Origin of the sequence: Paenimyroides baculatum, assembly GCF_008629655.1 — a bacterium.
Taxonomy (GTDB): Bacteria; Bacteroidota; Bacteroidia; order Flavobacteriales; family Flavobacteriaceae; genus Flavobacterium; species Flavobacterium baculatum.
Window position 1 is genome coordinate 56,394 of sequence record NZ_VWSG01000006.1, and the last position, 57,671, is coordinate 114,064.

The 57,671-nt window shown below is 33.2% G+C and carries 55 protein-coding genes and 1 other RNA gene (1 of these 56 only partly in view); 20 read left to right on the forward strand and 36 right to left on the reverse strand.

Going from position 1 to position 57,671, the window contains the following annotated elements; all coding sequences use genetic code 11:
• The 3 genes in view from F0460_RS09120 to F0460_RS09130 are tightly spaced (at most 5 nt apart) and all read left to right on the forward strand, a layout consistent with a single transcriptional unit that may run on beyond the window.
• On the forward strand, positions 1 to 717 hold the 3' portion of the coding sequence (locus F0460_RS09120) for an ABC transporter permease (protein ID WP_150012448.1). The gene continues 585 nt to the left of window position 1, outside the view; the window shows 717 of its 1,302 coding nt (coding positions 586–1,302); the start codon falls outside the window, past its left edge; its stop codon occupies positions 715 to 717.
• Positions 718 to 719: 2 nt separating this feature from the next.
• The gene (locus F0460_RS09125) at positions 720 to 1,883 is read left to right on the forward strand and encodes a sigma-54-dependent transcriptional regulator (protein ID WP_150012450.1); all 1,164 of its coding nucleotides are present in this window, start codon (positions 720 to 722) and stop codon (positions 1,881 to 1,883) included.
• Positions 1,884 to 1,888: 5 nt separating this feature from the next.
• Positions 1,889 to 2,521, forward strand: a complete 633-nt coding sequence (locus F0460_RS09130; protein WP_150012452.1) for a DEAD/DEAH box helicase — start codon at positions 1,889 to 1,891, stop codon at positions 2,519 to 2,521.
• A 47-nt stretch (positions 2,522 to 2,568) separates the two neighbouring features.
• On the opposite strand, the gene rny is transcribed toward F0460_RS09130, so the two are convergent.
• The 4 genes from rny to F0460_RS09150 form a co-directional block, all read right to left on the reverse strand.
• Complete coding sequence (rny, locus tag F0460_RS09135) at positions 2,569 to 4,134, reverse strand: ribonuclease Y (RefSeq protein WP_150012454.1); 1,566 nt, start codon at positions 4,132 to 4,134, stop codon at positions 2,569 to 2,571.
• Between the two features lie 48 nt (positions 4,135 to 4,182).
• Positions 4,183 to 4,288, reverse strand: a non-coding RNA gene (gene ssrS, locus F0460_RS09140) — 6S RNA.
• 54 nt (positions 4,289 to 4,342) lie between these two features.
• A complete protein-coding gene (locus F0460_RS09145) occupies positions 4,343 to 4,645 on the reverse strand; it encodes a cell division protein ZapA (RefSeq protein ID WP_150012456.1) in 303 nt (100 codons plus the stop codon).
• Between the two features lie 6 nt (positions 4,646 to 4,651).
• Positions 4,652 to 4,948 (reverse strand): hypothetical protein, encoded by a 297-nt coding sequence (locus tag F0460_RS09150; RefSeq protein ID WP_150012458.1) that lies wholly within the window; start codon positions 4,946 to 4,948, stop codon positions 4,652 to 4,654.
• A 158-nt stretch (positions 4,949 to 5,106) separates the two neighbouring features.
• Between F0460_RS09150 and F0460_RS09155 the strand changes: the two genes are divergently transcribed.
• From F0460_RS09155 to F0460_RS09170, 4 genes are all read left to right on the forward strand, one after another.
• A complete protein-coding gene (locus F0460_RS09155; protein WP_150012460.1) occupies positions 5,107 to 6,777 on the forward strand; it encodes a M23 family metallopeptidase in 1,671 nt (556 codons plus the stop codon).
• A 10-nt stretch (positions 6,778 to 6,787) separates the two neighbouring features.
• On the forward strand, positions 6,788 to 9,247 hold the full coding sequence (locus F0460_RS09160) for a TonB-dependent receptor (RefSeq protein ID WP_223810794.1): 2,460 nt from the start codon (positions 6,788 to 6,790) through the stop codon (positions 9,245 to 9,247).
• Between the two features lie 41 nt (positions 9,248 to 9,288).
• The gene (locus F0460_RS09165; protein ID WP_150012462.1) at positions 9,289 to 10,011 is read left to right on the forward strand and encodes a hypothetical protein; all 723 of its coding nucleotides are present in this window, start codon (positions 9,289 to 9,291) and stop codon (positions 10,009 to 10,011) included.
• A 128-nt stretch (positions 10,012 to 10,139) separates the two neighbouring features.
• Positions 10,140 to 10,760, forward strand: coding sequence for an outer membrane beta-barrel protein (locus F0460_RS09170; RefSeq protein WP_150012464.1), 621 nt, complete (start codon positions 10,140 to 10,142; stop codon positions 10,758 to 10,760).
• A gap of 205 nt (positions 10,761 to 10,965) precedes the next feature.
• Here F0460_RS09170 and F0460_RS09175 read toward each other — a convergent pair whose 3' ends face one another.
• From F0460_RS09175 to F0460_RS09185, 3 genes are all read right to left on the reverse strand, one after another.
• A complete protein-coding gene (locus F0460_RS09175; RefSeq protein ID WP_150012466.1) occupies positions 10,966 to 12,192 on the reverse strand; it encodes an MFS transporter in 1,227 nt (408 codons plus the stop codon).
• Positions 12,193 to 12,222: 30 nt separating this feature from the next.
• Positions 12,223 to 14,703, reverse strand: a complete 2,481-nt coding sequence (locus F0460_RS09180) for a hybrid sensor histidine kinase/response regulator (RefSeq protein WP_150012468.1) — start codon at positions 14,701 to 14,703, stop codon at positions 12,223 to 12,225.
• Between the two features lie 78 nt (positions 14,704 to 14,781).
• Positions 14,782 to 15,921, reverse strand: a complete 1,140-nt coding sequence (locus F0460_RS09185) for an acyl-CoA dehydrogenase (RefSeq protein ID WP_150012470.1) — start codon at positions 15,919 to 15,921, stop codon at positions 14,782 to 14,784.
• A gap of 92 nt (positions 15,922 to 16,013) precedes the next feature.
• Here F0460_RS09185 and F0460_RS09190 point away from each other — a divergent pair, with 92 nt between their 5' ends.
• The 4 genes from F0460_RS09190 to F0460_RS09205 all read left to right on the forward strand — a co-directional run bounded on the left by F0460_RS09190 (position 16,014) and on the right by F0460_RS09205 (position 19,930).
• Entirely contained in the window at positions 16,014 to 17,102 is a 1,089-nt protein-coding gene (locus tag F0460_RS09190) for an anhydro-N-acetylmuramic acid kinase (RefSeq protein WP_150012472.1), read from the forward strand.
• 52 nt (positions 17,103 to 17,154) lie between these two features.
• Positions 17,155 to 18,381, forward strand: a complete 1,227-nt coding sequence (locus F0460_RS09195; RefSeq protein ID WP_150012474.1) for a Glu/Leu/Phe/Val dehydrogenase dimerization domain-containing protein — start codon at positions 17,155 to 17,157, stop codon at positions 18,379 to 18,381.
• Positions 18,382 to 18,488: 107 nt separating this feature from the next.
• Positions 18,489 to 19,367: an energy transducer TonB gene (locus F0460_RS09200; RefSeq protein WP_150012476.1), complete on the forward strand. Its 879-nt coding sequence runs from the start codon at positions 18,489 to 18,491 to the stop codon at positions 19,365 to 19,367.
• Positions 19,368 to 19,549: 182 nt separating this feature from the next.
• On the forward strand, positions 19,550 to 19,930 hold the full coding sequence (locus tag F0460_RS09205; RefSeq protein ID WP_150012478.1) for a hypothetical protein: 381 nt from the start codon (positions 19,550 to 19,552) through the stop codon (positions 19,928 to 19,930).
• 32 nt (positions 19,931 to 19,962) lie between these two features.
• Here F0460_RS09205 and F0460_RS09210 read toward each other — a convergent pair whose 3' ends face one another.
• Both F0460_RS09210 and F0460_RS09215 read right to left on the reverse strand, forming a co-directional pair.
• Positions 19,963 to 20,358, reverse strand: coding sequence for an ExbD/TolR family protein (locus F0460_RS09210; RefSeq protein WP_150012480.1), 396 nt, complete (start codon positions 20,356 to 20,358; stop codon positions 19,963 to 19,965).
• Positions 20,339 to 21,052: a MotA/TolQ/ExbB proton channel family protein gene (locus F0460_RS09215; RefSeq protein ID WP_150012779.1), complete on the reverse strand. Its 714-nt coding sequence runs from the start codon at positions 21,050 to 21,052 to the stop codon at positions 20,339 to 20,341. Before F0460_RS09215 ends, F0460_RS09210 begins: the two co-directional genes overlap by 20 nt.
• A gap of 125 nt (positions 21,053 to 21,177) precedes the next feature.
• Here F0460_RS09215 and F0460_RS09220 point away from each other — a divergent pair, with 125 nt between their 5' ends.
• Positions 21,178 to 22,398, forward strand: coding sequence for a bifunctional folylpolyglutamate synthase/dihydrofolate synthase (locus tag F0460_RS09220; protein WP_150012482.1), 1,221 nt, complete (start codon positions 21,178 to 21,180; stop codon positions 22,396 to 22,398).
• A 97-nt stretch (positions 22,399 to 22,495) separates the two neighbouring features.
• On the opposite strand, the gene F0460_RS09225 is transcribed toward F0460_RS09220, so the two are convergent.
• Positions 22,496 to 22,870, reverse strand: a complete 375-nt coding sequence (locus F0460_RS09225; protein WP_150012484.1) for a winged helix-turn-helix transcriptional regulator — start codon at positions 22,868 to 22,870, stop codon at positions 22,496 to 22,498.
• A gap of 159 nt (positions 22,871 to 23,029) precedes the next feature.
• Here F0460_RS09225 and F0460_RS09230 point away from each other — a divergent pair, with 159 nt between their 5' ends.
• Positions 23,030 to 23,710, forward strand: coding sequence for a YceI family protein (locus F0460_RS09230; protein WP_190304129.1), 681 nt, complete (start codon positions 23,030 to 23,032; stop codon positions 23,708 to 23,710).
• Positions 23,711 to 23,775: 65 nt separating this feature from the next.
• Here F0460_RS09230 and F0460_RS09235 read toward each other — a convergent pair whose 3' ends face one another.
• Together F0460_RS09235 and F0460_RS09240 are read right to left on the reverse strand one after the other, a co-directional pair.
• A complete protein-coding gene (locus F0460_RS09235; RefSeq protein ID WP_150012488.1) occupies positions 23,776 to 24,150 on the reverse strand; it encodes a DUF779 domain-containing protein in 375 nt (124 codons plus the stop codon).
• Between the two features lie 74 nt (positions 24,151 to 24,224).
• Positions 24,225 to 25,736 carry an aldehyde dehydrogenase family protein gene (locus F0460_RS09240; RefSeq protein ID WP_150012490.1) on the reverse strand — a complete coding sequence of 504 codons (1,512 nt, stop codon included), beginning with the start codon at positions 25,734 to 25,736 and terminating at the stop codon, positions 24,225 to 24,227.
• A 131-nt stretch (positions 25,737 to 25,867) separates the two neighbouring features.
• Here F0460_RS09240 and F0460_RS09245 point away from each other — a divergent pair, with 131 nt between their 5' ends.
• A complete protein-coding gene (locus tag F0460_RS09245) occupies positions 25,868 to 26,785 on the forward strand; it encodes an AraC family transcriptional regulator (RefSeq protein WP_150012492.1) in 918 nt (305 codons plus the stop codon).
• Between the two features lie 32 nt (positions 26,786 to 26,817).
• Here F0460_RS09245 and F0460_RS09250 read toward each other — a convergent pair whose 3' ends face one another.
• A complete protein-coding gene (locus tag F0460_RS09250) occupies positions 26,818 to 28,599 on the reverse strand; it encodes a hypothetical protein (RefSeq protein ID WP_150012494.1) in 1,782 nt (593 codons plus the stop codon).
• 165 nt (positions 28,600 to 28,764) lie between these two features.
• On the opposite strand from F0460_RS09250, the gene F0460_RS09255 reads away from it, so the two are divergent.
• The gene (locus tag F0460_RS09255) at positions 28,765 to 29,805 is read left to right on the forward strand and encodes a threonine aldolase family protein (RefSeq protein ID WP_150012781.1); all 1,041 of its coding nucleotides are present in this window, start codon (positions 28,765 to 28,767) and stop codon (positions 29,803 to 29,805) included.
• A 15-nt stretch (positions 29,806 to 29,820) separates the two neighbouring features.
• Positions 29,821 to 30,315, forward strand: a complete 495-nt coding sequence (locus F0460_RS09260; protein ID WP_150012496.1) for a hypothetical protein — start codon at positions 29,821 to 29,823, stop codon at positions 30,313 to 30,315.
• 94 nt (positions 30,316 to 30,409) lie between these two features.
• Here the strand turns inward: F0460_RS09260 and F0460_RS09265 are convergent, their stop codons facing one another.
• Positions 30,410 to 31,288 (reverse strand): NAD(P)H-binding protein, encoded by an 879-nt coding sequence (locus tag F0460_RS09265; RefSeq protein ID WP_150012498.1) that lies wholly within the window; start codon positions 31,286 to 31,288, stop codon positions 30,410 to 30,412.
• Positions 31,289 to 31,368: 80 nt separating this feature from the next.
• On the opposite strand from F0460_RS09265, the gene F0460_RS09270 reads away from it, so the two are divergent.
• The gene (locus F0460_RS09270; protein ID WP_150012500.1) at positions 31,369 to 31,731 is read left to right on the forward strand and encodes a winged helix-turn-helix transcriptional regulator; all 363 of its coding nucleotides are present in this window, start codon (positions 31,369 to 31,371) and stop codon (positions 31,729 to 31,731) included.
• Between the two features lie 56 nt (positions 31,732 to 31,787).
• Here F0460_RS09270 and F0460_RS09275 read toward each other — a convergent pair whose 3' ends face one another.
• The 6 genes from F0460_RS09275 to F0460_RS09300 all read right to left on the reverse strand — a co-directional run bounded on the left by F0460_RS09275 (position 31,788) and on the right by F0460_RS09300 (position 36,542).
• Positions 31,788 to 32,804 carry a bestrophin family protein gene (locus F0460_RS09275; protein WP_150012502.1) on the reverse strand — a complete coding sequence of 339 codons (1,017 nt, stop codon included), beginning with the start codon at positions 32,802 to 32,804 and terminating at the stop codon, positions 31,788 to 31,790.
• A 9-nt stretch (positions 32,805 to 32,813) separates the two neighbouring features.
• Positions 32,814 to 34,418 (reverse strand): Na+/H+ antiporter, encoded by a 1,605-nt coding sequence (locus tag F0460_RS09280; protein WP_150012504.1) that lies wholly within the window; start codon positions 34,416 to 34,418, stop codon positions 32,814 to 32,816.
• 161 nt (positions 34,419 to 34,579) lie between these two features.
• Positions 34,580 to 35,104, reverse strand: coding sequence for a DinB family protein (locus tag F0460_RS09285; protein ID WP_150012506.1), 525 nt, complete (start codon positions 35,102 to 35,104; stop codon positions 34,580 to 34,582).
• A gap of 3 nt (positions 35,105 to 35,107) precedes the next feature.
• The gene (locus F0460_RS09290; protein ID WP_150012508.1) at positions 35,108 to 35,479 is read right to left on the reverse strand and encodes a DoxX family membrane protein; all 372 of its coding nucleotides are present in this window, start codon (positions 35,477 to 35,479) and stop codon (positions 35,108 to 35,110) included.
• Positions 35,480 to 35,489: 10 nt separating this feature from the next.
• Complete coding sequence (locus F0460_RS09295; protein WP_150012510.1) at positions 35,490 to 35,879, reverse strand: VOC family protein; 390 nt, start codon at positions 35,877 to 35,879, stop codon at positions 35,490 to 35,492.
• A gap of 87 nt (positions 35,880 to 35,966) precedes the next feature.
• On the reverse strand, positions 35,967 to 36,542 hold the full coding sequence (locus F0460_RS09300) for a Crp/Fnr family transcriptional regulator (RefSeq protein ID WP_150012512.1): 576 nt from the start codon (positions 36,540 to 36,542) through the stop codon (positions 35,967 to 35,969).
• 122 nt (positions 36,543 to 36,664) lie between these two features.
• On the opposite strand from F0460_RS09300, the gene F0460_RS09305 reads away from it, so the two are divergent.
• The 3 genes from F0460_RS09305 to F0460_RS09315 all read left to right on the forward strand — a co-directional run bounded on the left by F0460_RS09305 (position 36,665) and on the right by F0460_RS09315 (position 40,072).
• A complete protein-coding gene (locus F0460_RS09305) occupies positions 36,665 to 37,849 on the forward strand; it encodes a YifB family Mg chelatase-like AAA ATPase (protein WP_150012514.1) in 1,185 nt (394 codons plus the stop codon).
• A 291-nt stretch (positions 37,850 to 38,140) separates the two neighbouring features.
• Positions 38,141 to 39,544 (forward strand): phage integrase SAM-like domain-containing protein, encoded by a 1,404-nt coding sequence (locus F0460_RS09310; protein WP_150012516.1) that lies wholly within the window; start codon positions 38,141 to 38,143, stop codon positions 39,542 to 39,544.
• Positions 39,545 to 39,601: 57 nt separating this feature from the next.
• Positions 39,602 to 40,072: a hypothetical protein gene (locus F0460_RS09315; RefSeq protein ID WP_150012518.1), complete on the forward strand. Its 471-nt coding sequence runs from the start codon at positions 39,602 to 39,604 to the stop codon at positions 40,070 to 40,072.
• On the opposite strand, the gene F0460_RS16185 is transcribed toward F0460_RS09315, so the two are convergent.
• From F0460_RS16185 to F0460_RS09390, 16 genes are all read right to left on the reverse strand, one after another.
• The gene (locus F0460_RS16185) at positions 40,069 to 40,206 is read right to left on the reverse strand and encodes a hypothetical protein (protein WP_190304130.1); all 138 of its coding nucleotides are present in this window, start codon (positions 40,204 to 40,206) and stop codon (positions 40,069 to 40,071) included. The genes F0460_RS09315 and F0460_RS16185 overlap by 4 nt on opposite strands.
• Positions 40,207 to 40,254: 48 nt before the next feature.
• Complete coding sequence (locus F0460_RS09320; protein ID WP_150012520.1) at positions 40,255 to 42,585, reverse strand: hypothetical protein; 2,331 nt, start codon at positions 42,583 to 42,585, stop codon at positions 40,255 to 40,257.
• A 30-nt stretch (positions 42,586 to 42,615) separates the two neighbouring features.
• Positions 42,616 to 43,125 carry a DUF6712 family protein gene (locus tag F0460_RS09325; RefSeq protein WP_150012522.1) on the reverse strand — a complete coding sequence of 170 codons (510 nt, stop codon included), beginning with the start codon at positions 43,123 to 43,125 and terminating at the stop codon, positions 42,616 to 42,618.
• Positions 43,103 to 44,266 (reverse strand): hypothetical protein, encoded by a 1,164-nt coding sequence (locus F0460_RS09330; protein ID WP_150012524.1) that lies wholly within the window; start codon positions 44,264 to 44,266, stop codon positions 43,103 to 43,105. The genes F0460_RS09325 and F0460_RS09330 overlap by 23 nt, the downstream gene beginning before the upstream one ends.
• Positions 44,266 to 44,685: a hypothetical protein gene (locus F0460_RS09335; RefSeq protein WP_150012526.1), complete on the reverse strand. Its 420-nt coding sequence runs from the start codon at positions 44,683 to 44,685 to the stop codon at positions 44,266 to 44,268. Before F0460_RS09335 ends, F0460_RS09330 begins: the two co-directional genes overlap by 1 nt.
• A gap of 82 nt (positions 44,686 to 44,767) precedes the next feature.
• Complete coding sequence (locus F0460_RS09340) at positions 44,768 to 45,295, reverse strand: hypothetical protein (protein ID WP_150012528.1); 528 nt, start codon at positions 45,293 to 45,295, stop codon at positions 44,768 to 44,770.
• Between the two features lie 63 nt (positions 45,296 to 45,358).
• A complete protein-coding gene (locus F0460_RS09345; protein ID WP_150012530.1) occupies positions 45,359 to 46,228 on the reverse strand; it encodes a hypothetical protein in 870 nt (289 codons plus the stop codon).
• A gap of 67 nt (positions 46,229 to 46,295) precedes the next feature.
• On the reverse strand, positions 46,296 to 47,879 hold the full coding sequence (locus F0460_RS09350; RefSeq protein WP_150012532.1) for an XkdF-like putative serine protease domain-containing protein: 1,584 nt from the start codon (positions 47,877 to 47,879) through the stop codon (positions 46,296 to 46,298).
• Positions 47,880 to 47,991: 112 nt separating this feature from the next.
• On the reverse strand, positions 47,992 to 50,547 hold the full coding sequence (locus tag F0460_RS09355) for a rhoptry family protein (RefSeq protein ID WP_150012534.1): 2,556 nt from the start codon (positions 50,545 to 50,547) through the stop codon (positions 47,992 to 47,994).
• Between the two features lie 204 nt (positions 50,548 to 50,751).
• On the reverse strand, positions 50,752 to 53,454 hold the full coding sequence (locus tag F0460_RS09360) for a hypothetical protein (RefSeq protein WP_150012536.1): 2,703 nt from the start codon (positions 53,452 to 53,454) through the stop codon (positions 50,752 to 50,754).
• Positions 53,455 to 53,465: 11 nt separating this feature from the next.
• The gene (locus F0460_RS09365; RefSeq protein ID WP_150012538.1) at positions 53,466 to 54,077 is read right to left on the reverse strand and encodes a hypothetical protein; all 612 of its coding nucleotides are present in this window, start codon (positions 54,075 to 54,077) and stop codon (positions 53,466 to 53,468) included.
• Positions 54,052 to 54,477: a hypothetical protein gene (locus tag F0460_RS09370; RefSeq protein WP_150012540.1), complete on the reverse strand. Its 426-nt coding sequence runs from the start codon at positions 54,475 to 54,477 to the stop codon at positions 54,052 to 54,054. The genes F0460_RS09365 and F0460_RS09370 overlap by 26 nt, the downstream gene beginning before the upstream one ends.
• A gap of 3 nt (positions 54,478 to 54,480) precedes the next feature.
• A complete protein-coding gene (locus tag F0460_RS09375; RefSeq protein ID WP_150012542.1) occupies positions 54,481 to 54,834 on the reverse strand; it encodes an HK97 gp10 family phage protein in 354 nt (117 codons plus the stop codon).
• Between the two features lie 15 nt (positions 54,835 to 54,849).
• Positions 54,850 to 55,287, reverse strand: a complete 438-nt coding sequence (locus F0460_RS09380; RefSeq protein WP_150012544.1) for a hypothetical protein — start codon at positions 55,285 to 55,287, stop codon at positions 54,850 to 54,852.
• Between the two features lie 257 nt (positions 55,288 to 55,544).
• Positions 55,545 to 56,087, reverse strand: coding sequence for a hypothetical protein (locus tag F0460_RS09385; protein WP_150012546.1), 543 nt, complete (start codon positions 56,085 to 56,087; stop codon positions 55,545 to 55,547).
• Between the two features lie 990 nt (positions 56,088 to 57,077).
• Positions 57,078 to 57,329 carry a hypothetical protein gene (locus F0460_RS09390; protein ID WP_150012548.1) on the reverse strand — a complete coding sequence of 84 codons (252 nt, stop codon included), beginning with the start codon at positions 57,327 to 57,329 and terminating at the stop codon, positions 57,078 to 57,080.
• Positions 57,330 to 57,671: the final 342 nt, after the last annotated feature.

A 57,671-nucleotide genomic window follows, 5' to 3' on the forward strand; every position in this document is an offset into this window, starting at 1 on the left:
TACGGAAACATGGTAATGCGCAGTGTAATCGAAGAAAAAACAAGTCGAATCATAGAAATTATCATTTCATCCATCAAACCAATCCAGCTGATGATGGGTAAAATCATCGGAACTACTTTAGCAGGTATTTTGCAGTTTGTAATATGGGCTATTGTTGGTGTAATTTTACTCGTTGTAGCAAATCTTCTTTTAGGTTTGAATACATCAAGTCCAACAACTGAAATGATTTCTAAAGCACCAGAATATAACCAACTGTTATCAAATGTAACTATCATATTTATGGAAATTAAAAAACTTCCGCTTTTAAGTATGGCAGTTTATTTTTTGATTTATTTCATTGGCGGATACTTTTTATACAGTTCATTGTACGCTGCAATTGGAGCAGCAGTAGATAATGAAACCGATACACAACAATTTATGTTTCCGGTAATTATGCCGTTAATGTTGGGCGTTTACATTGGTTTTTTCACAGTAATGAACGAACCGCATGGAACCGTAGCAACTATTTTTTCAATGATTCCGTTTACATCGCCAATTGTAATGTTAATGCGCATTCCGTTTGGCGTACCGTTTTACGAAATTGCACTTTCAATTGCACTTTTATTTGCTACCTTTATAGCTATTGTTTGGGTAGCAGCAAAAATTTACCGTGTAGGTATTTTAATGTACGGCAAAAAACCAACTTGGAAAGAACTTATAAAATGGCTTAAATATTAAGTATGGCTAAAATTTTAATTATAGAAGACGAAGCTTCAATCCGCAGGGTATTATCTAAAATATTGGCTGAAGAAAACGATCAGTATGTTGTTTTTGAAGCTGCCGATGGAGAAGAAGGTTTAGAAAAAATAAAAAACGATGATTTCGATTTAGTTATTTGCGATATTAAAATGCCTAAAAAAGACGGCGAAGAAGTATTGCAAGAAGCAAAAAAGATCAAACCGGAAACGCCTTTTATTATGATTTCTGGTCATGGCGATTTAGAAACAGCTGTTAATACCATGCGTTTGGGAGCTTTTGATTATATATCGAAACCACCAGATTTAAACCGATTGTTGACAACGGTTCGCAATGCTTTAGACAATAAATTGCTGGTTGTAGAAAACAAGCGTTTAAAAAAGAAGGTAAGTAAACATTACCAAATGATTGGCGAAAGCGACCCTATTCAGCAAATTAAGGATATGGTTGATAAGGTTGCCGAAACCGATGCACGCGTGTTGATTACAGGTCCAAATGGAACGGGTAAGGAGTTGGTTGCTCATAATCTTCATGAAAAAAGTAATCGAGCACAATTTCCTTTGATCGAAGTAAACTGTGCGGCAATTCCGTCAGAATTAATCGAAAGTGAATTGTTCGGTCACGTAAAAGGTGCGTTTACATCGGCTGTTAAAGATCGCGCAGGTAAGTTTGAAGCTGCCGATAAAGGAACGATCTTTTTAGATGAAATTGGTGATATGAGTTTGGCTGCACAGGCAAAAGTTTTACGTGCATTACAAGAAAGTATGATTACTAGGGTAGGAGCCGATAAGGATATTAAAGTTGATGTCCGTGTAATTGCGGCTACAAATAAAGATTTGCGTAAGGAAATCGAAGAAGGCAGGTTCCGAGAAGATTTGTACCATCGTTTGGCTGTTATTTTGATAAAAGTTCCGGCTTTGAACGATCGTAGAGATGATATTCCATTGTTGATTGAACATTTTACAAAGAAAATTGGCGAAGAAAACGGAAGTGCACAAAAATCATTTTCTGCCGATGCCATAAATCTTTTAAAAGCGTATGATTGGACAGGAAATATTCGTGAATTGCGAAATGTGGTAGAACGCCTGATAATTTTAGGTGGAAAAGAAATTTCAAAATCCGACGTAGAATTATTTGCATCAAAATAAACAAAATGAATTTAAAAAAGATAAATCCAAAATTACAGCAAGCGTTAATTGAAAATGGTTTAATCGAAGCTCCAAATGTTATAAAAGAAGGTTTTGGAACCATAAAATCGGGTAACGATGTAGTGTTGATTATTGAGGATAAAAAAGAACAGAAAGAAGCAATTGCAATTTCGGTAATTCAGCGGTTAGAAAAAGCCTTTATGTTATCTCCGCGCGCGTTAGTAATTGTCGAAGACAAACCTGAAGCTTTATTAATGGAAACCGTGTTTAAAGAATTGGCAAAATATACCGATTTGCGAATTTTTATGACGCACGATAAAACCGATTTGGATGAAGACAAAAACCAGATTTCTTTAGGAATCGATGTGTTGATTGGAACGCCAGAACGATTAAGCTATATGTTTGGTAATGCCGGCTTTGATGTAAATCAACTAAAAATGCTGGTAATTAACGATACCGATGAACTGTTGCGTTTACGTCATGATACTCGTTTACACCGTTTATCTGAAAGTATCGGGAAAACACAGCGTTTATACATATCAGAACAAGAAACCGAACGATTGGAGTTCTTTGTAGATAAAACCATGTTAGATAGTTATTGGTTTTCAGATGAAGAATCTTTAGAGGAAGAAGAATAAAAAAACAGAGCATTAAGCTCTGTTTTTTTGTTGTAATCACGATTATATTATTTAGCTATATTAACAGCTCTTGTTTCTCTGATAACGGTAATTTTAACCTGACCTGGATAAGTCATTTCGGTTTGAATTTTCTGTGATATCTGGAACGATAAGTTAGATGCTAATTCATCTGAAACTTTTTCGCAATCTACAATAACACGTAATTCTCTACCAGCTTGGATTGCATACGCATTTTTAACACCGCCAAAACCGTAAGCAATATCTTCTAAATCTTTTAAACGTTGAATGTATGAGTCTAAAACTTGTCTGCGTGCACCTGGTCTTGCTCCTGAAATAGCATCACAAACCTGAATGATTGGTGATATTAATGAATTCATTTCAATTTCATCGTGGTGAGCACCAATGGCGTTACAAACTTCTGGTTTCTCACCATGTTTTTCTGCCAACTGCATACCTAATAATGCATGTGGTAAATCACTTTCTGTATCTGGCACTTTACCAATATCGTGTAATAAACCTGCGCGTTTTGCTAATTTTACGTTTAATCCTAGTTCTGCGGCCATTATACCACAAAGTCTAGCTACCTCACGTGAATGGTGTAATAAATTTTGACCGTAAGAAGAACGGTATTTCATACGACCAACCATTTTGATTAATTCAGGGTGTAAACCGTGAATTCCTAAATCAATAACAGTACGTTTACCTGTTTCAACAATTTCTTCGTCGATTTGTTTGGCTGTTTTGGCAACAACTTCTTCAATTCTTGCTGGGTGAATACGTCCGTCTGTTACTAAACGGTGTAACGATAAACGGGCAATTTCACGTCTTACAGGATCAAAACATGAAAGGATAATAGCTTCAGGAGTGTCATCGACAATAATTTCTACACCCGTTGCAGCTTCTAACGCACGAATATTACGACCTTCACGACCAATTATACGTCCTTTTACATCGTCTGATTCAATATTAAAAACAGATACACAGTTTTCAATAGCTTCTTCTGTTCCTACACGTTGAATGGTGTTGATGATAATTTTACGAGCTTCTTGTTGAGCCGTCATTTTAGCTTCTTCAACAGTATCTTGAATGTAAGCCATTGCATGTGTTTTAGCTTCGGCTTTTAAGTTCTCAACTAATTGTAGTTTGGCTTCTTCTGCAGTTAAACCAGCAATTTGTTCTAGTTTTTCAACCTGAACACGGTGCAATTTATCTGTTTCTTCTTGCTTTTTCTCTAAAGATTCTAATTTTAATTCATAATCTTTAATAGTTTTTTCACTTTCCTCGGCAGCTTTTTTAGCGCGGTTTAATTCATTAGAAATCTGAGATTCTTTATCGCGGGTTCTTTTTTCAGATTCTGCCATTTTTTTATCTCGCGATAAAATAACCTGCTCATGTTCTGCTTTTAGTTCAATAAACTTTTCTTTTGCCTGAAGAATTTTATCTTTTTTAAGAGTTTCTCCTTCTGCGCGTGCGTCTTTTAAAATTACCTTGGCCTCGCTGTTTGCATTTTTAAGTATAGATGATGCGTTGTTTTTTTCAAGGTATTTTGCAATTGCAAAACCAATTCCGGCACCCACTATAATTGCGCAAATAATAAATATTGCTGTTTCCATTCGTGTGTAAATAGTTAATAAAAAAAGCCCACATTAGAAGAGTTGCATAAACTCTGGAAAACAAGTTTTGAGTTATCTTGCCGTTCAAGGATCCATTCTAGATGGCTTGCTTTAGTGGCAATGGTTCACCCATTTTAATTTGTTAGTGTTGAGTTTATCAAACAGAAGCTAATGTGAGCAGTATTTTTCAGCCTTAAAATTAAAGCTGTTATTTTATATGATATTTTAATAAAATTTGATCTAAACCGTTGTTAAATTCAATTAGTTTTTCTTTAGAATTATCTAAACCTTCTTCGTTTTGTATTCTGTTTTGTTCTACTTGCGATGCAAACTGTAAAGCACAAAATGCTAATACATCTTGCTTGTCGCGCATTTCAAAATTTTCTTCGAGCTGTAAGGTCATCGTTTCTATTTTTTTTACTGCGGCGCGTATTCCTTCTTCTTGATCCGGATTAACGGTTAACGGATACACTCTGTCTGCAATAGAAACTTTTATCTTTAATTTTTCCATAAACAATTAATCTATTTTTGTTAATTGTGATATGCAATGATCTATTTCCCGAACTAATGAATTTATCTTTAGTTTTGTTTCTTTTTTAAAATCTTCACTGCCCAATAACCCGTTTGCAATTTTTAAATTATCATACTGTTTTTGTAATTCAATATGTTTTTGCTGCAAATTGGTTTGCTGTGTTTGGTGTTGTAAAAGCTCGTTTCTTAATTGTTCGTTTTCTTTAACAACTTTTTCCAAATGCTGTATCAATTTATTCAACTTCGTTTCAATCGATAAAGTGATATCACTTAGTTTTTCCATTATTCAGCACTTAAATAATTATACAAATTTACTATTCTTTCATCGAAAATAAAAAAAAAAAATGAAATATCCGCGCTTTATTTGTTTTAATTTAATTCTGTATTTTTAAATTAGATAATTAAAATTTTGTTATCTTCTTCTTTATTAAAAAATTAAGTATGATTTACAGATTAATTTGTTTGTTGTTGATTGGTTTAAATTGCTTTGCACAGCAGAAAAATATTCCGGAGTTCGATGTTCCTATTAAAATTCCATTGTTGGTTGCGGGTAGTTTTGGAGAACTGCGTCCGAATCATTTTCATGCCGGAGTAGATTTTACTGCAAATTATAAAATTGGCGATCCTATTTACGCACCTGCCGATGGCGTTGTAAATCGATTGAAAGTGAGCAGTTTTGGTTACGGAAAAGCACTTTACGTTAAACATACAAACGGCTACACGACTGTTTACGGACATTTAAGTACTTACAACGATAAAATTACTGCGTATGTAAATGAGAAACATTACGAAAATAAAAAGTTCGAAATGGAATTATTTCCGCTTGCAAACGAACTTCCTGTTAAAAAAGGAGACATAATTGGATATATCGGTAATACCGGTGGATCTGGCGGACCGCATCTTCATTATGAAATTCGCGATACCAAAACCGAACACATTTTAAACCCTATTGCCGTTTCTTTGAAAGATAAAATTACCGATACCGAACAGGCAATTATTAACGGCATTTATGTGTATCCATTAACAGATGAAACAATAATTAATAACGAAAATTCGTTTTTCGAAGTAGCTTTAAACAAGGCAAATAATACGTATGTAAGTGAAACAATTCAGGCAAAAGGAACAATTGGTTTCGGAATTAACACGCACGACACACAAAACGGTAGTCGCGGTAAAAACGGAATCTATAAAATTGTAACTTATTTGAACGGATCGAAGTATTTTGAAGTGATTTTTGATGAATTTTCGTTCGATGAATCTAAATACCTGAATCAGTATATCGATTACAAATATTATCAGCTGACAGAAAACCGAATTCAAAAACTGTTTATTATTAACGATTTACCGTTGAGTTTAATCAAAACAAAAAAGAACAACGGACAAATAAATGTTAAGAACGATGCAGATTTCAATTTTAAAATTGAAGTTTTTGATGCGCATGATAATAAACAAACCATTCAAATTCCTATTAAATATTACGATTATCAAACCGTAGAAAAACCAAAACCAGCGGGCAAATACATTGATTATTTAAAAGATTATGCGTTTGAAGAAAAAAATTTTTCGGTTGAATGGGATGCGCGCACTTTTTTTGAAGATGTTTATTTAAAAATGGATTTTGCCGATAATACACTTGTTTTGCATAAAGACGAATATCCGGTTCAGAAAAATATCAGCATAAAAATAATTGTTCCAGATGATTATCCTAACAAAGACAAAACGTTTATAGGAAAAACCGATGGCAAAAAAATCAAATTTTTTGATACTTGGAAACGCGATAACGATTTCAGAATTCGTACAAAAGAACTCGGAACATATAAATTGGTACAAGATACAGAAGATCCGATTGTTAGTTTTACAAGCAGTCAAAGTGAATTTACGGCAGACGATGTTTTGGTTTTTGAAATTGAAGACAAACTTTCGGGAATTGATACCTACAGCGGATTTTTAAATAACGAGTGGATTTTATTTGATTACGATTACAAAACAAAGAAATTAATTCATAAATTAAGCGATAAAAAATTTACAGCCGGTAGCAATACTTTACGATTAGAAGTTACCGACCGTGTTGGAAATAATACTACATTTGAACAAACTATAGTTGTTAACTAAATAAAATATTTTGAACAAAAGCATATATGTTTTTTCGGCTTCTATAATCTCTGCATTTGGGTTCGCGCAAACGGCTCAAATTAAGGGTGTTGTGTTAAACGAACAAGATTCTCCCGTACAAAATGTGTTGGTACAGGCACAAGACAGGCAGGTTTATACAAATGCTAACGGATTTTATTTTTTAGAAGTGTCTCCGTCAGATCAAGTTACCATAAAATTTCAAGCCGATGCTTACCAAACGGTTATTTACACAGAATCATTGGAAAAAAATCAGTCATTTGAACTGAATATCCGCTTAAGTGATCATTCAGAAGAACTGGAAGTATTGGTTATCGATAAAAATTTACAACAGCGTTTTGAAGGAACAACCATTATTTCACCCGATGTTATAAGTAGAATTCCTGGGGCAAATGCTGGTGTAGAAAATATTTTGAAAACACTTCCAGGAGTTTATTCAAATAATGAACTTTCAACCCAATATGCCGTTCGTGGCGGAAATTACGATGAAAACCTTATTTATGTTAACGAAATAGAAGTGTATCGACCATTTTTAATTCGATCTGGTCAGCAGGAGGGTTTAAGTTTTACGAACACTTCAATGACCGATAAAGTCGATTTTTCGTCAGGTGGATTTCAAGCCAAATACGGCGATAAAATGTCGTCTGTTTTAGATATTACCTATCGCAAACCAAAACAATTCGGCGGACAATTAGATGCCAGTATTTTAGGTGGTGGTGTTACGGTTGATTTAGCTTCGAAAGATGAAAAATGGACAGCAATTACCGGTTTTAGATACAGAAATAATGCGTTGCTGGTAAATTCGCAAGATGTAGAAGTAGATTATAAACCACGTTATTTAGATGCACAATCGTTAATAACTTTTCAACCGTCGGCAAAATGGGAGTGGAGTTTGCTTTTAAATGCATCATCTAATGTGTATGAATATACGCCGCAAGTTAAACGCACAAAATTCGGAACCATTGGCGATTCAAAAGAAATGTCGGTTTATTACGAAGGTTCAGAAATAGATAAATACCAAACTTATTTTGGAGCATTTAAAGGTATTTTTAAGCCTAATTTAGAAAATAGTTATAAAGTAATTGCATCGGCATATCATACAAAAGAAGAAGAGTATTACGATATTTTGGGGCAGTATAATTTAGGAAATGTAAGTGGCGATTTAGGCGGAAATGCAGGCGAAGTTGAATATACGGTTGGTTTGGGTTCGCAGTTAAATCACGGTAGAAATAATTACGATGCCTTAATTGTTAGTACCGAAGTTAAAGGTCAGCATAAATTAGATGAAAACGAAATAGAGTGGGGCGTACGTTACGTTTCCGAAGATATTCGCGACCGTTTGGTTGAATGGGAAGTGGTAGATTCAGCAGGATTTTCCTTGGCGCATCCGTATTTTTCAACACCAAACAATCAGCCTTACGAACCTTATCAGGGCGAATTATTGCCTTATCAGAATGTTCGTGCAACCAATTTTGTAAAGATTAATCGTTTAAACGGATTTGCACAGTGGAGCAGACGTGGATCAATCGGTGAGCATGAAACGTTTGTAAATATCGGAGCCAGAGCACATTATTGGAATGTTGATGCAGAAGGATACGAAACATCGAACGCACAATTTACAATCAGTCCGCGAGCGCAATTTGCCATAAAACCCAATTGGGAAAATACCGATATGGTTTTCCGTTTGTCGGGTGGTTTGTATCATCAGCCGCCAAGTTATCGTGAATTACGTGCCATGGACGGATCGATCAATCCCGATGTAAAAGCACAGCAATCAATACATATCGTTTTATCGAATGATTACAGTTTCAAAATAAAAAACACGCCGTTTAAGTTGTTTACCGAATTGTATTATAAAGATTTATCAAACGTAAATACCTATACGTTGGAGAATGTTCGAATAAGATACAGAGCCGATAATAATGCCGAAGCGTATGTTTATGGTGCGGATTTGCGTGTGAACGGAGAAATTGTTCCGGGAATTGAATCGTGGTTTTCTGTAGGATATTTAAAAACCGAAGAAAATTATAATAACAAAGGATTTATTGCCCGACCAACCGATCAGCGTTTAAAATTAGGATTGATGTTTCAAGATTACATGCCTACAATTCCTAATTTAAAATTGTACTTGAATCAGGTTTACAATACGCCGTTACCGGGTGGTTCGCCATCGTATGTTGATCCGTATGATTATCAGTTACGACTGAAAAATTACATGAGAACCGATGCTGGTTTCTCTTACATTTTTAAGGATCAAACGTTTAAGTCAGAAAAAAAATGGCTAAAACCGTTTGAAGAAGTTGCCGTTGGTTTTGAAATTTACAACCTGTTTAACAATGAAAATGCCATTACAAATACGTGGGTTCGCGACGTTTATACAAAAACCATGTATGCCATTCCAAACAGAATGACGATGCGTACCTTTAATTTAAAACTAAATATGCGTTGGTAAACGTGAAATTTCGCTATATTTGAATGAAGATTTAAAAGCTTATGAAATTATACATAGCCCTTTTAGCAGTTAGTTTGGTTGCCGTTGTTTCTTGTAAAAAAGAAACCGAAACGCCAAAAGTAATTTATGAAAACGAAAAAAATACTGCCGAAGTTAATTATCAGAAAATAGATTCTACCGAAATTAAAATTGCCGATTTACCAATAAAATTCAGCGGTACCAATTATTTATTGCACCCAATTGGTAATGTTCGCGTGTATAATACGGGATCGTCACGTTCGGGAAGTTCAAAAATAAACAATCAGGTTAGTTATAAAATCTCTAATTATTCTACTCCGGAAATTACCGGTTTTATAACAAATGTAATGTTTCAGCACAAAGATTCGTTAGATTTAAAACCATTGACAGCCAACCGAATGGAAATTTTGTCGGTCAATTATTTAGACGAATTAGCATTAAAAACAAACAAGCAGTTTTTGGTGTACACGTTGGTAGATGTTGATACAAATAAAGACGGAAGATATGACGATAACGATATTAAAACGTTGTATATATCTAAAATCAATGGAACAAAGTTCACAAAACTTACGCCCGATTTGCATGAGTTATTAGATTGGCAGGTAATTGATGAGAAATTGTATTTTAGATCGATAGAAGACATCAATAAAAATGGAGAATTCGATTCTAAAGATGCTGTTCATTATTCCTTTATAAACTTATTAAGCGAAGATTGGAAACCGGCGGGTTACAATCCGTTAAAGTAAAAACCTTGATTGTCAAGGTTTTTTTTATGTTGATTTGTTAATCTTTGCGATAAATACAAATAACTTATATTTTAAACACTAAAAATTGTAAATTGTGCGTTTAAATGATTCAATCAAAAACAAAATTCATGAAAAGAAATTTTAAAGGTCTTTTAGCTTTAGCTGGTATTGCTTTAGCTGCTACAAATGTGCAAGCTCAAGCACAAACATCTGGAAGTGTTTTCGATAATTTAAGTATTGAAGCTCAATACGGATTAAACTCTGCATTAAGTCCGAACGAAGGAATTACAACAAGCGATTACAGCGGATTTAACTTTTTTCAGTTAGGTCTTAATTATCATATTGATGATGTTTGGGGAGTTCGCGGAACATTTGCAAGTTCAAATTTTAAACATAAAGATGTAGAAGATCATGGTGTAAAGTACAACAGATTAATGTTAGAAGCTACCTATAATATTTTTGCAGCTGTTAACGGCGGAATGATGCAACCATTTGATGTTACCGCACATGCCGGTTTTGGTTTGGCTTCGGGTAAAAGTGAATTAGGAGGGGATAATGATTTGGCAGGTGTTGCACAAATTGGTATCATGCCAAAATACAACTTTACTTCGCAGTTTACAGTTTTTATCGACGGAACTTTTGTAAACCAATTTAGTCAGGATTACGGTTTTAATGGTACAGCAATAAAACAAGGATCTGGAAGTTATTTCAATGTTGGTTTAGGTGTTCAATACAAGTTCAAAAAGTAATCAATATATCACAACAAAAAAGGGATTGTTTTAAACAATCCCTTTTTATTTCTTCTCGTTTTTAGGAAGATATTCGTTGGTTTTCTTTGAAGCAGTAAATTTTTTATAGCCAAATAAAGCCAGAACAATAGCAGCCATTGCTAAATATACATATTGCATAATACTTAATTTTGTAAAACAAATGTAATATATTTTAAAACAGCTTTTACAAATTTTTCTTTTTTGATAAGTTCATTAATGCAGGTGTAAAAAACGAACAGATTCCAATTAAAATAATTACCAATCCAAGAATAATAAAGGTGTAGTTAATTCCTATAAAATCGGCAATAAAACCTGTAAAAAGTAATCCGATGATTGATGGAAGCACCGAAAAACTATAATACAATGAAAAAACACGACCTAACATGTTGTGTTGAATTTCCTCTTGAATAATCGTTGTAAAACTGGCGTTATAAAGTGATGCCGAAATTCCGCCGATTGCTGTTAAGATTACAAAAAACACAAACTGATCTGCCGATAACCAGCCAGACCATGCAAAAGTTACACCGATCAATATGTGCATTAAATTAATAATGATTACTTTGCTTATTGTTGGTTTCCAAATTCCCAATAAACCACCGCCGACTAACATTCCAACTCCCCAAATAACTTCAATAATACTTATTTCGAATTTATCGCCTTTAAAATGATTGATCGTAAGCAACGGAAAAAGCACTGCAACCGGCATTATACAGAATAAACCGACAATAGAATATAAAAAAAGATACCACAAACCTTTGTTGCGCGTAATTTCGTAAAAAGCCGTTTTCATATCGTTCCATATATTACGGAAACTTGCAGCCGTTTTTTCATCGGGAATTGAGTTTGGAATATAGATAAACAACAGCGAAATTATAGCAAATGCAGCTCCGATAATATCTAAAAGCAACACATTACCAATTGATAACATACCAATTGCAAAAGCTCCTAAAGCCGGGCCTGCGATTCCTGAAACCGATTGAATAATCTGGTTGATACCTGCGATACGCAATAATTCGGACTGTGGTGCTAGTAAGGGAATTGAAGCCTGCATAGCGGGCATATGAAAGGCAGAACCTACCGATCGCAAACCTAACATGACATAAATGAGTGGTAAACTTTCGTATCCGAAATAAAAACTTATCGACATAAATAAAGTACATAAAGCAACAAAACCGTCGGCAAAGATCATTGTCTTTTTTCTATCCCAACGGTCAATATAAACTCCGGCAAAAGGTCCGATCAACGCTTGCGGTAAAAGTGCTGCAATAGCAGCAAAAGCCAAAACTTCGGCAGATTCGGTCTTTAAACTCAACCAAATAATTATGGCAAAATTTACGGCAGAACTACTTATCAAAGAAATAAACTGACCAATCCATAGAATGGTAAATTTTCTTTTCCAATTATTATCCATAAAAATAAAGTGCGTGTTTTTGTTAGTTTCTTAAGTGATTACTTTTTCTATTTCTTTAATTATTAAAGGGGTTTTATCGGTAATAGCTGTAATGGTATTCTGCATTTCTTGTGCGGATAAATCGGTTGTTTTTTGTTCTAAAAGAATTAATTTATCTACAATCTCGTTTATTTTTAACTGACGGAACATTGGCAACATTTTATGTGCGGTTTGTTTTACCGTTTCAATATCATTATTCGTAAACGCATTGTTTAAAACTTCGATATCTGTTTTAGAACTTGTAAAAAACGATTCTACAATAAGTTTAACCGCCTCTTTATCATTTTCCAGCAAATTAAACAAATCGGTTAAATCAAAATCGTTATAAATTAATTTCATTGTCGGAATATTTTGAGTTGGTACCGTTACGGTTTCCTTGGTTTTAATACGCAGAATTTTATAAATAGTATTGTATAAAGTGTTTATATTCAGTGGTTTTCTCATATAATGATTAAAACCAAGTTTTTTGTATTCGTGTTCGTCAAAATCGATTTTTCCAGTTAACGCAATCACAGGTGTATCTTTGTAATTTTCTAACGATCGAATATCTTCTATAACTTTCAAACCGCTGTAAAAAGGCATCTGCATATCGGTAATAATCAACTGATATTGTTCTTTCTGAAGAATTTCCTTTGCAAGTGCACCATTTTCTAAAGTGGTCAGTTTTTTAACTTTATTGCCAAAAATTTCTTCGATTAATTTAAGTTGCAACTGGTCATCATCAATAACCAAAATCTTTTTATTTTCTAACTTCTTGGCGTTATCATATTCATAATCAGCCTCTTTTTCGATTTCTGAATCTTCTTCAAAATCTTTCAACGGAATAGTAATGTAAAAAATGGTTCCCTTGTTATGTTCACTTTCAAAATGAATGGATCCACCTAACAGCCCAACTAAACGTTTGGTAATATTCAGTCCTAAACCAGATCCGCCGTAGCTTTCGTTGTTGTTATGCGCCTGTACAAACTCTACAAACAAATCTTCTTTATTTTCAATTTTAATACCAATTCCGGTGTCGGTAATTTTAATAATTGCCAAATTGTTATCTAAATTAGCATCAATACGCACTTCGCCTTTGTGTGTGAATTTTATGGCGTTAGAAATTACGTTGGTTAAAATCTGCTGAATTCTGAACGAATCAGAATTAAAATCTGCATTCAGTTTTTCATCAATATTAAAAACTAAATCTATCTGTTTTTTATCGGCGCTGTTTTTAAGGTTGTTTGATATGTTTTGAAGCAAATCGTTAAAGTTGAATTTCCCAGTTTTGATCTTAATTTTGTTGTATTCCAGGTTCGAAAACAACGAAAGATCATCAACCATTTTCTTAATATACTTTGTTGACTGAATAATGTTTTTAAGGAATTCTTTCTGTTTTGCCGTTTTAAGTGTGTTCTGTAAAAGTGCCGAAAAACCTAGTAACGAATTTATAGGCGAAACCATATCGTGCGAGATAGTTGCCATGAAAAAACTTTTTTGCTTCATTAAATCCTGCATTTCAAAATTTAATTTCTCGAGTTTTTGTTTGTTTAAGGCCGATTTATTCAAGTCGCGTAGAATGATGAAACCAAAAAACAAGGCAATAACCGAAATTATGATCCCGATTTTTGCAATATTGTTACTAACCTTGTCTATTACACTTTTACTTGATTCGTATTTGGTGTTCGATGATTCTACAACAATTTTCTCAACTTCGGACAATAAATCACGCAAACGAATGCTTAATTCCTGATTTCTTTTAATCAGCAACGCTTCTTTATCGTAATATCTTTTAAGTAATTTTAATTCGTTTTTCTTGGCTGCCGAAAAAATATTCTCTGTTGCTTCGTTTATTTTTTGCTGATTTTCTTGATTTTCTTTCTTTATTCTTTCTTGTTGTTGAGCAATTCTATTATTTTCTTGAATTAATTTTTCTTGAAGCAGTACTTCATTATCTTTAAATTTATTCTTCACTTTTCCCCACCAACTTGATTGTTCAACAACTGTATCAATAGCAACTTTTTGAGTTTCTCCTGTGCTTTGAATTTCTTTTATGCGGGATTGTGTTTCACTGTAAAGATCGAAATTGATGTATTTTGACTGTACATCTAAAACCTGATCAAACGTTAAACTTTTCAGGTTTATAATGTTGGTAATGGTATCTAACTTGTTTTTAAGGCTTTCGTTTTGAATATTATCTTCTTTTAAAACATCAATCCTAGAAACCAATGAATCTAACTGATCATGATAAACCTTTGCAGCTCTTTTATCGTAAGAAAGTAACGCCAACCTGCCCGAATTTTCGGTTGCATACAAATCGCTTACAATATTTCCCAATTCAATAACCTTGGTATTTTCTGTTAAAAGATCGTCTTTAGAAACATTCAGATTTTTAACTTCACGTAATATATAAAGAATCGATAAGGTAAAAATGCCAATTAAAAATATATATCCCAGGGTTAGTTTTACTTTTAAATTCTGCTCGGTTGTCATAATCAAATTTTTTACTAAAATAAAAAAAGACTACCGAAAACGATAGCCTTTTATGTTTTGATATTTATAAAGATGCTATTATTTAGCAATTCCTCTTGAAATTACAATTTTTTGGATTTCTGAAGTTCCTTCGTAAATCTGTGTGATTTTTGCATCACGCATCATACGCTCTACATGGTATTCGCTAACGTAACCGTTACCACCGTGAATTTGAACTGCTTCAATTGTAGTGTCCATAGCTGTTTGCGATGCAAATAATTTTGCCATAGCTCCAGAAATAGAAATATCTTCGCCATTATCTTTTTCAGACGCCGCTTTCATACACAATAAACGTGCTGCCGAAATATTTACAGCCATATCTGCCAATTTAAATGCAATTGCTTGGTGGTTGATGATTTCTGTTTTAAACGCTTTACGCTCTTTAGCATATTTTAAAGACAATTCGTAAGCACCTTGCGCAATACCTAAAGCTTGCGATGCAATACCGATACGACCGCCGTTTAAAACATTCATTGCGAAAGCAAAACCAAACCCGTCTTCGCCAATTCTGTTTTCTTTAGGAACCTTAACATCTGTAAACATTAAAGAATGTGTATCGCTTCCGCGAATTCCCATTTTCTTTTCTTTTAAACCGATTTCAAAACCTGGCCATCCTTTTTCAACAATAAAAGCATTGATTCCTTTATGTCCTTTTTCAGGATGCGTGTGTGCAATAACCAAGTAAGTAGATGCCGTGCTACCGTTTGTAATCCAGTTTTTAGTACCGTTTAACAAGTAGTGGTCACCCATATCAACCGCAGTTGTTTTTTGTGATGTAGCATCAGATCCAGCTTCTGGCTCAGATAAACAAAAAGCACCGATTACTTCACCAGATGCCAATGGCACCAAATATTTTTGTTTTTGTTCTTCTGAACAGTATTTTTCCATTCCCGCACAAACCAACGAGTTGTTAACTGACATAACAACTGCTGCCGATGCATCAACTTTAGCAATTTCTTCCATTGCCAAAACATAAGAGACGCTGTCTAAACCTGCGCCACCGTATTTTGGGTCAACCATCATTCCTAAAAATCCAAGCTCACCCATTTTTTTTACTGCATCAGCAGGAAATTTAGAGTGCTCATCACGTTCAATAACTCCAGGTAATAATTCAGTTTGAGCGAAATCACGAGCAGCTTGTTGAATCATTAATTGCTCTTCAGTTAATTTAAAATCCATCTATTTTATTGTTTTTGTAAACATATTAATTTTCCGCTCCAAATATAATCGAATATTGCCAATTTTTCAAAAATTATATCTATTTTTAATTTATGAATACAGAAAAATTTAAAGTGCTTGGTGTAATGTCAGGTACATCGTTAGACGGAATTGACTGCGCCGTTGTAGAATTTACAAAGAATAACAACGTTTGGAGTTTTGATTTTATTTCAGGAAAAACAACTGCTTATTCTAAAGATTGGCAGAATAAATTACAGCATGCCATTCATCTTTCTGATACCGATTTACATCTTTTAAATATTGAATATACTTACTTTCTAGCCGAATATTTAGATGATTTTATTACGGATAATAATTTGACTGATCTGGATTTCATTTCATCGCACGGACATACGGTTTTACATCAACCCGAAAATGGAATTACCCTGCAAATTGGAAATTTACCAACTGTTACTGATATGATTTCTTTGCCTTTTGTGTGCGATTTTCGTGTGCAGGATGTGCAGTTAGGCGGACAAGGAGCTCCGTTGGTTCCCATTGGCGATCGCTTGCTTTTTGCCGATTATGATTATTGCTTGAATTTAGGTGGATTCTCTAATATTTCTTTTGAAGAAAACAACGAACGAATTGCGTTTGATATTTGTCCGGTTAATACCTTATTGAATCATTTTGCAAAAAAAATAGGTAAAGACTTTGATGAAAGCGGAAATTTCGCAGCATCAGGAACGGTTAATCAAGATTTGTTGAATGAGTTGAATAATCTATCGTTCTATAATCAGCAAGGTCCAAAATCATTAGGGATAGAACAAGTAAATACCATTTATCTGCCATTGATCGAAAAATATCATTTATCCGCTCAAGATCATTTGGCAACCGTAACAGAACATATCGCGTATCAAATAGCATCAACCCTAAAAAAATCAAACTCAAAATTATTAGTAACAGGCGGTGGTGCATTCAACGAACACCTTATTAATAGGTTAAAATTTTACGCACCAAATACAACCGTTGTTTTAGGATCAAAAGAATTGATAGAATTTAAAGAAGCCATAATTTTTGCTTTTCTAGGTGTACTTCGTGTTACAAATACAGATAATGTGTTGAGCAGTGTTACGGGCGCATCAAAAAATCATTGTTCGGGTATTATATTTAATGAGGAATTATTAAGAAGTAATTGCTAAATTGATTTGTAATGAATTATATTTGTCGGGAAAATAAAAAGTAATCAATATAATGAAAGATTTATTAAAGAAATTCGAAGATAAAAAACCAGAAGTTGTTTTTCATTGGTCTGATTCTGAAACAGAAGCAGAAGGGTGGACAGTAATTAATTCATTGCGTGGCGGTGCTGCAGGTGGTGGTACACGTATGCGTAAAGGATTAGATATGAACGAGGTTTTGTCTTTGGCTAAAACTATGGAAGTGAAATTTACCGTTGCAGGTCCGGCTATTGGTGGTGCAAAATCTGGTATTAATTTCGATCCTGCTGATCCGCGTAAAGAAGGCGTTTTACGTCGTTGGTACAAAGCGGTTTTTCCTTTATTGAAAAATTATTACGGAACAGGTGGAGATTTAAATGTTGATGAAATTCACGAAGTAATCCCAATGACCGAAGATTGTGGTTTATGGCATCCGCAAGAAGGTGTTTTTAACGGACATTTTAAACCAACCGAAGCAGAAAAAATCAACCGTATTGGTCAGTTGCGTCAAGGTGTTTTAATGGAAGTTGTAAATCCTGCGTACACGCCAGACGCTGCTAAAAAAATAACAGTTGCCGATTTAATTACAGGTTATGGTGTTGCAGAAGCAGTAAATCATTACTACAATATTTACGGTGGTAACGTAAGCGGTAAAAAAGTAATTGTTCAAGGTTTTGGTAACGTAGGTGCAGCAGCAGCTTATTATTTTGCACAAATGGGTGCTAAAGTTGTTGGTATTATTGACCGCGACGGTGGAATTATGAAGGCGGAAGGATACTCTTTTGAAGAGATCAAGACGTTATTCTTAAACAAAAACGGAAATACCTTGGTTGCTGATAACATGATTCCTTTTGCAGAAATTAACGATAAAATCTGGAGTATGGGTGCTGAAGTATTCGCGCCATGTGCAGCTTCACGTTTAATTACAAAAGAGCAGGTTGACGCAATGATTAATTCTGGATTAGAAGTTATTTCATGTGGAGCGAACGTTCCTTTTGCAGATAAAGAAATTTTCTTTGGTCCAATTATGGAATATGTTGATTCTAAAATCAGTTTAATTCCAGATTTTATTTCAAACTGTGGTATGGCGCGCGTTTTCGCTTACTTCATGGAAAGTCGTGTACCAATGAACGATGCTAAAGTTTTCGAAGATACATCGAACATCATTAAAAAAGCTTTAGAAAAAGCACATGCTTTGAATTCATCTAAAACAGATATTTCTGCAGCAGCTTTTGAAACCGCTTTAAAACAATTAGTGTAGTTTCAACACAATATATACATTAAAGCAAGTAGAAATACTTGCTTTTTTTATACAACTAAATAAAAAATGTATATTTACCTAAAATTTAAGCTTTATTAGAAAATATGATGATGCAGTTTACAAACGAAGAAAAAAAATCAATGGCTATTACAACAGCGGTAGTTGGAGTTTTGTTGATGATTTTGATATTTATACGTTTTGCAAATTCTGTTGATATATCTGAATTAGCAGGCGGTGGCGGTGGCGGAGTCGAAATTAATTTTGGCGACAGCGATTTGGGTATGGGTCCCGATTTTACAAGCGAAGTATTAAATGTTACCGAAGCTAATAAAAAATCGGCAGCTGCCCGTGAACCCGAAGTTGAAGAAGAAATTTTAGCACAAGAAAACACCAGAGATGTTCGCGATTATACGGTAGTTAAAAAAGCAACTACTACAAAAGACAAACCTAAAACCATTACAAAACCTGTAAGAGAACAACCAAAAACACGTCAGGTTTCCGATTTTGTTAAGAATGCAGCATCAAGTTTGAATGGAAACAAATCTGGTGGTGATGGAGATGACGGCGTTGCTGGTAATAAAGGAAGAAAAGACGGATCTTTAAATTCTAGTAATTATTATGGCGATGGTGGTTCTGGTGGTGGAACAGGTGGCGGTCACGGAACAGGAAACGGTTCGGGAGTCGGAGCAGGATCTGGAAGCGGAACAGGTGGCGGAAATGGTTATTCTTTATCAGGCAGAAAGGCAACTTCACGCCCTGCACCACAAAACAACTGTAACGAAGCAGGAACAATCGTAGTTCGTGTAAAGGTTGATAGAAATGGAAATGTGATTGAAGCAACACCAGGAATTAAAGGATCTACAAACAGTTCAAGCTGTTTAAAAAATATTGCAAAAGATGCCGCAATGCGTACCAAATGGGAACCAAAAGCATCCGCATCAGCAGAACAAATTGGAAGTATAGTTTACAACTTTAAATTGAATTAAAAATAAAAAACCTCAAATCTTAAGTTTGAGGTTTTTTGTTAATACTCGTTACTTCAAATAACATAACGTAATGAAGCATATCAAGAAGTTTATTAATGAACAAAGTTCTCGACAAGCTCGAACTGACGAAAGGTTGATATTTGTATTGGTTATAAAATGACTCAACTAAAAACTTCAAAAGAATGAAAACATTAATTAGGCTAGTTTCTATAATTTCTTACATGTCAATCATTTTGACAGGGCAAATGATTGGAATTCCTTTAATACTATGGCTAGTTTTTTCAATTTTTAATTTTGGAAATATCGATCAATTATTTGCAATATTTGGATTTATTGGTATTATACTGAATTTAAGTAAATTGAAAAATAATATAGTTGTTGCTATTTTAAGTTTCTTACTTATGTTGTCACCAATAGTTAGTAGATTAGTTCAAGTTCCGATTGAAATGTTTGAGTATCTAGGATTTCAAATCCCTTTGATAATTTTTATATTAACGTACTTGACCTACATTTTAATTATTGCAAAAGAAAAAATTCTAATATCAAAAAGTAACAAAAACTAAAAAAACTCCCGATCAGCTGATCGGGAGTTTTTTTAATTCTTATTGGTAGCAATTACAAACTTAAGATTGTTCTTTACACCAATTTGTAAAACGTTTACTAAATCTTGTACCTGTAAGTTGTACGGTATTCTAACAACTACGGTTTGAGTTTTATCTCCGCCAAGTTTCGCTAATAAATGCGCTTCTAAATCTTGCGGATTAACCGGTTCTTTATCAATGAAAAACTCTTTGTTTTCGTTAACAGATAAAGTAATCAGCTGCTTGTTGGTTTTTTCTGTTGCTTCTGCTTTAGGCAATGTCATTTTAATAACATTTGGATTGGCTAAAGTAGATATGATAATAAAAAAAAGTAACAGGAAAAACATGATGTCGCTTAACGATGAGGTTGCAACTTCAGCATGAAATCTTTTACTTCTCTTTATGGCCATTTGGTCTCTGTATTATGTTAATAAATTTTAAAATGATTTTTTGCGACTGTAAAGCAAAACCATCAATTTTTCCGTTTAAAAGGTGGTACGCCGCATAAGCAATAATACCAACGATTAATCCGGCACCACTACTGATCATTTTTTCGTATAAACCACCCGAAATGTTGGCAATACTAATGTTTTCGGTAATAGATATGTTGTAGAAAATTTTAATAACCCCCGAAATAGTTCCAACGAAACCTAAAGTAGGTGCAATACCGGCAATAGTTCCCAAATGGTTCAGTTTTTTCTCCATATTGGCAATTTCAATGTTGGTTACCTTTTCCATGTTCGATTCAATTTCCGAAATCGGTCTTCCAATCGTAAGTAATCCTTCATGCAAAACGTTAGACTCTGCAGTGTTTTCGCGTTGAACCGATGCTACTGCCAAATCCAGATTACCCGAATTAAGCTGCGTTTTCAACGAATCCATTAATCCCGCGCTGGTTTTTTTAGCCGATTTCTGAATATAAAAGTATCTTTCAAAAGTAAGATAAATCGTATAAACAAATAATATCACAATAGGTATTAAAAACACACCACCTTTTAAAACAAACTCAAATAGAGAAAGTTCCTTTGTTGTGGCAACGTTTTCTACAATGGCTTGTGTTGTTTGTGTTAAACTGTCTGGTGCAGCTTGCAAAAAAAATGTCATCATAAAGTTTTATTTAACGCGTAAAAAAATGATTTTTGTAGATTGATATTTCAAAACAATTATTTGTGCTAAATAATGAAAAAAATATCACATATTAAATTAATATAAAACAAAATTTGGTATATATGGATAAGTATCACGAAACGGTTGAATGGATGTTTGCGCAACTGCCAATGTTTCAGCGAATAGGGACCGACGCTTTTCGAAAAGATTTAACCAATACGCTTAAAATTGCGGCTCATTTAAACCATCCCGAACGCAATTTTAAAACCATTCATGTTGGTGGAACAAACGGTAAAGGTTCCACGTCGTCTTTAATTGCGTCTGTTTTGCAAGAAGCTGGTTTTAAGGTTGGTTTGTACACATCGCCGCATTTGGTTGATTTTCGCGAACGCATCCGTGTAAATGGTGAGGATATTTCAAAAGAATTCGTTGTTGATTTTATCGAACATAATAAATCGTTTCTCGAAAATAATAAATTGAGTTTCTTTGAAATGACGGTTGGTATGGCTTTTCAGTATTTTTCCGATCAAAAAGTCGATGTCGCAATTATCGAAGTCGGTTTGGGCGGTCGTTTAGATTCTACAAACATCATCACTCCTTTATTAAGTGTCATCACCAATATTGGCTGGGATCATATGAATTTATTGGGAAATACCATAGAAGAAATCGCTTTTGAAAAAGCCGGAATCATTAAAGAAAATATTCCCGTTGTTATTGGCGAATTTACTGCTGAAACTAAAATAGTGTTTCAAAAAGAAGCCGAATTAAAAAACGCACCTATTTATTTTGCTTCCAAAACCGATGATATTCCTGAATTAGAATCCGATTTAAAGGGAAATTATCAGGTTCACAACAAGAAAACAGCATATCAAGCAATACAATTATTAAGGAATCATTTTTCAATTTCTGATGCTGATATTTTAAAAGGTTTTTTAAATGTCGAAAAAAATACCGGTTTAAAAGGAAGGTGGACAGTTTTGTCTGAAAAACCTTTGATTGTTGCCGATACTGCTCACAACAAAAACGGACTAGAAATAGTGATGCACCAGGTTCATCAGCAAAAATTCGATAAGTTGTTTATGGTATTTGGCGTTGTAAACGATAAAGACATCGATTCTATTTTGCCCTATTTACCAAAAAATGCCGAATATTTTGTTGCCAAACCAAATGTTCCCCGCGGATTAGATGCCACTGTTCTAAAAGATATACTTACGACAAACGGATTTAATGCAATTGACTTTAATTCAATACCCGACGCTTTAAACCATGCAAAAAACAAAGCGTCTGTAAACGACATGATATATATTGGCGGAAGTACTTTTGTAGTTGCAGAAGTGGTTTAAGCCATAGATAAAAGGTTTTTGAATAATAATATGGTCATTAATATACTATAAAAGCCCAAAATGTAACTTTTATAGTATATTCTTTTCTTCAATAAAATTACACAGTAACTTCACTTTTCTTATGCAGTTTGTTTCGGTAATCAATTCCCCAATTGGCAATTTCTTCGATTATCGGGCTTAAGGTTTTGCCGTATTCGGTAATTTCGTATTCAACTGTAACAGGTTTTGTATTAAAAACGGTTCTTTTTACCAAATGATTCATTTCTAAATCTTGCAGTTCTTTAGAAAGCATTTTTGTTCCGATACCATCAATCTCCCTCAAAAGATCCATAAAACGTAATTTTTCGCCTCGAATCAATGTTCCTAAAATATGGAATTTCCATTTACCCGACAGTATTCCCATAGTATCTTTAATCGCAGTCATTCTGGTTTGACACACAGCGTTATTGTTCAATACGGCTTTTTTCTTCATTTTATTTTGATGATTTGCAAACAGATTACAAAAATACGGTTTTAAACAATAGTTTCTTCAAGGAAATTAGTTTCCAAAAGGAAACTAATGGTAAAAAGATCTTTAATCTACCGTAAATTTACCACCTCATTAATTAAACTAATAATAATTGATATTATAATGAAAAAAGTATTTGTTTTAGCCGTAGTGGCATCGGCTTTTATTGTTTCTTGCCAGCGTGCTGCCAGCGATCAATCTACAACTTCGGCTCCACAAGAGGTTGCTGCAGAAAAAGGTGCTACTTACACGGTAAATAAAGAAGCGAGTAATGTAAAATGGACGGGTTACCACAAAGGTGGCTTAAATCCACGTTTCGGAATCATGAAAGGCGAAGGAACGCTTTCTGCTGAAAGCGGTGTAATTACAGGCGGATCGTTTTTAATTGATATGAATTCTGTTTTAACGGATGCAGCTTCTGTTGATCCGGCTTCTTCTGGAGGAAAAACTTCGGCAGATTTAGATCTACACTTAAAAAATGCAGATTTCTTTGATGTAGCAAAGTATCCTACTGCAAAATTTGAAATTACATCGGTTAAAAGCTTTGATGCTGCTACCGATAAAAGTGCTATTGCTGATGCAAACTTCGTAATAAGTGGAAACTTAACTATTAAAGAAAAAACGGTTAATGTTACTTTCCCTGCAAAAGCGGTAGTTTCTGATACGGAAATTACATTAACTTCTAAATTTACAATCAACCGCCAAGATTGGGGATTGGTTTACGGAACTGATGGTGATGCGAAAGATTGGATGATTTCTCAAGAAATTGATATCGAACTAAATATCAAAGGAAATAAGTCTTAATTATTTTTTCATAGTTAATGTAAAAAGAGAGGGTGTCGTGTGTATGCTCTCTTTTTTGTTTTGTACTATTCCATTAATGTAACAGGAGCTAAATTTTGTAATTCGTCTTCGGTAAATAAACGGTAATGAATTTTAAAGGTTTTGCCTAATGGAGTTTCCAACGAAAAACCTCCCGCACCAAATCCGTCTAAAACATCTAATGTAAAGTGGCTGAATTTCCAATATTCAAATAAATCGCGATCTACCCAAAATTCAGAATTTTCTATCGTACCAATTAAAACATCGTTCATTCGCGGGAAAAATCCGCCTTTCTCAAAACATTGCGGCTGTGTGCCTTCGCAACATCCGCCTGCCTGATAAAACATTAATGGTCCGTGTGTTTCTTTTAACTCATGGATTAATTCTATTGCTTTTTCTGTTGCATCAAGTCTTTGAATCATAGCTTTTTATTTAAAATGATTGATAAAATTTAAAGTCAGAAGCACGCTTCTGACTTTAAATATAAAGTTATCTACTAAAAGAATCCTAATTTATTTTTGTTGTAAGAAATCAACATGTTTTTTGTTTGGCGGTAATGACCCAACATCATTTTATGATTTTCACGACCAACACCGGATTGCTTGTATCCGCCAAACGGCGCACCGGCAGGGTAGCTGTGGTAATTGTTTACCCACACACGACCAGCCTGAATGGCTCTTGGAACCTGGTAAAGTTCATGCGCATCGCGTGTCCATACACCGGCACCCAATCCGTAAATGGTATCGTTGGCAATTTCAATAGCTTCTTCAACTGTTTTAAAAGTGGTAACAGCCAATACAGGTCCAAAAATTTCTTCCTGAAAAATGCGCATGTTGTTGGTTCCTTTAAAAAGGGTTGGTTTAATGTAGTAACCACTTTCCAAATCGCCATCTAATTTATTAACCTCGCCGCCTGTAAGTAATTCGGCACCTTCTTCTTTTCCTAAAGTAATGTACGAACTGATCTTGTCGAACTGAATTTTCGATGCTTGTGCACCCATCATAACGGTTGTATCCAGCGGATCGCCAATTTTAATGGCTTCAACGCGCGCAATTACTTTTTCAATGAATTTGTCGTAAATATCTTCCTGAATTAACAAACGAGACGGACATGTACAGATTTCTCCTTGATTAAAAGCAAAAAGTACAGCGCCCTCAATAGCTTTATCTAAAAACTCATCGTCTTTATCCATAACAGAATTAAAGAAAATATTTGGCGATTTACCACCTAATTCCAAAGTTACAGGAATAATGTTCTCGGTAGCGTACTGCATCACCAAACGACCTGTAGCTGTAGATCCTGTAAAGGCTGCCTTAGCAACTTTTGGGTTGGTAACCAACGATCTTCCTAATTCTGCACCAAAACCGTTCACCACATTTATAACACCCGCAGGTAATAAATCGCCAATAAGTTCCATTAATACCAATATTGATGTTGGTGTACTTTCGGCTGGTTTTAAAACCACACAGTTTCCGGCAGCTAATGCAGGTGCCAGTTTCCAGATTGCCATTAATAATGGGAAATTCCAAGGGATAATCTGCGCAACAACTCCAATTGGTTCATGAACGATTAGCGATACGGTGTGTTCGTCTAATTCTACATGCGACCCTTCTTCGGCACGAATTACTCCTGCAAAATATCTAAAATGATCAATTCCCAGCGGAATATCGGCATTCAACGTTTCTCTCACGGCCTTACCGTTGTCAATGGTTTCAACAGTTGCAAGATAATCAAGGTTTTGCTCCATGCGGTCGGCAATCTTGTTCAGAATAATGCTTCGTTCTGTAGCCGATGTTTTCCCCCAAGTTTTAAAAGCTTTATCGGCAGCATTTACCGCCAATTCCAAATCTTCTTTGGTAGAATGTGCTACTTTTGTAAACACTTTACCGTTTATCGGCGAAATATTATCAAAATATTTTCCCTGTATAGGCGCAGTCCATTTTCCATCGATATAATTCTCATATTGGCTTTTAAATTCCGGCCACTTTTTTACAGTCTCGTTACTCATAATTTTTAGTTTTATGTTTACTTAAATTGATTAATGTAAATTACTCTTAATTCGGTGCAAAAAATGAATCGATTTGTGTCAAAAAATAGTAAATTAGTGCCAATGTGTAGTAAATATAAGTTTTGTACCTCATGAATTCATCAATCAGCAGCATATACAATAGGGGAAAAGTTGTTACGCCCATAGAAAATAAATTGAGCTTCCAGACCGATGAGCTTGATCTGCATTTGTTTGAAACAAAGGTGAAAACATCGGGTTTTGCTTTGGCTTTTGATGAAATTTCATTGATTACCATGCTTTCAGGGAAAAAGGTAATGCATTTTAATAGAGAAGATTCGTTTGAATTTTTGCCCGAAGAATCCTTGGTGCTTGATAAAAAACAGGGAATGAATATTGATTTTCCCGAAGCCGAATACGATAATCCTACACGATGTCTGGCATTGATTATTTCGCCTGATGAAATTAAGGAAACGCTGATGCAGCTTAATGAAAGCACTCCGAAAATTGATCATACCGAATGGACGGTTGACAGTTCAACTTTAAAATTCACGAACAACCAGTTACTTAACAATAATATTGAACGTATTATTATGTTGGCATCTTCAAACTCCGAATACCGTGATGCATTGGGGAAATTAATGACCAAGGAATTGATAATAAATTTGCTGCAGTCTAAAGCACGGGATTTTCTGTTGGAGAAAACTGATTCTTTGGCAGGCAATAATCAGTTGGCTTTTGCAATTGAGTATATTCGGAAAAATCAGGATCGACAGCTTACTGTGGAAGAAGTTGCAGAAAAAGCCCACATGAGCAAATCGACTTTTTACCGATATTTTAAGCGACACACAGGCAGTACGCCTAATGAATTTATCCTATCAGAAAAAATTAAACAGGCTAAATATCTGTTGGTAAATACGTCACAATCGGTGTCCGAAATTGGTTTTGCATTGGCGTTTGCTTCATCAAGTCAGTTTATTAAGCATTTTAAAAGCATAACTGGCTTAACACCTTTCAAATTCAAACAAAGCAGCGACGCTTTACTGAGATAATCATTAAAACATCGCCGCTTGTGAAAAGTATTTTATTTATTTAAAAGTTCTCTTTCAATTTCATGTAACTGATTTTCGATAGAACTTTTATCTGCACAAAAATAAACTGTATCGTTTTCAAATAAATCCTTGTAGTAGGCAATTCCATCCAATAAATTTTTACGGATTTTCTCCTGTTTTTTCATTTTAAGATCAGATTGTTCTGCTTCGGCAATTTTTTGCTCTTTTTTGTAATGATCCAAATACATTCTTAATTCCTTAATAAAGACATGTGGTCGGTTTTCAACCTCGATGATATTTTCACGACCATAAATATGATTCACCATTTGTTTTAACGATACTTCTTTGGTAAAATAAGCAATATTTGGTCCCGGACAAATCACAACGCCTTGCTGTTCGCCTTTTACAGGCAGTTGGTGATCCATTAAAGCAGCATTTGCCAAACCTACACACAAACAGGCTTTTTCGGTAATTTCTGTAAAATGTTCCTGATAGGCTTCGGTGCTAAAATTCATATCATTCAATTCTGCCAATGCTTTCTGCTGGTATTTTCGCGATGCCGTGCAAAGACCTTCTTCTGAATATTTTTTGTTCAATGCCAGATATTTTCGCGGGCACGAACTTCCTTCTTTATTGTTGGCAATTCGTTCCTGTTTTATAAATTCGTTGGTAGTTCCCTTAATATTGTTAAACGGAACGCCCAAAGGCGAAATAGTGCTTAAATACAAATCATCTTCTTTAGCCGATGCCAATAGATTTCTTGTATCTTGGTCTGTTGAGGTTGCTTCGGGAACTAGTAAAAATGGCGATCCCCAACCAACGGCATCTAACTGATAATGTGCTAAAAGAAAATCGTGTTCTAAAGCTGTACCAACACCGCCTTGCGCAGTAATTTTAATGTTTAAAGGTTGTTTTGGAACGTGTTTTCCTTTTTGATCTAACGCTTTACAGAACAGTTCGTGCATAGAAACTGTGAGATCTTCGCGTTTTTGTTTGAATTCTTCTAAAATAGTTCCCATTAAAAAACCATCGGTAGCAAATGCGTGTCCTCCACAGTTAAGTCCTGATTCTATGCGATATTCCGAAACCCATAATCCTTTTTTTGCCAAGAAACTCCCTTGTATAGATGCTGAACGATAATCGCTTACTTTTAAAATAATTTTTTTCTGAAGCTGATTTTGTTCATCAGGATAAAAAGCATCAAAACTTTCAAAATAGCCAAACAATCTCGGATTCATTCCTGCAGATAAAACTACCGACGCATTAACCGTACTTTCAGCAAACCCGCGCAAAGCAGAATGCGCATCGTTATAAATTGCCGGACGAGGTTCTTTGTTTTCGTAGGTTTCGCGATCTACCTTGGTCATAATATTAACATCGATAGATCCGGGTGAAAGGTGTTGATCTAGAAAAGCTTTTAATTTTGTAAGCGGTTCACTGCCTTCCAAATGTTTTTGCAGATTTTCTCTGATTTCTGAAGTATTTGGTAAAAGATCAATGTAATTTTTTACAGCTTCTTTGTTTCGAATCAACTGATCCTTTAAATGTTCAAATTTCTGTTTAACAATGGTATCTAGCGTATTAAGGTACGAAGTTATTCTCTGGGCTCTGAAATCTTCTGCCTTTTTGCTGATTCCCTTATACGGAAGCTGGAACTTTTTTGTGTACAAACGGTTCATCTGCTCAATAAGTTCGTCATCCATCACCGAAATAACTGATGAAATTCCGTAATGCGCCACGCGAATCGGCGTATCAATCGTATAAGCAAGGCCCATCACTGGAATGTGAAAAGTATGTATATTGGGAATTTTCATGAAAATGATTTTTATGTTGCGAAGTTTTCTATAAAAAATAGTTTTTTTACTGATAAAAATCATTGTAAATACAATATCACAATTGCGATTTGATCTTTAAATATTTCAAAAAGCGTATTTTTGAATAGATCAATCATAAAAAACGATCACCGAAACCGTAATTCTATGTATAATTTTAGAAATGATTATTCCGAAGGCGCACATCCAAACATCCTTCAAAAGCTTATCGAAACCAATTTACAGCAACAACCAGGCTATGGCGAAGATGAATATTCTTTGCAGGCTAAACAGATTCTTCAACAGAAAATTGAAAATGATGATGCTGCCATTTATTTTGTTTCTGGCGGTACGCAGACCAATTTGTTGGTGATTTCGGCATTGCTAAAAATTCACGAGGCGGTTATCAGTGCAAATACGGGACATATTTTTTCGCATGAAACCGGAGCGATCGAAGCTGTTGGGCATCGAATAATCACAGTGGAATCATCAAACGGAAAATTGCAGCCTGAAGCAATCCAAAATGTTCTAAAAGAATATACTTTAAGACCGCATGTTGTAAAGCCAAGAATGGTTTATATTTCGAACGCAACCGAGATCGGCTCAATTTACAATAAGGCAGAACTTTTTGAGTTATCGGCGTTTTGTAAGGAAAACAATTTATTGCTTTTTATGGATGGAGCGCGTTTGGGAAATGCGTTAATGGCAGAAAATAGCGATGTATCATTGGCAGATATTTCTCAATTGACCGATGTTTTCTACATTGGCGGAACAAAAAACGGAGCTTTGTTGGGCGAAGCTATTGTGTTTAATAATCAGTCATTAGCACCTGAATTTGATTATGTGCTGAAACAGAAAGGTGCATTGCTGGCAAAAGGACGTTTGTTAGGGATTCAGTTTTTGGAATTGTTTAAAGATAATTTGTATTTTCAATTGGCTAATCACGCCAATACAATGGGCAAAAAAATAGCCGATGCCGTAAATGAATGCGGATACTTGTTTTTGACCGATCCTGTTACCAATCAGATTTTTCCTATCCTGCCTAAAAAAGTAATTGTGCAGTTGGAAACTAAATATCTTTTCTATCAATGGAAAGAAATAGATGCCGAAAATACCGCAATCCGACTAATAACTTCGTGGGCAACTAATGAAGAAATTGTGAATGAATTTATTACCGATTTAAAGGAAGCGTCGTACATTGATAAATAACTTAACAGCAAATCAATGATGAAAAAAATAACATTTATAGCGAAAATAATAGGTGTTTTTATGTTCTTATTTTGCAATCATTCAATAAAAGCGCAGGTCTTTAGTTTAGGCGCAAAATATGATAAAGCGGCAATGTTTCAAGCATCATTTAATGTTCCTGTGCTGTTTGATAAATACAAACCTTACGATTTTGCTTTTGGGTTAGATTATACTTCGCCAAACGCAAAAGCACCGTCGGGTTTACAGCCACAGTTTACGGCAATGTATTTTTTGGTTGACGATAAGTATAAATCTTACAATATTTCTGCGGGAATTACAAGCGGTTATTTGTTCGATTTTAATAAAGAATTCAATAACCAGTTTCGTGTTAGTCCGTATGTTTACACGGAAGTTTTTCCGTTTACTATCAAAGTAGGGCATGAGTATGTGATGCCGCTTAATCAGGGACAGTTTTTTATTTCGATAGGAATTGGCGGCGGATATTTGTTTCGACATTTTAGTATTATGTAATAGATCATCATATCAACTAATCGAATTTTAGGTGTGATGCAAAATCAATAAAAAAAAAGTGAACTTTAAAAGCTCACTTTTCTACTGTTTATCATTAGAATTTCATTGCATATTCATTGGCAAAATCTTCCAGTTTAATATTTCCATCAGTTTTAGCACCAGTTTTTTCAAAATCAGCAGCAATTTTTCCACTTTTCAGGCCAGCACCCATATCGGTATATAATTGAGCGATTTCAGCAGGAACACCAGCTTGTATCATTCCGTTTAAAGCTTCGTCATCAGAAAATTCAACCCAAGGAAGTTCTGGTTTTCCAATATATTTTCCAATATTTTCAGCTATATCTGCAGCCGAACGAAAATCACTCACAATATAACGGATGTTTTTTCCTTCGGATGTTTTCTGTAATTCTTCAGCAGCTGCAATAGCAATATCATGCGGATGAACCAAAGGTATTTTTGTATTTTCCGGAAGGTTCGACCCCATAATTCCTGCATTCTTAATCATTGGAACATCGTTGTAATAATTCGTGTAAAAATATCCTGCACGCAAGAATGTGATATTTGTGTTTTCTAAACCGTTATAAATTTGCTCGATATGAAACAGACCTTCAATTGGCCCGGTTCCGTTTGGTAAATCTGCGCCAATGCTGCTTAACATCACCACTTTTTTAATATTGGCTGTTTTAAATGCTTCTGCAAAAGCTTTACCTGCGTTGGTTGTATTTGCAACTACATTTTGTCCGCCTAAATTGGGTGGCGTCATTGCAAAAACGGCATCAGCACCAGTAAAAGTTTGCGTTAAAAAGTCGGCATCGCTTACAGAACCTACAGCAGCAACTGCTCCTAATGCTTCAATTTCACTTTTTCGATCAGCCGAACTTGTTACAACGGTTACTTGATTTCCTGCGCTTAACAATTCAGTTGTCAATTTTTTTCCTATGTTCCCTAACGAACCGGTTACGATTATTTTCATGGTAAAATATTTTTTATTTATAAATACAAAGTTATATTTGTACTTACTATTATACAAGTACTTACCCTAAAGTATGTATTATGACAGCAGTTAAGAAAACATCGACCATTCAGGAAAACAAACAGATTGCACTAGAAATGTGCCCCGTAACTTATGTTATGGAGAAAATTGGAAGTTATTGGAAGCCGATTATTTTGTATCACCTTTCTACAAGCGATAAGAGATACAGCGAGATAAAAAGAGCCATTCCTGCGATTACTGAAAAGGTATTGATTCAGCATTTAAAACAATTGGAAACAGACGGATTGATTATTAGAGAAGCCAAACCGGTTGTGCCACCGCACGTTACCTACAGTTTAAGTACTTCGGGAAAAGGACTTTTTCCTGTGATCGATGCAATGGCTAAATGGGCAATAGAAGCACAAAAAGGCATTTTTGTTTAGAGAATTAATTCGTAAATCGACTTTTATTTTTCAATTTAAAACAAAATATAAAATACTTATAAAACGATATTATTTTGTGGTTGAATTGGCGCAGGTAAATCTGTTTCGCCTAACATTTCCCTTAAATCAATTTCGATATTTCTGCTGATTTGTGTGATGGGAATATCATTTGCGTTTCCTTCGAAAGGATTTTCGGTACTTTCACCGATTTGTTCTAAAACCAGAAAAACCCAGCCTAAAATTACGCTGAAAGGAATAGTAAGCCAAATAATGTGTTCGCCCGATTTTTCGATCATTTTAGAAAATTCGCCAATAAAACCAAGTGGCAAAAGGATGCAGAACAAGTTGGTAAAATAAATATTAATGCTTGAAAACTGACGCGGATAAGGAAAGTTTTTAATACGCTCGCATTTGCCTTGTTGGTCGTACAAATCTTTCAATTGATTTGAAAGCGCTACATAATTGTAATCGGAAATTGTACCTTGCTGGTTTAGTTTTTTAATGGCTTCCGATTGTTTTGCGATCAATTGCGTAGCTCGATTTTTGGTTGATAAAATATAGTTGAGTTCTTTTTCGTTTAAGAAATTTTTTAATTCATCACTCAAGTTACTTTCCCATTCAGGAACTTTGTAATACTGCAAATATTCTTTGTTATAACTTTTTGTTTTTATGTTTTCCCAGCTTTTAACTTCTCGTAATTGATAGCGCAAAGCGGTAAGCCATGCGAAATGACGGTAAATTATGGCTTGATGTATTATTGCAGTTTCGGTTTCGTTATCTGTTCGCACAAAATCTTTTACCATGATTCCGAAAGCTCTGCTGCTGTTGATGATCGATCCATAAATTTGTCTGGCTTCCCACATTCTGTTATATGTTTGGGTATTTTTAAACCCGGAAATAAAGGCTGTTGCTGTTCCAAGCAAAGCAACCGGAACCCACGGAATTGCCAACCATTTAAAATCTAAAAAATAGAATAATAGCGTTGGTACAATACTTAATAAAAGCATTTTGTATATTTTAGTACGCGTCCAAGGAATAAAATGCAGCAGTTTATAATGGCTTGATATATTCATAAGGTTGAATTAATGGTTGTTACCGCTTATTTTTAGCTCGTCAAGATCCAGTTGCAGTTCGGCTTTTCTAATTTCTTCATCAGTAAAGAATTTTTCTTTTCTTAATTTAAAAAGCTCTTTTCTTTGCAAATTGTAAATTTCTAATAATGTGTGATGGTAAACTTTAAGATCTTCGGTAGTATTTACACAAAGTTCTAACGATGTTAGTTTTAGCTGGGTATTGTTTATTTCTTTTTCAAGATTAGATTTAAAAATACCAATAAGTTCATTCTTATTATTATTGTCATGTTTGGTGTTAAGTACATTCAGCGCGATACCATGCAGTCGTAATTTTATACCTGCCTGTTGCTCTTCTTCGGAACTAATACTATCAATCTCTTCTATTTTGATCAATTTAATAACAAAAGGTAAGGTTAAACCCTGCAAAACAAGTGTAATGAAAATAACTACAAATGTTATAAAAATGATGAGGTTTCGTTGCGGAAACGCCACATTGTCTGTAAGCATGATTGGGATTGATAAAGCGGTTGCTAATGAAACAACTCCGCGCATTCCCGCCCAGCCAATAACTAATGGTCCTTTCCAACCCGGTGAAGGATCTTTCCTCACTTTTGCACTTAACCAACGCGGAATGTGTGCTATAGGGTAAACCCATAAAAAACGCAGAATAATAGTAATAATGCTTATTATGATTCCGTATTTAATTCCATCGGCAATAGAATAATTTCCTAAACCATGAATAATTTCCGGTAATTCTAATCCTATCAAAATAAAAACCAAGGCATTCATTACAAAAATAACGGTTGTCCAAACGCCTAACATGTTTAAACGCGTACTGCCTGTTTTAAAGATTTCGTGCGAACGGTATGACATGAATAAACCACCGCTTACAACTGCCATTACGCCTGAAAAATGAAATTGTTCTGCTGCAAGAAATAAAATGTAAGGAGTCATTAACGTTAGCGCTGCATCAATAGCGGGTGTTGTAGGAAAAAACCTGTGAATGAAGTACATAATGTGTGCGCCTGCCAAACCTATTACAATTCCCATTATCGATACAATAAAAAACTGACCTGTGGCTTCCTGCATAGAAAACGTTCCGCTTATTACGGCAACTAACGCAAATTTAAAAACGATAAGCGATGAAGCATCGTTAACCAGACTTTCGCCTTCTAAAATGGTCATGATTCTTTTAGGAACTTTCATTCCTTTTAAAACGGTTGCAGCAGCAACGGCATCGGGTGGCGATACAATACCGCCTAGCAGAAATCCTAATGCAAGCGTCATTCCGGGAATGAATAGGGTAGAAGTATACGCAATAACACCTGAAGTTAGAAAAACCAAACCGAATGCGAGTAAAGCAATGGGGCGTTTCCATTTCCAGAAATCATTCCATGAAGTATACCATGCTGCTTCATACAGCAACGGCGGTAGAAATATAAGGAAAATTAAATCGGGTTTAAGATGCAGTTGAGGTACTCCGGGAATAAAACTGATGCCCAAACCTGCAATTACCAAAAAGATAGGATACGCAATTTTAATGCGTTGTGCCAACATTACCAATAAAAAAACTACAAATAATAGCCCAAGTATTAGTAGTAGATTATGATGCATAAAAGTGTGTTATTAAGCAGATGTTTAAGCGGCTAAATTAATTATTTAATTTACATAATTTAAAATTGCCTTAAATTTATAAGTAGCATGTTTTTGCTATTTTTTTTTGCCTAAAAATCAAACACTTTTATGCATTTGTAAGTTAGTTGAAAATCTTTTTTTTAATATTTCATATCAAGATCAAAATCATATTTCATGGCATCGTAACCCAGAATTCTACGCATTAAACCCATTTGTCCGCACAGATAATCTTCTCGTCCAATGCACATGCCTACAAAGTTTAATACATCTTCCGGAAAAAACTCAATGTTCATTCCCATTGGGAACGCTCTGTTTAATTCTTCATCGGTTACCTGTAATAATCTTTGATAAACAAGTGGCGATATTCTGTGGAAATCTGTAATAAGATCTTGTAATGAAGGATATGCTAAACTTTCGTCTAAAGCTTTTCCTTGAAAGAAGAAATCTTTGTATTTAAATTCTTCGGCTAACCCCAGAACATTTCCCATTGCGTAACGCATATCCAAAAAATTTCCGACCATCCAGATGATATGATTCGTTCTTCCTTCGATTCTTTTTAAAGCATCTTCTTCTGAAATACTTTCAAGAACCATTAAAAAACTTTGACTATGCCCGCGAAAAGCAGGAATAATAATGTCTAATTTTTGTGATTTTGGATTGTCCATAATTTAACTGATTAAATGTTTGATTTTTTCTTTATTGTCAATCAGCATCCAAATGTTGATTAGAAAAAATACACCGGCAATAATTAAACCTTCGGGCATAAAGGTTGAATTATGGCACAAAATACCAATCATTACAGGAAAAATCATTACGGCACCTAACGCTCTTGTTTTTGGCATAAGCACTAAAATGCCCGAAAGAATTTCTATGGTTGCAACCAATGGTAAAATCCATTTCAAAGTCATCATGGCTTCGTTAATTTTCATCATTTCTGCCGGTATTTCGGGCATTGGCATGTAATGGAAAAATTTATCCATACCTGCATTGATCATCATTAACCCAAATAATACAAAAAAGATTGTTTTTACAATTTTCATAGCTTTAAATTTAATTCATTGAATATAAACCGACTGTATTTCCTTCAGAATCTATAATAATCGAGCAAAAACCATATTCGCCGATTGACATTTTTGGTTGATGAATTGTTCCACCGGCATCAACAACTCTGCTTTCTTCCACAGCGCAATCCATACAGCCAAAATAAACAATAGTACTGTTTCCACCTGCTTGTAAACCGTCCATCTTTATCAAAGTACCCGATGCACCTATTCCGTTTTCAGATCCAGGAAAGCATCTCATTGTCATTGGAGCATCGCCGGGAACGGGCATTTCATCTAATTTTAAGTTAAATACCGTTTCATAAAATTTTGTGGCTCTTTCCATGTCATCAACATAAATTTCGAACCAAGCTACAGGATTAAATTTTTTATTTTCCATTTTTTTAGAGTTAGTTTAAACCAAATGTAGCTTATTTTTTAAGATGTGTAACTTGTCTTTTGGCAAGAAATCAATCAATAGTTCAAGTTATATTTTTAAAATATCTTTTCGAATTCTACTTAATGATGTATCGGTAATTCCTAAAAAAGAAGCAATCTGTTTCAAAGGTGCATTTTGAATGATTTGCGGTTTTTCTTTAAGAAGTTTCAGATAACGGTTTGTGGCGGTTTCAGTAACAATATCAAGCGATTTTTGCTTTAACGAGAATACTTGTGTGGTAAACCATGATCTTCCCCATTCGGAAAAACCAGGTACAGAATGAAACAAATGTTGAAACTTATCAAAATCTATTTTCCACAAAACGCAATCGGTCACAGTTTGCAAAGTTTCTTGCGATGGGATTCGCTGAAATAGGGAAGAAGGCACGATTACAATATCATTTTCGGCAAAAAATTCTGTGGTAATTTCGTTATTGTTATAGTCGTGCACAAAAGAACGAACAATTCCTTTCTCTAAAAGATAATATTCATTAGAGATTTCTCCGCTTTTTAAAAGAAAATTTCCCTTTGCAATTTCTGTTTTTTCATGTGCTGCTGAGATAGCATGAAAGTCTTCTTCTGAAAACAGAAGGTGTTGGTACACCGTATGAAAGATATCTGACATATATTTTTAGCTGAATTATAAATGAAGATAGTAAAATTGTTAAACCGAAGATTATATTTTGTTTAAACATAGTTCATTTTTCATATTTAATTGACTATATTTAGTTTAGAAAAAAATAAACTATGTTGGTTAAAGTTTTTGGTAGCGCCGTTTTTGGGATCGATGCTACAACAATTACTATTGAAGTAAATATTGATAAAGGTATTGGATACCATTTGGTTGGTTTGCCGGATAATGCCGTGAAAGAATCAAGTTACCGTATTGCCGCAGCGTTAGCGAATATTGGCTACAACCTACCGGGAAAAAAAATCACTATAAACATGGCACCTGCCGATTTGCGTAAAGAAGGATCTGCTTACGATTTACCTTTGGCGATTGGTATTTTGGCCGCATCGGGTCAGTTGAAGAAAGACGATTTTTCTAATTGTATGATTATGGGCGAATTGTCATTAGATGGATCTGTTCAACCGATAAAAGGAGCTTTACCAATAGCGATTCAAGCGAAAGTAGATGGATTTACCGAAATATTCCTACCAAAAGAAAATGTTCAGGAAGCAGCGATTGTGCACGGACTGAATGTGTATGCTGTTGAAAATATTGCCGATTTAATCAATCATTTTGAAGGGAAAATCGTACTGAAAACAGTTGAACTCCAAGAAGATAATTTGTTTGATGTAGCCAACGATTTTTCGTTATTAGATTTTGCCGAAGTAAAAGGGCAGGAGAACATTAAACGTGCGTTGGAAATTGCAGCGGCAGGTGGACATAACATTTTATTGATCGGTCCGCCCGGTTCTGGTAAAACCATGTTAGCTAAAAGATTGCCGAGTATCCTTCCGCCAATGACTATTGAAGAATCTTTAGAGACCACAAAAATTCACAGTGTCGTTGGTAAGGTTCAAAATGTTGGGCTGATAAAGAAACGTCCTTTTCGTGCACCGCATCATACTGCATCGTCGGTTTCATTGGTTGGTGGAGGAAGTTATCCGCAACCGGGTGAAATTTCTCTGGCTCACAACGGCGTGTTGTTTTTAGACGAATTACCAGAGTTTAAGCGCGAAGTTTTAGAAGTAATGCGTCAGCCTTTAGAAGATCGCGAAGTAACTATTTCTCGTGTGAAATTCACGGTTTCGTATCCTTCGTCTTTTATGTTGGTGGCAAGTATGAATCCGAGCCCCAGTGGCTATTTTATGAACGATAAAGGATTGAGTCAGTCATCATCAATGGAAATGAATCGGTATCTGAATAAAATATCGGGACCTTTGTTGGATCGTATCGACCTGCATATCGGAATGGCAAAAGCTTAAAAACCTATAAAAACATAGGAATTTTTAAGATTAAAATGTTAAATTTTACATTAATTGAAATTTTTAACAAATTAAAATTTTAAAATAAAACGGTTTTTTTGCTCTTTTAATATGCTGGAGGAAATCTTGGAGGAATTATTATTTGTGGAGGAAATTACGGAGGAATGATGAAACTATCTACAATTAAAGTAAATTCATTTTTACCCCCTCTATATAAAAATAGTTTTCAATTTTCAACAACTTTTTTCAAAACTCCGATATAAGTAATTATTAACTTAATCTTATATCAAAATGGAATTAAAAGATTTTAAATTTTCGTTCAAATTACAGAAAACAACTAATGAATCTAAATCATTAGTTATTAGATTCAACAACCCCCTTACAGGTCAACGAGACCGATGCAAAACCATTAACTTTTTAAAAGTAAAATCTGAAGAGTATATTAATAAAAAAGTAATATCATCAGATAAGAGAAAAGTTGATTTGTTTCAACAAATCAATGAAAACATTGCAAAGTATATTACATTATTAAGTGATTTTAGTCTATTCGATGAAGACGATTTGATGGAGGCAATTGAACAATCCAATACTATTACAACAGCAAAAAAGAATTTGCAAATTTTAATAGTAGATATAATGACTGAATCAAAGAATAATCATTTTAAAGCAAATCCAAATTTAACACCAAAAGCAAAAGAACATTACCCAAATGCTATTAGAAAGTTTGAAGAATTTCAAGCATCTAATAAGATGCAATATACTATACATCATTTAGATTATAAACTGATGATAGCATACGAAAACTATTTATTAAACAACCTTAAACACAAAACAACCACAGCAAGAAATATTGTTGATTACACTAAAAAAATGATTGCTGATTATTTGAGAGAAGTTAATGACTTGATGAAATTGGCATTTTTAAACGGTTATCAATCACCTATAAAAGAAAAGAAGAAAAATACAAAAAAAGTGGTTAAACCTTATTTAACGATTGATGAAGTTTTTTCGATATATGAAACCAATTTTAATAATTATAAGCCTAAAAATCATGAAGAAAAATTGATGCTAAAAAGAATACAAGGACTTAATAATATTAGAGATTGGATTGTTATTGGCTTTCACATAGCACAAAGAATGGAAACACTTCGGGCATTAGATAATAGTCAAATAAAAGATGATAAAATTGTTAATGTCTATCAGAATAAAACCGATAATACAATTTCGCATATCCCGATGTATGGGGCAATGGAGGATTATTTTAGCGATAAAAAAGAGTTTCCATATATGTGTGGTAGAAAGAACGATTTTAATGAGGGAGTTAGACTGATTTGTGAAATTATGGGATTTGATGAAATGATGGTGGGGGATATTCGCCAAAAGGTTGAAATTTATGAAGGACGTGAAGAAATGCGTGATGTACGTGGTGTTTATCCACGTTGGCAATTGGTGGCATCACATACATTAAGAAGGTCGTTTGTAACACACCAACATATAGAAAAGAGACCAGCAGATTTAGGTATGGCAATAACAGGGCACAAAGATTTGAATACTTATAATAAATATAATCAAATGACAGATTATCATAAAGTTGATGTGTATGCACCTATATTAAAAGAACAAGATAAATATACACCTCGCAAAAAGAAACAAATTCTTAAAGACCCAAAAATTATTGAAATGAAAGCATCTTAATAGATGCTTTTTTTAATTTGAAACATTAATATATACTATAAATCTTCTCTCAATTCGATGAATTTAGAAAAAATTATAAGTTCTTTTTTACTTTCAATTTATGTTTTCCTTACACCTCATACTATTGGTATATTATCACTTTTTGCCCTTGTCATAATAAATGGTATAGCCAAATATGTTGCCGTTTGTAATGATGCAGATGTAAGGGTTTGGCAAATTCATAAAATTCTTAAAAGGTCTAAATCTGTTGAATATGTACTATATAGCATCATCGGTTATTCAATTTCAATATTAACGATGACTTTATTACAGATGGTGTTTTTTGCACCAACAATTGTAGTTGGTCAAAATTCAATAGATTTAATTTACCTAATGATTATGCTATGTGTATCACATGTTTTCGGGCAAATATTTAAATCGGTTGAAGATATTGTACAGCACCCATTATTTGGTAAAATAGTTGATAAGATGCCACCATTTATGCAAGAATTTTTTAAAAAGGACAAAGACAAAAAAGATAGCAATTAAGCTATCTTTTTTTTATCTTTAAGAATGAAAAAAATATTAATAGATTTTTGGTTTTGGTTTTGGGGCGATGGTGACACACCACCACACGGCAAAATTCCACCATACACTAAACAGATTATTATTCTATTTTTCATAGGTGTTTTACTTTATGAAGGGTTTAAATATCTGTATAATCTAATATTCTAATTCACTAAAAAATATGGTTCGGCTGTCCATTCTGTCAAACTCAATTTTACATATTTAGTTTGTAAATCTTCATGTGTACAATACAACACAAATCCAACATTTTTATCGCTATAGTTAGCATTTAATGTAGCTTTATCCATTACTGTAGCTACTTCGTTAATTAAAAAATTATTATTGATTTTATCATCAACATATTTTTTTGTAATCAATGAATTATCGGTAAAATTAGCTGAATAATCCCCACCGTAACCAGCTACGCCATATTGTAAAGATGTACCATTTTGATATAATTCATAGGCATTTGACCTAGCCGATACACTTGTGCCGTTTGCAATTGTAAATAAATGATTTGTTGGTGCAATTACGCTAACTTGATTATCTGCTATCTTATTAAATCTACCTAGTAATATTTCACCTTTATGCTTTGGTACTAACTTAACACCAATTGCAGTAATGGTGTCAACAAAGGTTGAAATTTCATTACCTATTATAATTGAATCATTTGGTGCATAAGCCATGCAACCAATAGCAATGGCATTGCGATTTGATTCTGAACCACCACCTATTGCAGTTGATAATTGATTATTAGCTTTTGCACTATAACCAAAAGCACTAGACCATTGATTAGTAGTCATTGCACCACTACCGATGCGTGTCTGTTGGTTTGGATAAACACCAGCTTGTGTTATATCTGTTTGACCTATTTCAGATAATTTTACATCAATTTCATCTCTATTATAAACCTCTGCTTTTGCATAAGTTTGAGTTTTAAAATAAACATCGGCTGGAGCAACATAATGTACTAATTTATCGTCAATTTCAACCTTTGTATATACACTTGTTGTATATGCTTTTTGATTTATCAACTCAACCAATGAGTGTGTATGTCCATCAATTTCATCTTTTGTATAGTATTGAGATAAATCAACATCTACATCAATATTAGCAATTTTATCGTCAACATATTTTTTAGAAACTAATGAATTTTCTGTAAAACTAGTTGAAAAATCTGTTGAATATGAAGCAATTCCATATTGTACAGATGTACCATTATTAAATAATTCATAGGCATTTGAACGAGTATAAGAATTTAGACCATTTCCAACAACAAATAATTCACTACCATTTACTAAATCAGTTTGAATTGCTGAATTAAATTTATTAAAAACACCAATAGCAGTTGCACCATAATTATTAATTTGAAGACCAGCACCTAATGCTGATGAAAAATTTCCACGTGCGTATGAACTTGTACCAACAGCAACAGAATTTAATCCCAAAGCATTTGCCATCATTCCATAAGCTGTAGATGCGTTTACTATTTGTGATTGAAAACCAATTGCAGTTGCATTTAATGTTTTTTGCCCAACTGTATTTAATTTAGTATCAATTTCAGATTTTATATAATAATTGGTTAAGTCAACATCTACATCAATATTAGCAATTTTATCATCAACATATTTTTTACTTACTAAACTATTAGCAGTGAAATTTGCAGAATAATCAGCACCATATGATGCTATGCCCCATTGTGTTGAAGTTCCGTTATTATTTAATTGGTAGGCATTAGAACGATTTGATTCACTTGTGCCATTCCCAACGATGAAAATTTCACTACCATTTGACCATGCTGTTTGTTGACCACCTCTATTATTATATCTTCCTATTGCCAAACAATAAGCAGCATTAGAAAGTGTGTCACCAAATGATACAGATTTTAAACCAAATGCCTTTGCTGTTTCGCCAATTGCAACACCTTTGTTAACCGATGTTGCTCGGTCACCGATAGCAACTGAATTTTCACCAGCTGATGCTCTATGCCCGATAGATACAGAATAATTATTGTTATAATTTTGTATAGAACTTCCAATTGCCACAGCATGTTGACCATTTATGTTAGATACAAAATTTCCAATAGCCACTGAATTATTTCCAGCACCTGTATCTTTGCCAATTGCCACAGCGTATGTTTTTGCCCCCTTTAACCAGCCATCGGGGTTAGGGCTGATAGATAAATCTATTGATTCCGTGCCAATAGGAGTATATTTTGATTCATCTCTATTCTTTAAATAAATTCCACGATTTGGTGCTTTTTCTAAAACCAAAGAATCTTCAATATTACTTTCTAAATCAGCAATTTTTTGATTCGTTTCATTCTCAAATTCCTGTAAATCTTCATTCTTTGCAAATTCTGATAAATCTATATTTGCAATATCACTTTCAATTCCATCAAAAGCATCGTTAACTTTCGTAAAAGCTTGGTAAAGATTATCACCTGTATTTGTGTCTTGACCTTGTCCAAAGTCTATTTTTTCATATTTTGCCATTTTTGGTTAAACATTTTTTTCTTTGATTGGTTACAAAAACCAATTCATTTGGTAACTGCCCGAATTAGCATCACCACAATTTTTTGACTGCAATTCGGGAATATTATATTTGTGCTTTTCTTGGTTAAATCTTAATTCAACGCTTGCACCTAATTGTAGATATTTGCTAGCAATTTTCTCTATATCCAAATTGTCGATAGTTTCCTGATTTTCGGGCGATGCCTTCAAAATTCCGTTATTGCTTATCTTATAATTGTGGAATGATATAAGATAATAAGCACTATAATAAACCAACATATCAACGATGTATTCGTCATAAATAGTTAAGTAATCACCAGCCAAAGAGTCAGATTCAAAGTCATTTTCAATTTTCTTGTATAATTGTTCGCCTAAAATTGTCTTTAAATTACTATCCTGTGCCATCTTAACATAGGGTTTAATATAATCAATATCAATATTACCCGATATGCTTGTCAACCTCGGTAAATCATTTTGATTCAGTAAATAAATTATTTCTTTAGCCATTATTATTTTCTTCATTTTTATCTTCATTTAGCCAAGCAAAATCTTTGAACTTTAAATCAATGTTTGGATTAATGTGTTTAAAAACTTTGTGCAAACCGTTACAAATAGTATTACGCATCGGGTTTACTGTTCTTATATATAATGATTCAACTGCTTGCTTCAATTCCTCTTTACTCGTGCCAAGGTTATGAGATTGTGTAAACCCCGAATGTAATTGTGGTAATGTTGCATGACCTAAAATTAATTTAGATTGTGCTTCTTGTGAGAACAGTGAGAAGGTGTCACTCATCTCATTTGTTGGCAACACTTCGGCTGTCATCGTTTGTTCTGCATTTACATTAAATGATACTATCGTTCTAGCTGTGTTATTAGCACCTGTTAATTCATTTAATATTTTTTGCTTATATTTTTCTCTCAATTCATCTGTAGGTGGTAATAAACCGTTACAGTTTATTATCACACCAGCCGTGAAATTATTATTTGTAAATGTGATTGCAGATTTTATTAACTCGCCCTCCAATTTCGCACATGAAAGTGCTGGGAGGTAGTCACAATTGCTGTAGAAATCTTCGCCCGATGTTCTTTGTACAACTAAAATTTCACGATAAAATTTTTCATCTTCTGTTTGCTTAAACGTGCCATCAAATTTTGGATAAAACTGTTTAGGAAATTGCGATTGCTTATGCAAATTAAAGCTATACCAATAGCCATTGACATCACCAAAATTATCAATTTGTAATAATACTTTTTTAATATTTAAGTATTTAATTTTTTGAATCTGTTCGTCTAATCCCCAAAGAATCTGAAGGGCATAGCCACCGTATTTTTTAAAATCTAATGCGATTAGTTCAATATCTTCTTTCTCTATGTGTTGATAAATATCGTATCCATTTTTATCAAAAAGACCATCGGCTATAATATAGTTCTTTATTGAATTTATGATTGCCGAATTTGTTGGACTAACTTTAAAGCACTCATCAACAAAATCATAAATACTGTTGTTATGTCCATTTTCAACGATATTGTCACGGCTAATAATTGGGTCAAATGAAGGAATTTCAATGTTGAAATTAATTACTTCAACATCGCTATGTTGTGGCTTCTTTCTATTATTATTTAATTTTCTTTTTGCATTAGCATCATTATTAATGTTCATTAATTATAGGTAAATTTTTGGGGTTGCTGATTAGTTACCAGCAATTTGCCATTATAAATAACTTCATCTGAATCATTTATAATTGTCATTTCATATTTGTTATCTATTTTGTAATTAAAATCATTCGCCAAAAAAGATAAATTATATGCTTTTTCTTCTTTTACCAATTGACCAGCAAAAGAATATCCTTTATCAGTTAATTCATCTCGTAAATTAACCGTAACATCTTCACTAATTGTTAAATCAATTCCACCAAATGTTGTGGTTGTAACCTTTATTTGTGTTGAGTTGGCGTAAAAAATAGTTGAATTAGCGAATATTTGAATAGTAGTATTTTTACTCTTTTTTGCTTTTCTCGGAATTAGATAAATGTTAGTAAATACTAGATTATCAATATTTTCTGTTTTTTGAATTTTCATTTAAAAAACTTATTTATAGTATATATTAAATTAGAAAACCGACATATAAAATGTCGGTTTTATTTTTTAAAAGATTTTAATATTAATCATGCAATGTGATATAAGTAGTCATTGCCGAACTAGATAAATACAAAGCAGGAAAACGCTCGGTAGTTGTAATAGTGATAGTGCTTGATGTTGCATCAGTTAATGCTCCACCACTTGCAAGTGCTAAACTCGCTGATGCACCGAACTCGCCACCTACTAATATAACATCACCATTATTCATTTCAATAAAAACATATAAATAGCCTAATGTCATTTGATATAGTTCATTAACAACTGAACTACTCATGGTATTCAAAATAGTAGTTAAAGAACCAGCAAAAGAAGAACTTTTAGTGTTTTCATCTTTGGTTTGAGTTTCTGTCCAAACATTCCCTGTATTCTTTAATTGATACTTATATAATTTGGTGATGACAGTTGGTATTTGTGCTAAAATTCCGTCTGTTGGTCTTTCTGTAATTGCTCTTTTAAATGGTGCAATACTGATTGATTTTATACCACCAGCGTTGTTACCAAAACAATCGTCTTCAATATTAAATCCTTGTGATAAAGTTACACAACTCATTTATTTTTGGTTAATTTTTATAAGAAAGGGTGGGTTATATGCCACCCTTTGAAGTATTTTTTGTTATTCGCTCATTTGAGCCTTGATATAAACAACATCTGTTTTATCAACGATAGCAGTTGTAACTTTGAAATCTGAACGTAATCCAATTTTATGAACTAATTTATCTGTAAAGTCAGCTACTGTAATATTTGTGATATTTGAAGTTAAATCAGATACAACATTTAAGTTACCATGGTTATAGGTTAAAATTGTTCCTTTTGGTAAACCATTTGCCGTTTCAATTTTGTAGCCATCAAAATATGAATCTTCTTGCATGTACCCACGTTGGTCTAATGCACGGTTGTATTTTCTCAACACATCAGATGACACAACAAGTTTAAAGTCTGGTGCTTGCAAAATTTCTTCTTTAGTCGAATCAATCGCCAATTCTAATGCACTTACAACATCTGTTGGTGTTGATAAATCAACCTCATCTGTTGGTGTTAATCCAGTTAAAAAGCCATCAAATTCACCTGTAACAGTTTTGTTACCTGTCCAAAGCAATTTTTCAAATTTAAAACCTAATTTGTTGTTTAAATCTAACATAATTGCATCAACTTCATCTTGAGGTGCTTCAAATGATTGTTTACCATTCATTTTACCAGCCGAATTTCTACGCAAATCTTCTTTACACGCTTCTAGCTGGAACGTAAGTTTTTTTAAGTCAACTCTTACTTCATCAAGAGTTATGTCATTGGTTGGTTCAAAATCACAGATGTAGTCCATTAATCCATCTTCTGCACTTGATTTTCTGATGTAATAAGAATCTGTTCCAACATTTTCTAATGATTTTACTAATCCTTTAGATAAGGTATCGCCTTGCATGAAAATATCAATTAAAATTTCCTCTGCGTATTCTCCTTTATATTCTGTATCTTTATTTACAGCCATTTTTTTCTATTTCATTTTTATAAGATTTTGTGATTCCTGTGGAATCGTTAAACAATTATTCTTGTTATTATTTGTTTCTCAAACGGTTTACTTTTTGTAAAAAAGTTTCGTTAGTTGGTGCATTAGCTTTTTCTTTGCTAAATCCAATTTTTTTAACAGGTGTCTGTTTTTTTAGTTCAACAACTTCATCATCTTTTTCAGCCAATTTTGCTTCTAATTCAGTGATTTTTGCCTGTAATTCAGCAATAATACTATCTGTGTTTGCTGTGTCTTCTGCAACAACCTCTGCAACTAATTCTGTAATCTCATCAACTATTGCATCAGCTTCTTCATCATTCATTTCAACAACCTCTGCAACTGCTAAATCAATTACACCATCAGCATTAGTTACATAATCAACACCATCATAGCTAAATTTAAAATCAGCAACAGCATTACCATCTGCATCAACTAATGTTGCACCAACAGGTTCAGAACCAGCGAAAGAATAGTTTTTTTCTTGGTCAACAACAGTCATTTCAGAATTGAATTTTAAATTGATTTTGTTCTTCAATTTTCTTAACAAATCTTGTTTTGTCATTTTTCTTTTTTCATTTTTAAATAAAATTGGTTGATTATTAACTTCTTTAAAATCAATGCTTAAATCAACCGATAAGCCTTGTATTTGCCCATTGTTTGCTACATATTCATTCCATAATTCCTCCGATAAAATCATACTAACTAACCAAGTGCCTTTAGGTAGGTCTTTAAATCCTAGTTCGTTTGCCTTATCGTTTTCGGGGTTTTCAATAATCCAACTTTCAAATACTGTTGCACCTGTAATTGGTGTAATGTGTTCGATTGTTGAATTGTTTTGATTGGAATTTTTGAAGAAATTTTGAGCTAACTTTTTAATGGTTTCAGCTGATGCAAATACTTCTGCTTGCTCACCATTTATATTTTTTCTAAATATCTTTTTATTTGGAATTAGCACAGGTTGTGTTAATATTCGTTCTTTCTCATTGTTGAAATTTAATCGCCAATAATTGTTAGATGCGTTGGCAATTTGCCCGACCTCTTTTGGTAGCTTTGAAATCTGCTTAACTAAATTACGTGGCATTTGTTTAAGTGCCTGTTCGTATGTTAGTGGTGATTCTTTTTCGTTCCAATATATTAGCCTTTCCCAATAATGTTTACAGTATTTTCCTCCCTTAAATTTAAAAACGGAATATGAATTTTTACCCTTTGGTGCTAAATCTGGGTTTAGGTCATCAAATAGTGCAATTTCATCTTTAGTAAATTCTTGATTCCAGCCTATTAAGGTTTTGCAAAAATTGCGTGAATTTGGATTTAAACCACCACTATATCTATATCTAATTTCAAAATGATTATTATCTTCACTTGCAAAATAAAGAACATCATTAAATTCATAATCATCATCAATTTTCTCAATATCTAAAAGCTGATAATCTTTATTATATTTAAGTGGTGTTTGTCCGTTTTGTTTAAGAAAATCAACAACTTTTTCATTTAACTCATAGTGTGTTGGTGTTGGCTTTTCATTCGAAAATTGAAGTGCTTTAATTTCAATTGCAGGGTCATTAACCAAAGAAATCGCAAATACTCCATCTTTGTCGCCATCTTCATTAAAGACTAATTCAAATAATTTCATTTTTAATGAATTTCATTTAAACTATATATTAATATTTAAAATCGTTTTTTTGATTTTTCGCTTAAAAACAAGAAAAAAGCATCTTTTTAATGCTTTTTTCTATATTTCTTTTTTATAAAGATGAATTTTTCTTTTTAATCGAATCCTTTTCAGCTTGTGAGGTCACATCTTTACCGACTACATAAGCCTTAACCGTGTTATCTTGGTTATTTTGCTGGTTAATTGTATTCTGTAATTGTGATGTTTCGCTTTGCATAAACTGTACATTCGGCATGTTTTTCGCCCCCTCTAGATTTGCTGGTGTTGGTAAATTTGAGCCAGCACTCTCGGGCGTGGTTTTTAAAATCGAAATTACTGATGCTAAACCACTCGCTATTGTTACGCCAGCCATTATACCAGCCACAGGCTGTGGGTATTGAGCCAAATTATTTGTCACTCCTTCCCACGTATTGATAATTGCCGAACCAGCCGAAAGCATTTTTGAAATTTCAAAATTCTCACCTAAAGCATTGTTTAAATTTGCTAAACCATCAATGGTGGCTGATGCCATATCACGGATTTGTTCACCTCGAATTTTATTTAATTCTTTACCAGCCTTGCTATGTGCTTCTTGCTGTTCAGTTATCGCATTATCTGCATCAGCTTGTATTTGTTTACGCTCATTAGCAAATTTTTCATCATCTCCAAGTTGCTTTAATTTTTCATCACGCTCTTTTTCAATTAGAACTATATTATCAGCTAAAGTTTTAGCAAGATTTTCCTTATTCTTGCTGAAAGATTCGGTTGTATCAATTTCATAATCTTTAATCTCGTCTTTCAGTTCACCAATCAAAGAAATTGCATTCTCAATTTGTTCTAACCCTAGTAATTTAGACCACTCATCACGCATTTCAGAATTTTCAACACCTTTAAGAAACTTATCAATCTCTTTCTTCATCTCTTTAGCAGTCATTGAACCATCATTTATTTTTTTTGATAATTCTTCAAATGCTTTGGTGTTGTTGGTAATAGTTACCTTTTCTGTATTTAGTTTGTCGAATAAATTATTGTAATAATCATCAATAATTGCCTTATCCTTTTCATATTCGGGTGTACCTTTTTTTCTGTTTTTGGCTAATTCTTCATACTTTTTAGATTGTTCTGAAATATAATCATCTTCGGCTTTTTTAATTTCTGATAGTCTTTTTTCAATAGGATTATCCGAGTTTAAAAGAATATTAGTGTCATTTAATAATGATGCTATTGCGTTTTGCCATGCTTTTAATTCTTCTTCTGCTTTTTTAATATCATCTTTAGAACTACTAGCTTTTGTGCCACCTTTTTTTGAATCGTTGATTTTGTTTATTTGACCTGCACGTTTTTCTTCCATGCTTTCAACTTTTGAAAGTTGTTGTTTATATTCGTCAGATTCTTCATAGTCAGCATTACGCCATTCGCTTGTTTTCTTCTTCACATAAGCATCGACATCATTCATTACCTTGTCGATGTTGCCATGTACAAATGTTAAATCTACTTTGCCACTTAATCCAAGAAATTTACCAACCGATGAATCAATTAAAGAATTAATTCCCTTTTCCAACATTCCTAAAAACACTTCTGTAGGGGTTGTTATAGCTTTCATTAGAAATCCTAAACCTTTAACGACCCAACTAACAGCCTCCATAAATTTGACCTTAATGTTAGTAGTCCACTTAACATTTTGTTTGTCTTTTTCTTTTATGGCTTGAAGAGTTTCCTTTTCTTTTTTAAGGATTTGTTCGTATGCTTCTAATTTCTTCTTATTAATTTGAGCATCGGTCATGCCTTGCAATTTCATTTGCTCGGTTTGATTGTCGATTTTAGATAACTTTTCGACCTCCAAATTATTTGATTCAATTAATGCACTATTAGCCTTATAACTTTCGGAAACAAAACCCTTTACGCTGTCAACTATACTATCCCAATGCTCTGCTATTGAACCGACTGCAACGACTAATAATCCAATACCTGTTGCCGTTAAAAGGGTTTTCATCGCCAACTTTACAGCATTAGTTGTAACAACTGTTGCCTTTTGCAAAGTGTTTAATGTTGTAAATTCTCGTGATGTTGCTGTTAATGCTCCTTTTAATCCTCCCTGAACCCCAATAAAGTCACGAAATTTTGAACTCAAACCCATCGTAACGGAATCCAAATGTTCCCAAATCCCAGCCGATGCCACTAGCTCACTAGCCGATGCCTTTGTAGTCGTTTCAACTTCTTTTGATGAATCGGCTAACTTTTTATTTGATGCAGATGCTTTATCTATAGATTTTTTAGCATCATCAACCGATGATGCAACTTTATCAATTGCTTTGTCAAGTGTATTATTAGCTTTTGTGACTTCTTCTAAATGTGATTTATACTCAACTATTGCTGTATCTACATTGTTTATTCGTTGCTCTAGCTTTTCAATTGCTTTTGCTAAATCATTATTAGCAACTTCATTTTCTCCCAATTCATCACCAACCGAATCAAGAGTTTTTTCAAACTTTTTATACTCTGCTTCTAATCTATATTGGGCTTGATTTAGTTTGTCAACTTCATAAGCGTTATCGCTTACAGCTTGTTTAACCTCATTTAATTGTTGTATAGCACTATTTTTATTAATCTGCCATTCAACTCTTATTTCTTCTTTGCGATTGCTTGCCATTATCCATTTTGTTCATTTTTACGAGGGTTAAAAAGTTTGTTCAAACCATTCATAACAAATGATAAATAGCGAATAGCCAATAATTTCAATGGGTTTGCAGGCTCTAAATACGAGCCTGTTAGTAACCGATATTGATATGTATTTTTATTTTTAGTAGTCTTTAAACCATAATAAATTATTTTAAACATTTCATATTATTAATTTTTATGCAACTGTTACAGTTGTTATTGGCGACCATTGCCCATATTCGCCACTATAAACACATTGTGCTCTTACATTATAAGTACCACTACTAACAGATATAGCACCCACCATACTTTGCATTGGTACAGCAACAAGTGTTGTGGTTTGGCTTGTTCCTGATGGTATCTTTATATATTCTATTCTATAGTGCGATGGTGTTTCTAGGTTTTCACCTTGATTTATACCATAATTAATTTTACCAGCTTCATCTGACCCAGCAAAAAATGTTGGTGGATAAATAATTTGTGTTGGTGGTGCTGGTACCGTAACTGTTTGTGTATTTGACCAATTAGATTCTGTTTCATCATTTATGATTTTTGCCTTAACCTCGAATGTTCCAGCCCCCGAATTAATTTGACCAACCAAACTAACCCCATCAACATAATCTATTATCAATTGTTGATTAACACCTGTTGTTGTATTTTTATAATCAATAATGTAATGAGTAATTTCAGCAACAGATGGGTTATCAAATCCAGAATTCATATAATATTTAATTTTCAATGGGTAATACTCATCATATTCAGCACCAAAATAGGGTGGATATAAAACTGATGATACATCATCAAATTCTTTATAATAATTAAATAGTTTAAATTCAGATTTACCTGTATTTACATCAATTGACATTTCGTAAATCGAGTATTTATCACCACCAATTATTATTGTATTCTGCATACTAATAGTATTAATTATAGTGGTTGGCAGATAGGCAGTAAATGTGTTTAAGTACACATTATTTGTGTACATCTTTTTAAAATCTCTATCATAAAACTCTGAATATAATGATGTCAAACATTCTTCATTATCAATCGGAAAAATCTCGTTATTGAATGTTAATGATGCTTTTGTTGACAGTTCATCTAATCCATCAGTATTCTGCATCGGTGTATAATTGCTTAATAGAACTGTTTGTGTACCGTGTTTTAGTTGTACTTGTGCAACTGTACCATCATTCTTTGTTGCTATTATTTGTTGTGGTGCATTTGCAAAAAATATGGTTGGTGATTTGGGGTCAACAGGTTTGTAATCACTATCAAACCCATACGATGTGATAATATTGCTGTTCTTTAACAAGTAATATGATAGAATGCTAAACCCACTTTCAACTTTAAAATCTTCGCTTAAATCTCGGTTATCACTCTGATAATATTCTGTTCCGTATTCTTTACCCATCAAATCCCGAAAAGCTTCGTTTCTCAAGTAGTCTTCTTCGTTATGAGTAAATTTAATTGTCTTATATCTTTGTTGGCTTTCAACACCATGCTGTTCGTAATCTATGTATTTAGTAATGTCAATCGGGTTATTGTGGAATTTATTAACCCAATTCATTTTATAAATTTTGTCCTTATCCTCTAGTATTTTGATATTGAATGTCTTAACAATAGATGATAAAAAATCTATAACAGGAAAGTCTAAAGTTTTAGCAAAATCAAACATAACCAATGATGATGGTGGTACGTTGTTTACACTTGTGCGTGATACAATGTACCTTGTGTCGTTTCCATTTACAGAAGAAAAAGTGTCTAAATTTAGACCTTTCACAGACATATTAAATTTCTCAATATTTATCGGTACATCACCACTCAAATAAGCTTCAAAATACTTTGTTCTATTTCTGTTTTGAAATGATGCAACAAAAGAATATGTATTGTTATTTCTTGCCCCATCAAGTATTGTTTCTCTAATAACATTGCCACCAACTCCATCTAATTCAACCATTCTAATCTTTAAATTATCAGTATATAGATTAGCATCAATAACTTTTGTTGGGTTAACAACTTCAAATGATATAGCACAATTTGTAATTCTAGTTGATGGGGTTTCAACAACCCGAAAACCATTTGTAGTACCATAAATATTAGGGTATAAACTAGCATTATCATTAAATGGTCTATTAATAGGCGATTGCATGGTAATAAAAGTGGTTGTTGGTACAAGTAATATTTCATTGACATCTTCAACTTCTTTGTTGCACCACACATACATCTTTTCTAGTAAATTATTGATTTTGGTACTAAAATCAAGTTCAAGTTCAAAGTGACTTTTAATCTTATCTATTATTGTAGAAACTTTTAGTGCTGGTCTTAATTCGCCTGTGTTAATTGCTTTTGGTGATGCTATATCATTATTATCATTCTCGCCAATATTCCAAACCCTTGAATTACTGATTAAAGGAATTTTTATATTTGGATTGTTGCCATAAATGACATTACGAACGTTCGTAATGTTCCAATATAAATTTATGTCGCTAAAATCTAATTCAGATAATTTTGCTTCACCTATTCTTTCTTTTAATGGCTGTACGCCTGAATAAAATGATACTGAATAATTTATTAATTTGCCTTCTTGTTTTTCACCTGCCATTACACCTAATCGACCCACTTTATTCTTTATTCCATTTACATGAATTTGACAATCAAAGAATTGTATTTTTGTTCGATTTATATTAGTATCAAAAAAGTATTTAAAAGCCTTATTGTTATTTGGTGATGCTGGTATTAGGAAATCTTGAGTAAATGTCGAATAAGATTCATCAATATCTTTTAAGTCGGTTGTTTTAAATTCCATCTGTACCGATTCATCTTCATATATGTTTAATTTGTGCCAAATTTTTAAACCATACGTTTCATTTGTTTGAATATTTACAAATATTTCAAGCATTTTAGTATTTGTTATTTTTTCTTGTTGTGCACCGATGTAAATTCGATGTTATAGGTCTGTTTGTTCTTGTCATTTTTGAACGTCTTTTGCATATAATTGTTAGATGATATATATACTTGTTCTATTTTTCTTGTGTCACAATTGTACATAAACAATAATGGTGAATGATTTATCTCTTCTATTTTTAAATAAAACATCTCATCTAATTGCGATGATGACCAGCTATATTTATTTTCAGATTTTTGCGTTAATTCGGGTTTATAGTTAATTAATCTTAAATAGCCATAATTAGGTACAACCGAATTATAATGTGTTTTACTCATTGCAGTAGATTGTACAACTTTACCGTACAAAGGGAAATATTCAAATGCCCCGAATCTGTTTATAAAGCAAATTTGAAAATCATAAGCACATTCATTTGCAGTTTTTTCTTCTTCTACATAATCATAATATTCTATCAAACTAGATGAATGTGTTCTATCAGCAGTAAATAGAAAATTATAATAGATTCCTAAATCATTCTTTTTAATTGGCAGATGTTGTAATTTATATTGCTTGTCTGTACCTGCATAAATAGGGTATTCTTGACCTGTAGAATCAACATCGGGGGGCGTTTGATACATATTCATTCCATCTAAACCCAGCAGATGCAAAGTATTGTGGTGATGAATAGGTGTGTATTAGATTGCTTAATCCATCGAAATATTCGATTTTCCAGCATACCCATCGATACCCACAATCATAATCTTCTGAATTTAAAAAATCATGTATTTCAGGTTCAATTAATATTTTTAGATAATCGGAAATATCGAAATAATATGAATGTTGATTTAGCACTTCTTTTTCTATCGTAACAATTGGTTCTAATGGTGTAGTAATTGTTCTAGCACCCGACCAGCAGTATAAATGACATTTATAATATACTGTTCCTGATGCACCATTGGCATTTATAAAATAAGATGAATTTGTACCGATGTGATAATTGTAACCACCGTAAAAAGGTGGTGATATTGTTAGATTCATTTATTAGATGTATTTTTTTTGTCTTGAAGAATATGATGAAATATTTGTATCTGTATAAAATAGTTTTTCCAATTCTTCAAATTGATGTGAAATAATATCACCTGTAACAGATGGTGCAATATTTTCTATTGATTTGGTAATAAAGTCTTTTGCTCGTTGATTATTCTTACCACCATCTACATATTTTGCATAATATTCGACCTCACAACTAATAGTTATCTTATCACCATTATCATCAATAGAATAGCCTTTATTTTTAAAAGACCTATCTAATGTGCCTGTATCTTTACTCGGCTTTGCGTTCTTTCTTAACTCTTTTTCAAAGTTTTTAGATGCTTTCCATAGTGATGTTTTCATTTTAATAATTATTTTTTAGCAGAATTTATTGGTGTTTAAAACCCCAACAGAAATGAATGTTTGTATTCCATCTATACCATTTACAGATGCGTTAAATAGATAATTAAATGTTGGTGTATTGACCAAATTCATTGTTTGGGATTTTCTAATGGTATTTAAAAAGGACATTAAAATTTGGTTACACTCGTTGTGATTATCTAGTGTATTATTATTGTCATACTTCTTTGCGTTGAGGTCTTTTTTAATTTCCTGTTGCTGTACAACAATAATTTCATAGTTGAATGTTTGTACTATCTCATTAGGGATAGAATCAATTAATTCAATATTTACTAATGGATAGATATTTGTTTTATTATAGTCGATGTTACTAGAATCTTCTGTTGTAATAGTGTTGATTAAAGGGTTATCATTAAATATTTTTATAATGGTTGATGTGGCATTATATAATTCCATTTCATAATTTTATTTTTTTGGTTGTTGTTCATTTAAAATTTCTTGCTCTCGTTTCTTTCTCAATAGCTTATATTGTGTGTGTGCTAAAAAAGTAGTGGCTTTAAGCTTAAATGCTTTTGAATAACGATGAGGTTGGTCACTTGCCCAAAGGTTGACCAATTCCATGTAGTTACCGTATGCGTTTAATTTTCTTGCAATGGTTGTTTCTGTTAATGGTTTAGAATTATTAAATGCAATAGGGGTTGGGTTGTATATCTCTACAAATCTTGATTTAATTGAAGATAACTCGACAAAAAAAAATCCATGACACCATCAACAATATTAAGTGGTACAGATTCAAAATCTTTGTAATTAGGTTCTTTATACTTTTCTATTTTATATCGCTTTTGTCCTAATATTCCGAAAGGATTCCATTGTGATTTAATTATTGGTCTATAAAGAATAGATACAACACCTGTTATATTTTCTTGTGATAGTAAAGTATCAAGGTCTATTAATTCACCAGCAGTTATTTTTGAAAAATTTGGAATAAGTCCATATTCTACACCATTAAGTTTAAAACGGTTTACTAATGGTGATGAGGTTTGTGCAATATCTTTTATTTTACCTGTTAGTTGTTCTAATTGTTCGGGCATAATGTCATCAAAGATTGATTTATCAACATGATAGAATTCAGCTAATAGAGTGTATAATTCATCAACTGTTATATTCTCATTTAGACCCTTTGAAAATCGGACATAATCTTTATAAGCAATATCATTTTTAGAGTTATATTTGTTGTAAATATTTTTAAAAGTCATCGTGATATTTGATTTACTTATATATTAATATTATCAGATGCTTTATATTACTTTTTCGACATATCGCCCAAAAATGTTTGGATACTTACCACGGTGAAAAATTTACGAAATAGCGTAATTTATTTTTAGGTTTGTCTAAAAATAAAATTAGACTAATATAAAAAATACATCAATCTAATTAATACCCCCTCGCCTAAAGGCTCGGGTTGCCTGTCGGCAAATGTTAAATTTTAGTCTATTTGAAACTTTAACACTTTTGTATTATTCTCAATATTATATCGTTTACTATCTGTTTTATTGCGAATATGATAATTGAAAATTACCCATTATGCCCATCAATTTCACCCTTTCAATTCATCACATTTAAGCCATCATCTTTTTATATTGAACCTCATCATCATCTTTTAAATTTTACTGTCTTAAATCGAATTATTTAAAGCTATGTTGAATTAGTTCGGGACAAATTATAATGGTTGTGAATCATTGGGGTTCGTGCGAGGGCAATGTGTTGTGAACTATTGGAACTATTGGGGATGAGAGAAAGGGTGGGAACAAAGAGAAAGTGTCTTAAATCGAATAAAAATGGATAAATAAGCGATGATTAGATACCATTGCCGACAGGCAAACCCGAGCGAGGGAATAACAATTGATGAGGTATCGAATTGATTTACAAATGCAAATAAATATATTGATTTATAATACTGATAATCAATTAAATAATATGATGAGGTTTTTTAATTCCTCCGAATTTCCTCCAAATGGGAATGGTTGGGAATATTTGGAACTTATCGGAATAAATTGGGGCAAATTCAAATTATCATATTCTTAATGAAATTTGATTTTATTGAAAATAATTAAATGTGAATAATGCAATGAGAGTGAAAATATTTTAAAAATATTCGGCACGGTTATTGTGGTGGGTGTTTTGTTAGATTTGGCTAATTTTATTTTTAGACTTGTCTAAAAATTTGAATCGATTTTATTACCCTTTTATAAAATAATCTCACCTTTAAAAGGATATTTTTTTAATAATTTATCTATTAAATCATTATCATCAATTCTAAATATTTCTGTGTGGTCAGATATGATTTCTGCACCTTTCATTCTTTCTTCATATTTATATGTTAGAACTCTATCATTAGGAATCGGTTTATTAGTTAGTTTTGGTGAATCTGTTTTAACTGTTCCGTTAACCCAACCATTGGGTGTTAAGTGCCACATGCAATATTCAATACTAGCCATTTTTAATAGATTTAAAGAATAGTAAATATACTGATTATTGAACCTCATCATATTATAATACATTAATTTTTTTTACCCTCGCTCACTTCCGTTGGTCGTTCGCTCGGTTGCCTTTCGGCAATGTTAAGCAATTTAATTTTTGTAATTATTCAGAATAAATATAAATAGTTAAAAATATTAATAAATTAAACATTGTAATTGTTTTTAATACGCAAATTTATAATATGTCAACAAAATAACTTTATTTATAAAAATAATTTAATAAATATTTGGTAGGGTAAAATATTAGTTGTAATATTGCAGAGAATTTAAAACAACATTATTTATGATTAAGATAAGCAA

What these genes read in the sequence shown, in the direction of transcription:
- F0460_RS09125 (WP_150012450.1), top strand. Translation starts at nt 720, where the DNA reads ATGGCTAAAATTTTAATTATAGAAGACGAAGCTTCAATCCGCAGGGTA.
- F0460_RS09130 (WP_150012452.1), top strand. Translation starts at nt 1,889, where the DNA reads ATGAATTTAAAAAAGATAAATCCAAAATTACAGCAAGCGTTAATTGAA.
- rny (WP_150012454.1), bottom strand. Translation starts at nt 4,134, where the DNA reads ATGGAAACAGCAATATTTATTATTTGCGCAATTATAGTGGGTGCCGGA.
- F0460_RS09145 (WP_150012456.1), bottom strand. Translation starts at nt 4,645, where the DNA reads ATGGAAAAATTAAAGATAAAAGTTTCTATTGCAGACAGAGTGTATCCG.
- F0460_RS09150 (WP_150012458.1), bottom strand. Translation starts at nt 4,948, where the DNA reads ATGGAAAAACTAAGTGATATCACTTTATCGATTGAAACGAAGTTGAAT.
- F0460_RS09155 (WP_150012460.1), top strand. Translation starts at nt 5,107, where the DNA reads ATGATTTACAGATTAATTTGTTTGTTGTTGATTGGTTTAAATTGCTTT.
- F0460_RS09165 (WP_150012462.1), top strand. Translation starts at nt 9,289, where the DNA reads ATGAAATTATACATAGCCCTTTTAGCAGTTAGTTTGGTTGCCGTTGTT.
- F0460_RS09170 (WP_150012464.1), top strand. Translation starts at nt 10,140, where the DNA reads ATGAAAAGAAATTTTAAAGGTCTTTTAGCTTTAGCTGGTATTGCTTTA.
- F0460_RS09175 (WP_150012466.1), bottom strand. Translation starts at nt 12,192, where the DNA reads ATGGATAATAATTGGAAAAGAAAATTTACCATTCTATGGATTGGTCAG.
- F0460_RS09180 (WP_150012468.1), bottom strand. Translation starts at nt 14,703, where the DNA reads ATGACAACCGAGCAGAATTTAAAAGTAAAACTAACCCTGGGATATATA.
- F0460_RS09185 (WP_150012470.1), bottom strand. Translation starts at nt 15,921, where the DNA reads ATGGATTTTAAATTAACTGAAGAGCAATTAATGATTCAACAAGCTGCT.
- F0460_RS09190 (WP_150012472.1), top strand. Translation starts at nt 16,014, where the DNA reads ATGAATACAGAAAAATTTAAAGTGCTTGGTGTAATGTCAGGTACATCG.
- F0460_RS09195 (WP_150012474.1), top strand. Translation starts at nt 17,155, where the DNA reads ATGAAAGATTTATTAAAGAAATTCGAAGATAAAAAACCAGAAGTTGTT.
- F0460_RS09200 (WP_150012476.1), top strand. Translation starts at nt 18,489, where the DNA reads ATGATGCAGTTTACAAACGAAGAAAAAAAATCAATGGCTATTACAACA.
- F0460_RS09205 (WP_150012478.1), top strand. Translation starts at nt 19,550, where the DNA reads ATGAAAACATTAATTAGGCTAGTTTCTATAATTTCTTACATGTCAATC.
- F0460_RS09210 (WP_150012480.1), bottom strand. Translation starts at nt 20,358, where the DNA reads ATGGCCATAAAGAGAAGTAAAAGATTTCATGCTGAAGTTGCAACCTCA.
- F0460_RS09215 (WP_150012779.1), bottom strand. Translation starts at nt 21,052, where the DNA reads ATGACATTTTTTTTGCAAGCTGCACCAGACAGTTTAACACAAACAACA.
- F0460_RS09220 (WP_150012482.1), top strand. Translation starts at nt 21,178, where the DNA reads ATGGATAAGTATCACGAAACGGTTGAATGGATGTTTGCGCAACTGCCA.
- F0460_RS09225 (WP_150012484.1), bottom strand. Translation starts at nt 22,870, where the DNA reads ATGAAGAAAAAAGCCGTATTGAACAATAACGCTGTGTGTCAAACCAGA.
- F0460_RS09230 (WP_190304129.1), top strand. Translation starts at nt 23,030, where the DNA reads ATGAAAAAAGTATTTGTTTTAGCCGTAGTGGCATCGGCTTTTATTGTT.
- F0460_RS09235 (WP_150012488.1), bottom strand. Translation starts at nt 24,150, where the DNA reads ATGATTCAAAGACTTGATGCAACAGAAAAAGCAATAGAATTAATCCAT.
- F0460_RS09240 (WP_150012490.1), bottom strand. Translation starts at nt 25,736, where the DNA reads ATGAGTAACGAGACTGTAAAAAAGTGGCCGGAATTTAAAAGCCAATAT.
- F0460_RS09245 (WP_150012492.1), top strand. Translation starts at nt 25,868, where the DNA reads ATGAATTCATCAATCAGCAGCATATACAATAGGGGAAAAGTTGTTACG.
- F0460_RS09250 (WP_150012494.1), bottom strand. Translation starts at nt 28,599, where the DNA reads ATGAAAATTCCCAATATACATACTTTTCACATTCCAGTGATGGGCCTT.
- F0460_RS09255 (WP_150012781.1), top strand. Translation starts at nt 28,765, where the DNA reads ATGTATAATTTTAGAAATGATTATTCCGAAGGCGCACATCCAAACATC.
- F0460_RS09260 (WP_150012496.1), top strand. Translation starts at nt 29,821, where the DNA reads ATGATGAAAAAAATAACATTTATAGCGAAAATAATAGGTGTTTTTATG.
- F0460_RS09265 (WP_150012498.1), bottom strand. Translation starts at nt 31,288, where the DNA reads ATGAAAATAATCGTAACCGGTTCGTTAGGGAACATAGGAAAAAAATTG.
- F0460_RS09270 (WP_150012500.1), top strand. Translation starts at nt 31,369, where the DNA reads ATGACAGCAGTTAAGAAAACATCGACCATTCAGGAAAACAAACAGATT.
- F0460_RS09275 (WP_150012502.1), bottom strand. Translation starts at nt 32,804, where the DNA reads ATGAATATATCAAGCCATTATAAACTGCTGCATTTTATTCCTTGGACG.
- F0460_RS09280 (WP_150012504.1), bottom strand. Translation starts at nt 34,418, where the DNA reads ATGCATCATAATCTACTACTAATACTTGGGCTATTATTTGTAGTTTTT.
- F0460_RS09285 (WP_150012506.1), bottom strand. Translation starts at nt 35,104, where the DNA reads ATGGACAATCCAAAATCACAAAAATTAGACATTATTATTCCTGCTTTT.
- F0460_RS09290 (WP_150012508.1), bottom strand. Translation starts at nt 35,479, where the DNA reads ATGAAAATTGTAAAAACAATCTTTTTTGTATTATTTGGGTTAATGATG.
- F0460_RS09295 (WP_150012510.1), bottom strand. Translation starts at nt 35,879, where the DNA reads ATGGAAAATAAAAAATTTAATCCTGTAGCTTGGTTCGAAATTTATGTT.
- F0460_RS09300 (WP_150012512.1), bottom strand. Translation starts at nt 36,542, where the DNA reads ATGTCAGATATCTTTCATACGGTGTACCAACACCTTCTGTTTTCAGAA.
- F0460_RS09305 (WP_150012514.1), top strand. Translation starts at nt 36,665, where the DNA reads ATGTTGGTTAAAGTTTTTGGTAGCGCCGTTTTTGGGATCGATGCTACA.
- F0460_RS09310 (WP_150012516.1), top strand. Translation starts at nt 38,141, where the DNA reads ATGGAATTAAAAGATTTTAAATTTTCGTTCAAATTACAGAAAACAACT.
- F0460_RS09315 (WP_150012518.1), top strand. Translation starts at nt 39,602, where the DNA reads ATGAATTTAGAAAAAATTATAAGTTCTTTTTTACTTTCAATTTATGTT.
- F0460_RS16185 (WP_190304130.1), bottom strand. Translation starts at nt 40,206, where the DNA reads ATGAAAAATAGAATAATAATCTGTTTAGTGTATGGTGGAATTTTGCCG.
- F0460_RS09320 (WP_150012520.1), bottom strand. Translation starts at nt 42,585, where the DNA reads ATGGCAAAATATGAAAAAATAGACTTTGGACAAGGTCAAGACACAAAT.
- F0460_RS09325 (WP_150012522.1), bottom strand. Translation starts at nt 43,125, where the DNA reads ATGAAGAAAATAATAATGGCTAAAGAAATAATTTATTTACTGAATCAA.
- F0460_RS09330 (WP_150012524.1), bottom strand. Translation starts at nt 44,266, where the DNA reads ATGAACATTAATAATGATGCTAATGCAAAAAGAAAATTAAATAATAAT.
- F0460_RS09335 (WP_150012526.1), bottom strand. Translation starts at nt 44,685, where the DNA reads ATGAAAATTCAAAAAACAGAAAATATTGATAATCTAGTATTTACTAAC.
- F0460_RS09340 (WP_150012528.1), bottom strand. Translation starts at nt 45,295, where the DNA reads ATGAGTTGTGTAACTTTATCACAAGGATTTAATATTGAAGACGATTGT.
- F0460_RS09345 (WP_150012530.1), bottom strand. Translation starts at nt 46,228, where the DNA reads ATGGCTGTAAATAAAGATACAGAATATAAAGGAGAATACGCAGAGGAA.
- F0460_RS09350 (WP_150012532.1), bottom strand. Translation starts at nt 47,879, where the DNA reads ATGAAATTATTTGAATTAGTCTTTAATGAAGATGGCGACAAAGATGGA.
- F0460_RS09355 (WP_150012534.1), bottom strand. Translation starts at nt 50,547, where the DNA reads ATGGCAAGCAATCGCAAAGAAGAAATAAGAGTTGAATGGCAGATTAAT.
- F0460_RS09360 (WP_150012536.1), bottom strand. Translation starts at nt 53,454, where the DNA reads ATGCTTGAAATATTTGTAAATATTCAAACAAATGAAACGTATGGTTTA.
- F0460_RS09365 (WP_150012538.1), bottom strand. Translation starts at nt 54,077, where the DNA reads ATGTATCAAACGCCCCCCGATGTTGATTCTACAGGTCAAGAATACCCT.
- F0460_RS09370 (WP_150012540.1), bottom strand. Translation starts at nt 54,477, where the DNA reads ATGAATCTAACAATATCACCACCTTTTTACGGTGGTTACAATTATCAC.
- F0460_RS09375 (WP_150012542.1), bottom strand. Translation starts at nt 54,834, where the DNA reads ATGAAAACATCACTATGGAAAGCATCTAAAAACTTTGAAAAAGAGTTA.
- F0460_RS09380 (WP_150012544.1), bottom strand. Translation starts at nt 55,287, where the DNA reads ATGGAATTATATAATGCCACATCAACCATTATAAAAATATTTAATGAT.
- F0460_RS09385 (WP_150012546.1), bottom strand. Translation starts at nt 56,087, where the DNA reads ATGACTTTTAAAAATATTTACAACAAATATAACTCTAAAAATGATATT.
- F0460_RS09390 (WP_150012548.1), bottom strand. Translation starts at nt 57,329, where the DNA reads ATGGCTAGTATTGAATATTGCATGTGGCACTTAACACCCAATGGTTGG.